The following is a 56,428-nucleotide window of genomic DNA, read 5'->3' on the forward strand; positions in this document are numbered from 1 at the left end:
CGGGGGCGGCTGTGGCGGGGGCGGCTGTGGCGGGGGCGCGGACGGGGGCGCTGCGAGCGCGGGCTGTGGCGGCGGGTCAGGAGCCGGTGGGGGGCCAGCTGCCGTCGCATCCGCTTTGCACGCAGGCGAATTGCCAGGTCTCGCCGTCGGGCACGATTTGCATGGGTATGAGGCAGCGCGGGCAGTTGGGGGAACGCACCTCGGCCGGCACAGCGCTGGCCAGCTCGGCCTCGGAGTAGGGCGGACCGAAGTACAGCTGCGGGCACGCGAGGTTGGCGCAGCCGTAGTCGTAACCCGTGCCGTGCCAAGTGACTTCCAGGGGATCGCCGCACTGCGGGCAGAGGCGCGGCTGAGCGACGTCTTTCTTCTCGAAGACCCATGCGACGTTATCGTCCATGCGCTGAGAATAGTCCCGCTGGCCGGGGTGTGGTGCGCATTTGATTATTTGTGGAAAATTGGGCGACTTGTACTCGGTGCCTGGTGCAATACTGCGGAAATTTTGCCGTCAGAACCCCAAATCAGGGAGCATTCAGGCGTTCGGCCCGAAATCTCCGCAGAGCTGAACGGGGTACCGGCACGGCCTCGGCACTCGAGTCCGGGTTCCCACCCGGGCCCCTAGAGCCACGTGCGGCCAGCGTCGGTGGAACGGAGGGTGGCGTCGCCGATCCAGAGCCAAACCGTGTCATCGGCGGCGGCAACCGCGACGTTGCCGGCCAGGGCAGCGGGCGTTTGCTCGGTCGGGTAACAGCCGGTGACCGTGGGTGCGAGGTCGGCGGTGAGGACGACGAGGTCCACACCGATGCAGTCGGCGGGTGTGGTGGCGCTCGTGGTGGTCGCGACGGCCAGGTAGCCCGTGGACGTGGCGGTGAGGGTGACCATTCCGGCGACGGTTACCGGCGGCGACCAGGTGGTGGCGGCATCCGTTGTGGCGAACAAGCGGCCGTCGGCGCAGAGCACGGCGGCCGAGCCGGCGTCTCCGACGCTTGGGGCGACGGTGACGACGGCGTCGCACGGGGCGGTGGCGAGGCCATCGGGGCCGTGCACGGTGGCGCGGTCCGCGGGGTCGATGTACCAGGCCACGTCGAGCTCATCGGGGTAGCTGGAGTAGTTCTCGCCACCGACGAAGGTCTTGACGAACTGCGGGGCGCAGTCTTCGTCAGCGAGGCCCACGAATTCGGCGACGGACTCGCTCTGGGCGAAGATGTTCTGCAGGGCGGTGACCCCGGTCGGTGCGGTCGCGTTGCTGGTCACCCAGGTGGCGCCGGAATCGGTGCTGAGCTCGGGCGAGGCCGCCGTGGCCGGGCACGCTCCGGTCGTGGCGCGCCAGGCTGCGGTGGTCGAAACGGCCGAGAGCAGGCGGGAGGCCGGCACCGGGCTGACCGCGGGCGCGAAGGTGGGGGTCGGCGTCGCGGCAAGGGCGGGCGAAGGAGTAGCGCTCGGCGTGGGGAAAACGGATGCCGTCGCTGCCGGCGTCGACGACGCGTCAACGGCCGCGTCAACCGAGGTGGAGGTGAGTGCGCTCGTGACGAGCACGGCGTCGATCAGCACGAACAGTCCGATGGCGGAGTACGCGATGAGGCGACGACGGCGTGAGTGAGGCATCAGGCTCCGGCCGCGACCAGGGCGGCAGTGATCGTGGTGACGGAGGCGTTGATGGCCGCGGCGGCACGGGCGTAGACGGCCGCGGACTGACGGTAGGGGTCATCGACGTCGTCGAGGGTGGGCGGGTTCGGCGACGGGTGGAGTCCACGGGTCGAGGCGACGTCGGCGACGTAGGCCGCGAAATCGAGCGGCGGTCGGGTCGGTTCGGCGGCGGCCACGAGACGGGCGAACTGGTTGAGGGTGAAGGTGTAGCGGGTGGACTTGGGCAGCATCGTCACGACGTCGCGGCGGTGGTCCCGCGTGGCGGTGAGCACCAGGTCGGCGTCGGCGATGAGCTTCTCGGTGAGTTGCCGAGCAACATGGTCGGTGTTTGACGCTCCATATTGCGACGACAACGCCGCAGCCTCCGGCGTCATGGCGCTGCCGGTCATGGCACGCGTTCCGGCACTCGTGACGACGGCATCGATGCCGGCAGCGGTCAGATTCTGCCGCAACAGCTGCTCGGCCAGCGGCGACCGGCAGATGTTGCCGGTGCAGACGATGAGGATTCGGGGGGCTGCGGCTGGGAGGTCGCGCGGGGCGGTCATGCTTGGGCCCTCGATCGCCGCGAGTAGCTGGGGGCGACGATCTCGGGGGCCGGGCCGACGTCGCCGTAGGTGTGCCCATAGCCGTACTGGCCGTAGTGGCCGTAACCGTAGGCATCCGGTCCCTTGGTGGGCAACATCGTCATGACCACGCCGCTGATCGGAGCGCCGACGCTGGCGAGCGCCGCGATGGCGCCGCTGAGCTGATTCTTCTGGGTGCGCCCGGCCGCGACGATGAGAATGGCGCCGCCGACGCTCTTGGCGAGAATCGCGGCATCCGTTACGGGAAGCAGCGGCGGGCAGTCGAAGATGACGACGTCGAAGGTGCGGTTGAAGTCTTCGATCATTTGCGCCATGCGCGACGACCCGAGCAGCTCGCTCGGGTTGGGCGGAATGTGGCCGGCAGGCAGCACGAACAGCTGACCGCGGCCCCAGGGCTGAATGACGTCCTCAATCTCGGCGCGGCCGACGAGCACGTCGGTGAGCCCGACACCGCCCTCGATGTTCATATACTCGGCGACGCGCGGCTTGCGCAGGTCGGCGTCGACGAGCAGCACGCGGGCACCGGAATCAGCCAGTGAGATGGCCAGGTTGGCGCTCGTGGTGCTCTTGCCCTCGCTGCCGATCGAGGAGGTGACGACGAACGACCGGTCGACCCGCTCCACGTCGAGGTATTGCAGGTTGGTGCGCAGGGTGCGAAAGGACTCCGCGCGCGGGCTGCGCGGGTCAGCGTGCACGATAAGCGGGCGCTCGGCGGCTTTGGGGTCGAACACGATGCCGCCGATGATGGGCAGGTCGGTGACCTGCTCCACGTCACGCTGGCTGCGAATGCGGGTGTCGAGGGTTTCGCGCAACACCGCGAGGCCCACGCCGAGGGCCAGCCCCACGAGAGCGCCGAGCGCGATATTGAGGGGAATGTTCGGGGCCACCGGCTCAGACGGCACACTGGCCACCTGCACCCGGGTGAGTTTCACGGTGGGGGCCCCGGTGACCTGGTCGCGCTGCTCAATCTGCTGCACGCCGGCGGCGAGGCTCTCCGACACCGCGTTGGCGATGTCAGCGGCCCGACGCGGGTCGGCATCGGTGACAGCAATGTCAATGATCGAGGTGTCCAGCGGCGCCGACACGGTAATATTCTCGGCCAGTTCGGCCGCCGTTTCGGAGAGCTTGAGGGTATCGATGACCGGCAGCAGCACCAGCGGTGAAACGGCGATGCCACTGTAGGTCTTGACCCGAGCCACGGTGAAACTCGCGCCCTGCACGAGATCACTCGTGGTGCCGCTCGACTGCGTCGACACGAATACCCGGGACGTGGAGCTGAAGGTCGGTGTCTGCAGAATCGAGAAAACGGATGCCGCAGCCACAGCCACCAGGGTCAGCGCCACGATGAGCATCCAACTCTTTTGCAGGATACGGATGTAGTCGCGGAGTTCCACGCTGCTACCTTTCGTTGCGGTACAAAACTGCCAACCTGTAGCTTGACACAGATAAAGGGGCCGCTCGGTTGGGCGAGCGGCCCGCAATCAGGGGGTGAATCCGGGAACTAAGCGGTGACGGCGCGACGGCGCAGGGTGAAACGCAGTGCGATGACCAAGCCCAGGCCCAGCAGCAGGGCGCCGGCCGCACTGTAGATGAGCACGAACGGAGCGTCGAATCCGGCGGAGGCCAAGCCAGCCCCGTCGGCGGCAACGACCGTGATCGTGGAGGTGCCGATGTTCTGCGACGTGAGCCCGATCGCCGTGACGGTATAAGAGCCGGTCGCATCGCTCGGCAGAGTGACCTTAAGGTTCACGGCACCGAGGCTGGTGGCCGTTTTGTGGGTGTCGACGGTGGCGGCACGCAGAGCGGCCAGGGTGACCGAGCCTTCGCCCGAGACCGCGACGGAGACCTGCTCGCCGCCGGCAAAAGCGCCGTCGTCGAACGTCACAGTGACCGTGCTTCCGGCGGTTTGGCTGCCGGAAACGGTTATGAGGTCGGCGGCCACGTAGCCGGCCGCGTGCGCGGCAACCGGACCAGCCAGAACGGCGACAGCAACGAGCGCGAGCGTGGCAAGAAGTTTTCTCAGCAAGGTGGATCCCCCGGTAGTACGTTGTGGCTTTGTGCCTCTGCGGCTCAGCTTATCGAGCCCTAACAATTGAAGTCTAGTGAAGTCGGTTCGTTCAGCGCGATCAGCGGCGTGCTGCGCAGCTCGATCTTGCCGGTAAAGGGCTCGGGGCCGAGCCAGTTGAAGCGCAGTACGGTGCTCTCGCCGGGTGCCAGTTCGATGCCGATGGAGCTCACCGGGTAGCCGGCATCGGCGGCCGGGTGATAGGGGACCTCTGCACCGTCGCGGGTGAGCCCGAGATTTTGCATCGCCTGAGTGCCGTAGCCCGCGATCAGGGTCTTGATGTTGCCCGGCGCTACACCGAAGGCGCCGGCGCCGGTGACATAGGGGGGAAGGCTGGTGGCGGCATCCGCTGGCGCAGTATTGGTGAGGGTGACCTCGAGCGCGTACTGCGGGCGCTGGTCTTTGCGGCAGGTCTTCTGGCCGATGGCCGTTTGCACATCGAGGTAGACGTCCATTTTGGAGCCGGTGCCGTCGTTGAGGTAGAGCCCGAACCGATTGGTTTCGTCGTCGCTGACAGGGCGGGCCCCGGCCAGGGTGGTTCCGTCGAGAATGTTCTGCTCGGCCTCGTCGGCATTCCAGACCATGACCCGGTTCTCGGTCGCGGCGCGGCCGAGCGCGGCAATGAGCTTGGTGGGGTCGGCGTTGCCGCTCTTGACGGCGTCGAACACGGCCCCGGCGGCGGCGGCGAAGAAGATGTCCTGCTGCTCGGGGTCACTGTAGCGCGCGTAGACGTCGCTCAGCAGCAGCTGCACGGCGTTGCCGGCGTTGAGTTCGTCGCCTGTGGCGAGGGCGATCGGGCCGGTCGCGTCGAGCAGGTAGCTGAGCGCGACCGGGTCTATGGAGAGCACGCCGTTGGCTTCGACACCAAATTCGAGGCGCCACATCTCCCGGGCGAGTGCGCCCGACTGCGCGAAGTCCGGGGTCATCGAGACGTTTTGAATGAACTGGCCGGTGATGTCGCCGTAGATGCTGCGAATGTCGTCGCCGAGGGGAAGCACCGGGGCCGGATACTCCGGAAACGAGGTCGAGCTGGCCTGCTGGGTGAGCTCGATGCGGCCGTTGTCGGTGTGCAGCAGCGCGAGCGCGCCGGGGATGCCGCCGGTGGAACGCAGCTCGGCCGGGTTTTGAAAGAGCAGAATGTAGTCGCGCGGGTCGGTGGCTCCGAGCATGGCTGGCAGCAGGGTCACGGCACGGTTCAGGCCGTCGAGGGTGGCCGAAGTTTCGACGGTGACGGTCTGCAGACGGCTGACGGCGCCACGCACGACGTCGAGGACGTCGTTGGTTTTGATGGCGTTCACGTTGGTGGCGGCGCGGGCCATGGCACTGTTGGCCGCGGTCACCGAGGGCTGAGCGTCGATCAGCGGTTGCAGGGCAATCGCACCGTCAACGGGCTTGAAATCGGTCAGGTCGATGGTGCCGGCCAGCGCGGCGAGGGGCGTGACGGCGTTTTGGGCGACGTCGTCAACCACGGCGGCGAGCTGGCGAACGGCCACCAGGTTGGGGCCGAGGAACGGCAGCAGTTCGTAGGTGCGCCAGATCGGGTCGCTGGTGCGAGACCGGGCGGTGTCGGCGTACTCGGCCAGCTCGGCTGCGGTCTGGGCGGCGGCCGTGCTGTCACCCGCGACGACCTGATCTTTGATGCTCGTGGCGAGCGGCACGGCCGCCTCGAGGGCATCCTTGGCCTCCAGGCCGCGAATACCCACCCAGGCGGTGGCCGCCACCACGATGACCAGCACACCGAGCACGACGAACCCCACGATGGTGCGGGTGCGTTTCGGGGGTGCAGCGTGGGCCGAGGGGGAGGAAGACATTGCCCTATTCAAGCAGAGCGCGGAGGCCGATTACGGCTTGACGCGAGTGCCGCGAGCGCGGGCCGGGCCGGCATCCGCTGCGGGAAGCACTTCACCCTCGACGGCGTCCACGTCGCCGTAGCTGTAGCCGTAGCCGTAATGCCCGTAGCCGTAGGCGTCGGGGCCGCTGGTGGGAAGCATGGTGAGTACGAGCCCCGAAATGGGGGCGCCCACATTGTTCAAAGCGGCGATGGCTCCAGTGAGTTGGTTCTTGTGGGTGCGCCCGGCCGCGACGACAACGAGAGCGCCGCCGACGTTTTTGGCGAGGATGGCGGCATCCGTCACCGGAAGCAGCGGCGGAGCATCGAAGATGACCACGTCGAAGGCCCGGTTGAACTCGGCGATGAGCTGGGTCATGCGGGTGGAGCCGAGCAGTTCACTCGGGTTCGGCGGCACGTGGCCGGCCGGCAGCACGAACAGCTGGCCCTTGCCCCAAGGCTGGATAACGTCGGCCAGCTCGGCGCGACCGATGAGCACGTCGGTGAGGCCAACGGCACCCTCGACATCCATGTAGTCAGCGACCTTAGGGCGGCGCAGGTCGGCGTCGACCAGCAGCACGCGCGAGCCGGCATCCGCCAGGGCGATAGCAAGGTTGGCGCCGGTCGTGCTCTTGCCCTCACTCTCGATCGACGACGTGATGACGAACGCACGGTCGACCCGGCCCACGTCGAGAAACTGCAGATTGGTGCGCAGGGTGCGAAACGACTCGGCTCGCGGGCTGCGCGGGTCGACGTGCACGATGAGCGGACGGTCTTTGGCCTTGGGATCGAAGACGATTCCGCCGAGAATTGGCAGGTCGGTGAGCGCTTCAACGTCGCGGGTGTTGCGGATGCGGGTTTCCAGGGTTTCCCGCAGCACCGCGATGCCGACGCCGAGGGCCAGGCCCACGAGGGCGCCCAGGGCAATGTTGAGCGGCACGTTGGGGCTCACCGGAGCGGTCGCCACGGTCGCTTCCTGCGTGAGAGTGAGTTTGACCGGTGATGTCGCGCCGACGGCATCCGGAGTCTCAATGTCTTCGACAACCCGGGTGAGGCTGGTCGAAATAGCGTTGGCGGTGTCAGCCGCCCGCACCGGGTCGGTGTCGGTCACGACGACGTCGATGATCGACGTATCCAGCTGCGCGGAGGCAGCCACCTTCGTCGCCAGTACGTCGGCCGTGACGCCCAGGTCGAGACTGGCGATGACGGGCAGCAGCACGATCGGTGTGGTCACAAGCTCGGAATAGGTCTTCACGCGCGCCACGGAAAAGTTGTTGCCCTGGGCGAGGTCGGCGGTAGACCCGCTCGACTGCGTCAGGATGACTACCTTGGACGTGGCGCTGTACTCGGGCGTCTGCAGAATCGAATATGTGGATGCCGCACCCACGGCCACAAGCGTGCACAAGACGATGAGCACCCAGCTCTTGCGCAGAATGCGAATGTAGTCGCGAAGTTCCATGCGGCTTGATCCCCTCGTGTCGTAACCGGGAATGGCAGCTCCCGATCCGGCGCGTACTTCACTGCACGAACGTGCGGTTCCCCTGCTCTGAGGGTACCGAACTTTGGCCCGCGTGCCGACCGGGGGCCGGGGCCGGTAGTTTGGAGTGACGGGATGGTGAAACTATGGGGGCATTTACTCAGCCGCACGCTCGGCCAGTGAGTCTTCTGATGCCCGCCGGCATCGGCATCGTGGTGGCCATGGTACTGCTGGCGTCGGTGGGCGCAACGACATTTCGCGACGGCAACGTCGCCCTGCTTCTCGGCTATCTCTGCGTCTGGGTGCCGCTGCTGGTTGCGATCGGCGTGACGGCGTTCGGTGTTGGCCGTGCGGCGGGCGAGCAGAGCGGCGCGGTGCGGCGCTTTCTGCGTCTGTCGATTCGACCGATTGACCTGGTCTGGGGCATCGCCGTGGGGCTTCTCACCCGCACGGCGGCCAGCCTGATCGAAATCGGGGTCTACGGCAGCATGGGCACCACCGGCGTCAGCTTCGGCGAGACGGTGTACGACCTGTGGTGGCTGTTCGGGGCTTTGTTGGCCCCGGTGCTGCTGGCGCCGTTAGTGGAGGAGCTCTTCTTTCGCGGCCTCGTGCTGCGGGCCGTTCATAGCCAGGTGGTGACCCGCGGTTCTTCGGGTTGGGCTGGGGTGATCGCGGTTGCCGTCAGCGGGCTGACGTTCGCGCTCATGCACCTGGTGACCATTGAGGTCGGGAACGCGCAGACCATCGTGGTGGTCGGAGTCTCGACGCTGATTTTTGGCCTGGCTGCGGCATCCATTTCGCTGGCCACCGGGCGTATCGGTGGCGCGATCATTGCGCACGTGACGTTCAACGGGCTCGTCGTTGTGCCGGCGCTTCTGGCGTTCTGAACGGCTCGCGCCATATAGCGGCGCCGGACCGATCTGACTACCCCCAGCATTGGGGGCTGATATTTGGCTAACTAAGCTAGGCACTTTGCAGCCCGCATCGCTATGATCAAAAACGCATAACAATTTTCGATCCCCAACCGGGAACGAAACCCGTGGTTGTATGCGATTCGGCCTGCCCGTTCGCGTTCGCCGAAGAACCATCGCGAGGCACCGGAATGGGCAAGTTTACGTACGACTCGAGTATCACGGTCGATTTCGATGACCGGGCGCTCGCACACATTCAGATCGTCATTGGCACCAAATTGCGCCGCGGGGAATCGTTCTATTTCTCCTGGCGTGATGATCCGCTCGTTGGCGGAGGGCGCAGCACCGTCTGGGTGCATTCTGGCATCTCCCTGGCCTTCAAGTATTTCGGCAGCAAAATACCGAGCCTCAACCGCGACTGGGTCGAGGCGTTGACGCTGTCGGCCAATTCGTCGACCGGTTTGCAGATCGTGACCGAACCGCCGCCGCGCAACCTGTAGCGCAGCGCACGGGTCGCTCTGGCCCACGAAGTTTCCCAGCCCGGCCGGATCTCCGGCCGGGCTTTTCTGCGCCCGTTGGGCGGCTCCGGGCGGGCGGGGCGGGCGCGATCGTCTCGAGTACCCAAAAAGCCCCGACTCCGAAGGGAGTCGAGGCGTTGTTGAGAGCAGCCAGCAGCTACACGATGAAGCTAATTACGCGGCAGCGTGCTGACGACGAACCGAGATGCGCACGGCGATGAGTGCACCACCGAGAACCAGGAGGCCAGCGGCACCCCAGATGACGAGGACCGGAGCGTTGAAGCCGGTGGACGCGAGGCCCGTAGACGTGCCAGCGTCGGCGGCAGCAAGCGTCAACACGGCGGTTCCGACGCGGTTGGACGACAGGCCCGTTGCGGTCACCGTGTAAGCGCCGGTGGCGTTGGAGGCGAGCTTGACGTTGACCGTGACCGCACCGGCCGTGGCGGCCTTGGTGATGCTCGTGGTGACAGGCGAGGCAACTACAGACAGCGTGGCAGCGTGCGATCCGACAACGTTGATCTTGACCTGCTCGGTGCCAACGAACGCGTTGGTCGGAAAGCTGACAGCAACGGTTGCGCCGGCAACGGGAGTTGCACTGGCGGTTCCGCCGGATGTCGGGGTGTAGTCAACCGCGTTGGCGGCCGGCGCAACCGCGAAGACGGCGAAGATAGCGAGTGCCGCAGTAGCGAGGCTTTTCTTGAACATAGGTGAGGGTCCCCCCGGGTAGTTGAATGACTGATACGCCGAAATTGGCGTGTCCCGGCATATCGTCGTGAAATACCTAGGCGACTTTCAGGTTAGCGGGATGATTGGTGCAATACACAATTTGTTTTGCCTTTTTTTCTGGCAAATCAGCGTAGAAACGCCCTTAAGCACCTGTAGTGGGGGTAATTGAGGCAGACGATCACGTTTCCCGCACGATGCCGTCCCTGGCAATGAGCAACAACCGGCTCAGGGTGACGTCGTTCACGGAGGTCTCTACGATAATGGTGGCAAATTCTGGTCGACCAGGCGGGAGCACCCGCACCGTGAGCCGACCCTGCGTGAGCCGGTCGAGCTCACCACTGATGATCGCGGCCGTCAGCGCAACGGATGCCGGTGGCCGATCGTCGCTGTCGTCGAGCAGCACGACCTCGACCCCGCGGGAGCGTGCCGCCCAGGCTGCCCCGATGATGGGTTCGACGAACAGACAGCGCGCTCGAATGGCGTCGCGCAGGCTGGCCTCGACCAGTAGGAACTCGTCGCGCTGAAAATCCGTCACCGGGTCGATGCGGGTGAGACGTTCGAGCGAGGGTCGCGCCAACGCGTTCAGTCGGGCGACCTGCACCTGACGTTCGGAGGTGGTCGCGCCAGTGCGGGCCACAATGGTTTCCCTCTGCAACCGATCGCGGTACAACTCGTCGAGATTGCGTGAGTAGTGCCGCAGGGCCACGGCGAACAAGGTGCCCACCAGGAGGGTACCCGCGTGGCGGCTTGCCTGCAGGAGGCCGTCGCCGACGGTGAGCCCCGTGTGCACCGCCACAGCGATGGAGCTGAAAGCCATCATGGCGTACCCCGCCCAGGCCCAACCGGTGCGTCCGCGGGCGACCAACACGACGAGCAACAGCGTGATGGCGCCCAGGTGCCAGTGGGCGAACGGTCCAACCGGCCCGCTCGGAATGTGGAAGAACATCAGGGCGGCAGCGACCGTGCAGAGCAGGAGAACACCTACCGTGCGGATCATCGGCATCGGATCAGCGGCATCACCGGTGACCAGAATCGCCGCGCTGGAGAGCGCGAGAAAAGCAAAGATGCCCAGCGGCATGATGGTGATGCGATCGGAGTTGGCGGCGGCGAGCACCGAGTGCACGACGATGAAGAGCACGACGACGAGCCGGGACAGGCGCACGGAAAGACCGAGCGACGCCGAGAACGACAGGGGACGCGGTGCCGCCCCTGGTATGCGGGCGAAAAGAGCCGTCGCCGCGGTCACGGCCGCCGGAGTGGCCGCTGGCGAGGCCCCGATCGGCGCTATCGTTCGAACCCAGAACAGATCGACAGTGACTCCGTGACCCGGCCGGCTCGTGATGACGGCGCTTCCGCCCGGCACGCGTTCCATGCGACCGACGATGCTCTCCACGATTCCCAGCCGGTTGTCGGGCACGCGGGCGCTGTCGAAACCTACCCCATCGTCGGTGACCGCCAGGTGAATCGCATTCCGGTCGGCGCTCAGCGTCACCCGACGGCGCACCTGATGCGGATGCCCAACTCCGGCGGCGGCGACCGAGTTGCGCAGTGCCTCGCCGGCGGCACCGAGCAGCGCGAGTACGACCGGAGCGGGGATCGGCTTGAGATCGTTCTGCAGAATCGTGACGTGCACCGCGGCCGCGAGCTGCTGGCACTGGTGCCGCAATTGATTGGCGAAGTCAGCCCCGCTGACGGGGGCCGTCCGGGCATCCGTGCCGAGAGCGTCGAGCTGGTCCAGCGTGAAACGCGCTTGGCGGGCGACCACGGTGGGCGAGGCCCGGTTCAGGCCCGCCATCAGCAGGGTGGAGAGCACGCTGTCGTGCACGAGGGCATTGATGGTCTGCCGCTCCGCGCGCCGGGCAAGCCGGGCGGCCTGCTCGGATTCGGCGGCCCGTCGCACGTATTCCTCCCCGTCGACTCGAGCGGCGCTGCGTCGGATGGTCAGCGTCAGCCCCACCAGAACGCTCGACAGAAGGAGCATATAGAGGGCGTCCTGCAACCCCACGAGCAGTGGGTCGGCTTCCGGCGAGGTCGCGCCGCGAATGAGTCCGCTCGCGATAGACGCCAGCACGGCATAGATGCGCGCTGTCCAGGGCCGCACGCTGATGGCGATGGCAACCGTGGGAATGCCCGACAGCATGAGCACCCACGGCACATCGGTGCCGGCCGGGAGGGGTTCGAGCCGCATGACCAGCCACCAGCAGAGGATGAACGAAAAGGTGAAGCCTTCAGTGAGAGCGATGCGCCGTAATACCCGCAGCGGCACCATATGGGAAAGAAAACCGAGGGCGGCCGGCAACCCCACGATGAACAACCAGCCGACGGTCGACGCGACCGGGAACGGGTTGTAGACCTGGCGCAGGAACACGTCGAGGGACAGCACGCCGAAGATCAGCGCGGTGGCGCCGACGCCGAGGTAGAGCATCCGGGTGAGACGTTCGGTGGCGGATACGTCGTCGAGCTCGGTGGCGCAGGCGCTGGCGGCCGTGTCGGCGTCGGGACGCGCTCTCGGCGGGCGAGGCGGAGCATCCGCTTCGTGCGAATTTCGCTGGGGCATTAGGAGCGGCCGGGAACGGGCAGGATGCCGTCTTCCAGAGCGCGCTTGTATAGGTCGATCTTGGTGTTGGCCGGGCGTCCGACGCGCTCGTACTTGGAGCGAACGCGGCGGATGTAGTCGATGACGGTGGCCTCGGAGAGTGCGGTGCGGGACGCGACGAGGGGCGCTTTCGCGCCGGCCGCGTAGAGCGCGAGTACCTCGCGCTCGCGCGGGCTGAGGCCCGCGTCAGCGAGGTCGGGGTCGCCGTCGAGGGCGGCGGCCCAGTCGGTGGAGGCGATGGTTTCACCGCGCGCGGCCCGCGTGATGGCGTCGAGCAGCACGGCGGCCGGCTCGGATTTGCGCACGACGCCGAGCACGCCGGCGCGGGCTGCGGCCCGCATGAGCTGGGCGTCGTCTCCCCCGGTGAAGGCGAGTACGGCCGCACCCCGGGCGCGAAGCCGGTCGACATTGCTCATGACCGTTGAGCCGTCGGAGAGACGCAGGTCGAGGATGACCAGGTCGATGCGGGTGCCGTGCGGCGTGGTTTCAAGCAGTTCGGTCACCGTGGCGACGGTGCCAGCAACGTGGATCTCGGGGATAGTGGAAAACAACTCGGCGAATCCGCGCGCGACGATCTCGTGATCGTCGATGAGGGCCACTCGATAGCGGTACATGGATTTTACCCTAATGTCTCCTTTCACATCCGACCGCACCCCATTGTGGGCTTTGGGCGCTGTGCCCTGTTTGGGGGCCCACAGAACTGGCGGCTGGACCGGTCTGCTTCGAATTTCTAAGCTGGAATCGGGGAACTGGGGGGACAGGGGGTGCTCGCGACGACGACGAGCGTCCCGACCGCGTCAGGCGGGCTGTGCGCTCGGCGCTTTATTCGGGCGGATTATTCGGGCGCTGGCCGGCTGCGATTGTTGAGCACTCCGTGGCTCTCGTCGAGATAGCAGCTGCCGCAGAGCGACTCGTAGGTGACCTCTTCGCCGTCGATGGCCACCTGGTCGCCGTCGAACACAAACGCGCCGTCGATCTTGCGCCCGTTGAACACCGCTTTGCGCCCGCAGCGGCAGATGGTTTTGAGCTCTTCGAGGCTGTGGGCAACCTCGAGCAGGCGGCGGCTTCCGGGAAAGGCGACGGTTTGAAAGTCCGTGCGAATACCGTAGGCCAACACGGGTACGTTCTCGATAATGGCGATGCGCAGCAGGTCGTCGACCTGGGTTTCGGTGAGAAACTGGGCTTCGTCGAGCAGTAGGGCGCTTACGTCACGGCCGGACTGTTTTAAGACCTCGCCGCGGTGCTGCTGGAACGCGGCGTAGGCATCCGTTTCGGGAGTGAGCAGAAAGTCGACGGCGCGGGTGACGCCCAGCCGGGAGAGGATGCCGCGGTCACCCTTGGTATCGACGCTCGGCTTGGCGAGCAGCACGTGGTGGCCGCGCTCCTCATAGTTATAGGCCGCCTGCAGCATGGACGTGCTTTTACCGCTGTTCATGGCGCCGTATCGAAAGTACAGTTTCGCCATTATTTGATGCCTTTGGTCGTGGTGCGCTCAGCGTCAAATTCTAGCGTGAGCAGCGGATGCCGGCTGGTCACCCGCACCCGGGTGAACACGGCGCGCAGCACACTGAGGTACGGGCGCAGGGCTCGGCGGCGGTGAAACGGCGGCAGGGAGATGCCGGCCTGGATCGTGATGGTGTCGATGGCGCTCAACCCCGTTGTGCGCGGCCTGGGGGCGGTGGCGGCGTGCACCTGGGCCTGCGCGCGGGCCTGGGCCTTCGCCTGGGTGGCGGCCTGCTGTTCGGCGGCGGTGACGATGGCAATGGTCGTGGTGTCGGCGGCCGGTGTCGGGCGGGCTCCGCGGTGGCCGAAGGCCTGGGTGATCTGGTCGGTGTCGGCGGGGGCTTCGCCGGATCCGTCGATCTGCACGACCAGGCTGGTGGGGTCGAAGCCCTTGAGCCGACAGAGGGCCACGATCAGGGCACCGACGGCGGCGCGCTGATCGGAGTCGAAGCCGGTCGCGCGGCGTTCGGGGTCGGCGATCACGCACAGCGGGTTGAGTCCGCGCTCGGTGAGTTTGAGGCGTTCGCGGTCGATGAGGTCGTCGAGCCAGGTGTGGTCGACCTCGGCCACGAGCACCCGCCGCACCTGGAAGGCGAGGGAGCGCGCCCGTTTGATGTCGGCTGCTGTCAGGGTTTCTCGCTCAAGTACGTCGGCCAGAAAGGGGAGCACGTCGGCGCCGAGGTTTTTCAGGCGCTGATCGACGACCTCGGTGGCGAGGAGACCCCGGCTCTCTTCGGTGCGCGCGCGGATGGCGCGGCGGGCATCCGTTTGCCAGCGGTGAATGGAGTTGACGACCTGGCGCGAATACGCCGCCGAGGCGAGGGCGGGCGCGAGCACCTGGGTCATGGCGATGATGGCGAAGAGAAAAGGCGGGGTCTGGATGCCGAGAAACGGAGACTGGGCCAGGGCCGTGACGCCGACGACGACGGCGGAGGAGACGCCGAGCGTGAGGATTTCTTTCCACGGACGGAATGGGGCGAGGGCGAGGAGCAGCAGGCCGAGTCCGATCGGGGCGAAGTCGTCCTGGATCATGCCGTTGAACTGCCAGGTGCTCGCCGCGGCGAGCAGGTGCGCCGCGAGGCCGAGGGCCACGATCACGACGGCGCGGGTGCGGGGGAACGGCGCCAGATCGGGGCGGGCGGCCCACACCAGCACGGCGGCCGCGATCATGAGCACGGCAACGGAGGCCGCGGCGAGCTCAGTGATCTGGATCTCGTGCATGCGCGATATCGTCGCGACGATGGCGTAGGTCACGACGATGAGGGCGACGACCGGGGCGAGGGGCCACGCGGCGAGGCCGCCGATGGGGTCGAGGCGCTGCTGCGAAGCGGATGCCGGCGCGCGCGGCCGGCGCGGAGTGGGGGTCGCGCGGGTCATCGGGGGTTCCGTGGGGTCGCCGGGTTGTGGCTGGGCGGGGTCGCGCGGGTCATCGGGGGTTTCGTGGGGTCGGGCGGTTTCGCGCGGTCTGGCTGGTGGCAGGGTTCGTGGGCGTGCGTGTGGCGGCCGGAACCGTCAGTCGCACGCTCGTGCCGGCGCCGGGGCGGCTCCAGATCAGCACGGATCCGCCGAGCTGTTCGATGCGGCGCCGCACCGACTGCCGCAGACCGAGGCGGTCGGAGGCGGATTCCGATTCGGTGAAGCCGCGGCCGGCATCCGTTATGAGCAGTGAGATTGTGCTCAGGTCGGATTCGATGGCGACCTCGGCGGAGGCGACTCCGGCGTGCAGGATGACGTTCACGAGGCACTGCTCAACGGCGAGGCCCACGTCGCGGTCGCTGCCGGCGTCGAGGCGCGCGAGGGCGTCGCGGTCGCCGGTGACTTCGACAACGAGTCCGCGGTCGCGTGTGCGTTCGATGGCGGTGTAGACGGCGCTCGACAGCCAGGCGTCGCTGACGGGTGATTTCGGGGTGTTCTCAGTGGCTGTGCCGGTGAGGGTCGGTTGCGGGTCGGTGTTGGTGCGGGCGTCGATGTCGGTGAGCCAGTTGGTGTCGTGCAGGGTGGCGAGCGTGTAGTTGAGGCTCGCCCGGAGGCCCGGCGAGAGGGCGCCGGGTTCGGCCAGGGACAGGGCGACGAGCTGGGCCACGGTCGTGTCATTGAGTAGGGCGATGGCGCGGGTGTCGAGGGCGTCGCGGAGCTGGCGGTTGGATCCGTCTTGCACGGCACGGTGGATTGCGGGCTGGGCGGCGTTGCTCGCGCGGCGGTCGATTCCGGCGAGCACCATGACGCCGACGAGCACGAGGTAGGTGGAGAGGGTGAACAGGTCGGGCCGGTAGGGCACTGCGGTACCCAGGATCGCGAGGAACGCGGCGGTCTCGGCGAGGATGAAGGCCGCAGTGCTCCAGAGCACGCCGGCGAGGGCGGTGGTTCCGGCGCCGCCGACCATGACGAGTGCCATCTTCGGCAGGGCAACGAGGAACATATTCGCCGCGGGGAATACGTCGGGAACGCCGAGCACGGTCGTGGTGAAGACGTAGACGCCGAGGGTTCCGACGATGAGATAGGCGACCGCCAAAGTGATGCGGCGGTGCCGGGTGAAAAGAATGAGCAGGGCCCCCATGGTGGCCACGACCACGATGGTGATCCAGAGTTCGGGGCTGCGGGTGAGGCTGAGAATGCCGACGGACACGACCGCGGCCATCAGGCAGGTCAGCGCGAACCAGTGCGCGGCCCGCGCGAGGGCGCGCGCGAGCGTCAGCTGCACTAAGTGGCCGGGTAGACCCAGAGACATATTTTCCCCCTGGTCAAGTATGCCACCGGGGTTGAATGGGGGCGGGTGGTGGTTGGGCGGGTGGTGTAGCCGTGGGCCGATCATGAGCCCAGTTTCCCGGCCCCGGTCCGGAAAGTCTGACCGGTCAGAACAGGGTGGGTGAGAGTTCGGGCGGGAGCTCGGCGGCGATCAGCGACCGCGGGGACTCGGAGCCCGGGGCCCACCTTGTGACCCCGGGCCCAGTTTCTAAACTGGGCCCGGGGACGGGGCCCGGGCCCGGGCCCCGGGAAGCGCCCGGTGCAGAGGCCAGCGCAGAACCCGGGCCCGGCGCAGGGAGAAGGGCGGGCGCGCGGGAGGCGGGCATCCGTTCCGGGGAGGACGGAAGGGCGCTGGAACGCAGCCCGCCGGTGGACGGGTCGACGACCCCGCGCTCGAGGCCGTGCGCTCGAATGAGTGGTTTGATGCGGGCGGCGAGCCAGGTGCGGTATTCCTTGGGGGCGTACTGGCCGCGGGCGTAGAGCTCCTGGTAGCGGCCGACCAGTTCGGGATGCTCGCGGCCGAGCCACTGCAGGTACCAGTCCTTGACTGCGGGCTTAAGGTTGAGCCCCGAGTAGAGCACGCTCGTCGCCCCGGCAGCCTTGGCCTGGCGCAGCGCCTCATCGAGGTGGGCTCGGGTGTCGGTGAGAAACGGCAAAATAGGCATGAGAAAGATGCCGCAGTCCAGGCCGCGTTCGCGCACCGCGGTGACCGTGGCGAGGCGTGCCTTGGTGGTGGGGGTGCCCGGCTCGACGGACTGCTGCAGCTCGTCGTCGTAGATCGCGATGGACATGGCCAGATCGACCGGAACATGCTCGCTCGCCTCGACCAACAGGTCGAGATCGCGGCGCAGCAGGGTGCCCTTGGTGAGAATGGAGATGGGCGTCTTGCTGTCGGCGAGGGCCGCGATGATGCCCGGCATCAGCCGGTAGCGTCCCTCGGCGCGCTGATAGGGGTCGGTGTTGGTGCCGAGGGCCACCGGATGCCTCCCCCACGTCGGTTTCGCCAGCTCTTTTCGCAAGACCTCGGCCACGTTGACCTTCACAATGATCTCGCTGTCGAAATCCTTGCCGGCGTCGAGGTCGAGGTACTGATGCGTGGGACGCGCGAAGCAGTAGGTGCAGGCGTGGGAGCATCCGCGGTAGGGGTTGATCGTGTAGCCGAACGGCAGCGCGCTCTGCCCGGGCACGTGGTTGAGCGCCGACTTGGCGAGGATCTCGTGGAACGTGATCCCGGCGAACTCGGGCGTCTGCACGCTGCGCACGAGGTTGTTCAGGCGGGCCAGCCCCGGCAGGGCGCCGGGCCGCTCGGTCTGTAGTTCTTGTGAGCTCCACCGCATGCTCTAAGTCGAACACAAGTTCGATTGGATTGCAAGTGTCTGCCGAAAAACCCGGAGTGAGCGGATGCCCGCGGCCCGCGCCAGGCTCGCGGCACTCAGCAGAGTTCGCGGCACTCCTACAGAGGGTGCCGCGAACGCGTTCGAAGGTCGCGAGCGGGCGAGCCGGGCGCGAGCAGTGGCATCCGCTCGCGGCACGCGTTGGGGAAGTTGGCACTGGTTTGAACACGTGCGGGCTTCCTCAACACGTGCCACGAGCACGCCGGAAGGGCTCGATGGGCGAGCGCGCCTGAGCGGCTCGATGGCCGCGAGCGCGCGGACACCGGCGCCGCGGCATCCGCTCGGAGGGGAATCGCACTATTGTGCCGACATGCGATCAGAAGCCACACCGGCATGACCCGGCTGCGACGCAGTGACCCGACCCGGCCGGGGTACACGCGAAAGCGCGCCGGCACGGGCTTCAGCTACCGCGACCCCGCCGGGCAGAAGGTGACCGAGACGGCGCTGCGCGAGCGATTCGCGGCGCTCGCGATTCCGCCCGCGTGGAACGACGTATGGATCTCGCCGCACGCGAACGGGCATATCCAAGCGATCGGCATCGACGCCGCCGGGCGCCGCCAGTACATCTACCACCCGGTGTGGCGCGAACAGAAGGACCGCCTCAAGTTCGAGCGCGCGCTGCAGCTGGCCGAATCGCTGCCGCGGGTGCGCGGCCAAGTCACCCGTGAGCTTCGCGGCGACGGCCCGCCGCGCACCCGGGCGCTCGCCGCGGCGTTTCGCATGCTCGACCTCGCCTCGCTGCGCATCGGCAGCGAGCGCTACGCCGATACGTACGGCAGCCACGGCCTTTCGACGCTGCTCTGCTCCCACGTAACGGTGCGCGGCGACGTGGTGCGGCTGAATTTTCCGGCCAAGAGTGGGCAACAGTTTCAGGGCGTCATAACGGATGCCGACCTCGCGTTGTATCTGCGCGCCCGCCTGCGCGAGCGGCCGGCCGCACCGCTGCTGTCCTGGGTACTGGATGACATCGAGGACATCGTGTCGGCCGCCGACATCAACGATTTCATCAAGGAACGAACCGGCGGGGAGTTCACGGCGAAGGACTTTCGCACCCTGCGGGGCACGGCCGCCGCCGCGCAGAGCCTGGCGGCCAGTCTCGCCGAGAGCTTGAAGGTGACCTCGGAGGCGACCGGCCGGCCGGCCGTATCCGGTGTGGCGGGCTCTGCCGGGCGGCCACGATCGTCTGGCGGCACGGATGGCGCGGGTGCTGCGGGTGCTGCACGTGCGCCGGGCGCGCAAGCCTCAGCTGCTGGGCCGGCGGGATCGGCCGCGCCCGCGGCATCCGCTGCCCGGCCGCCACGTGCTGCGACGCGCAGCCGGCGCCAGGACAACCGTGCCATCGCCGAAGCCATGCGTCAGGCGGCGGATGCACTGGGCAACACGCCGGCGATCGCGCGCACGAGCTACGTGGATCCGCGCGTGGTTGACCTCTATCTCGCCGGTGAGACCATCGACCCCGCGGGCCGGGTCTCGGTCGAGACGGCGCTGCGCACACTTTTACTCGGCGAAGCGACCTGATGAATGTCACCCGTTCGGGGTATAACTTGAGTGCCGCCCGCCGGTCGCCGCTGCGACCGGCCGTCCCCATGAGAAAGGTAGACCTGTGACTTACGACTCCGACCCCTACAACCAGCCGCCGCTCGATGCCCCCGACACCCCAGAAACCGAATCTGCGCCCGAGGCCCCGGCTTCGCCGACCAACCCCGATCAGCTGGTCGGGCCGGATGGGCCCGACGGGCCGGACGACGAACACGCGGGCTCAGCCGTTCCGGTCGCAAGCGCGGGCACCGGTCCCGATGGGCCGGCCCCGAGCGACGACGGCTCGACAGCCGGGGAGGCCGCCGCGCCCGACAGCGATGCCGAAGACGATCAGGACAACGTCGACAACGAGCCCAACCTCGACGACATCGACCCCGCCGACAACCCGTCGAACCCCGATCTCGTCGGGCACGACGTCGACGCAGAAGACCCCCGCCTCGCCGAACCCACCGCGTGACGTCCCCGTACCCCGCAACCCCTAAGGAGTCCCCATGAAAGGCAAGTTCTTGTTCCTCGCCGGTACCGCGACCGGCTTCGTTCTCGGATCCAAGGCCGGCCGCCAGGCCTATGACCGGCTCAGCGCGAAAGCCCACGAAATGTGGGGCGACCCCGCCACGCAGAAAGTCATCTCGCAGGCCGAGACGATTGCGCGCGACGCCGCCTCCGTGGCACAGAACAAGGTGAGTGACCTGCTCGACCGCACCGAAGCATCCGTCAAGAAGGAGCAGCACCACACCAATCCCACCACGGGTGCCGACAGCCACGAAATGTAGACCGCGGGCCGACCGTCTCGGCTAGTCCGTGACGCGTGAGACCTGGCGGCTGCCGGGCCGCATTGGTGCGCCCGGGCCGGGTGCACCGCGCACCAAAAAACTGGCTTGGGCCCGGTCGAAGGATGAGTAGAACCACCTCGTGGTGAGCACGCCGAGCTTGGTCACCTCATAGGCGTCCCCGCTCTGCTGGATAACTCCGAGCAGGGCGGCCGGGTCGCCATCGAGCATGTGCGAATCTCGCACCAACCATTCGGTCGGGGTGAGCTGGAGAATGCCGAGCTGCGATACGCGCAGATTCTGGGCATCCGAAACGCCATTGTTCGGGTTCACGTGCCGCCTCCTGGCCGCCATTGGGCTTTAAGTAGACATCCGCTAACTCCCGCATTCAAGGGGTTGACAACGCCCTCCTACGCGATCCCCACCCGGCTCCAATCTTCCTTCCGCGAGAGCGCAAAAAGTGCCCGATTGGACACTCCAATCGGGCACTTTTTGCGCTCTCGCGAGGCGAGCTGGGACTAGTTCGTGAGGTTCAGGACCTCGGCGGTCGCGGCGAGGGACGCGGCCGCAGCGGCGGGGTCGTCGGAGAGGCGGGTGCCGTAGCTGGGGATCATCTGGCGGATCCGCGGCTTCCAGCCCTCGATGCGGTCGGGGAAGCAGCGGGCCAGCAGGTCCACCATGATCGGCGCGGCCGTCGAGGCTCCCGGCGAGGCGCCGAGCAGGCCGGCGATCGAGCCGTCGCTCGAGGTGATGACCTCGGTGCCGAACTGCAGCACTCCCCCGAGCTTGGGGTCCTTCTTCATGACCTGAACGCGCTGGCCGGCCGTGATGAGCTCCCAGTCCTTCGAATCCGCGGCGGGAATGAACTGGCGCAGGGCCTTGATCTTGGCGTTCCGCGACGCGAAAACCTCGCCGATCAGGTATTTCATCAGGTCGAAGTTGTTCTTCGCGACGGCTAGCATCGGGCCGAGGTTGTGCGTGCGAATGGAGAACGGCAGGTCGAACCAGGTGCTCGTCTTCAAGAACTTGGGGCTGAACCCGGCGTACGGGCCGAACAAAAGCGACATTTCGCCGTCGACGACGCGGGTGTCGAGGTGCGGAACCGACATGGGCGGGGCGCCCTTGGCCGCCTTGCCGTAGACCTTGGCCTGGTGCTGGGCGACGAGCTTCGGGTTGGTGGTGCGCAGGAACTGGCCACTGATCGGAAAGCCACCGAAGCCCTTGATCTCGGGAATCCCGCTCTGCTGCAGCAGAGCGAGTGCGCCGCCACCGGCTCCGACGAACACGAAGCGGGCGTTGATGGTACTGCGGGTCTGCCCGACGTGGCGCAGCAATTTCAGGTTCCACGTGCCATCCGCTTTGTGCCCCAGGCCGACGACCTGCTCGTTCATGTGCATCGTGGCCCCCTTCCGGGAGAGGTTCTCGAACAGAAAGCGGGTGAGGGCGCCGAAGTCGACGTCGGTGCCGCTCGTGATGCGGGTGGCGGCGATCTTCTGGCCGGCGGGGCGCTTGCGGGTGAGCAGCGGGGTCCAGGTGCCGATGGTGGCGGCGTCATCGCTGAATTCCATGCCGGCGAACAACGGCTCGGGAGCGAGCACGGCGTGGCGCTTGCGCAGGTATTCCACGTTGGCTTTGCCGTGCACGAAGGTCATGTGCGGGGTGGAGTTGATGAACTTCTCTGGCTCGGGCAGGGCGCCGATCGAAACCAGGTGCGCCCACAGCTGGCGGCTGATCTGGAACTGCTCGTTGATAACGACGGCCTTGTCGGCGGTGACCGAACCGTCCGCAGCCTGCGGCATGTAGTTGAGTTCGCATAGCCCGGCGTGGCCGGTGCCGGCGTTGTTCCACGGGTTCGAGCTCTCTTGGGCCAGCTCGCCGAGGCGCTCGTACACCTCGATGCGCCAGTCGGGCTGCAGCTCCTTCAGGAGCGTGCCGAGGGTGGCACTCATGATGCCGCCACCAATGAGGACTACGTCAACGGTTCCCTGAGAATTCACACTGTCGAGTGTATCGCTGCGAGCGGATCCGCCTGACCGCACACTCACCGCTCGCCCGCGCGCCGAATGACGATGACCGTGACATCGTCGGGGGCGCTGAGCCCGGCCCGCAGCATCAGCGAATCCACAGCGTTCTGGGCAGTCGGCGCCCCACGCACCAGCCGGTCGACCGCGTCGAGGGAGGCGAGCGTGCCGTCAAACAGGTCGAGCACACCGTCGCTCACCGACACCAGCGTGCTGCCCGGCGCGAGCACGACAGTCTGCTCCTGCCAGGGCGAGTCGTCGCCGGCGCCGAGCGGCAGCCGCAGCGACGTGAGCCGCTCGGTCGTGCCGTCGGCGTGCACGACCAGGGTGAGGCCGTGGCCGGCATCGACGTAGCTCACGACACCGGTGTCCATGTCGAGTCGGGCGTGGAACAGCGTCACGAAACTGCCCGCCTCGTCGAGGTCTGGGTCGAGCGTCGCCGCCGCGATACGCGCGACCTCGGCCACACCATCGAGACGAGATCCGGCTCGCAGCACTGCCCGCACGGTCGCCGCGATGATCGCCGCACCCACCCCCTTGCCCATGACGTCAGCGAGGGTGAAGGCCGCGCCCTCCCCCACCGGATACCAGTCGTAGAAGTCGCCGCCGACGGCGCGCGCCGGCGAACAGGCCCCGGCCACCTCGAACCCCGGCAGGCTCACGAGTTTCTTGGGCAGCAGGCCGCGCTGTACCGCGGCGGCCTGGTCGAGTTCCTGCGAGGCGTTCAGCTCGTTCTGCACCCAGAACGCCAGGTCGCGGAGCAGATTCTGCTCGAGCGCCGAGAACTCGCGCGGCACGGTATCGAACACGCATAGGGCGCCGATGCGTTCGCCGCCTTGCGCTTCGAGAGCATGACCGGCATAAAAGCGGATGCCCGGTTCCCCGGTCACATAGATATTGTCGCGAAACCGCGGGTCCAGCCGGGCATCGGGCACAATCAACGTGCCGCAAGCGTCGATGGTGGAATCGCAGAAGGCATTGGACCGCGGATACTCGAGGGGCTGATCGGGCTCGACGCCAGCGCTGGACTTGTTCCACTGCCGGTCGTGATCGATGAGCGAGATGATGGCGATCTGCACATGGAAGAGCTCTTTGACCAGCCGGGTGATGCGGTCGAAGCGTTCCTCCGGCGCGGTGTCGAGGATATGCAGGTCGTCGAGCGCGCGCTGGCGGGTGAGTTCGGTGTGCTGGAAAATAGCCGACGCAGTCATGACCGCAGCGTTCGCACGATGTGCCAGCGGTTCACGTCGCCGTCGCGGGTGTATTCGAGCTCGTCAACGAGGGCCTGGATGAGCGCGATTCCCCGGCCCGATTCGCTCAGCGCATCGGGCATCTCACGGCTGTCCACCGCACCGTCTGATGCGGGGTCGGCGGACGCCGCGAGCAGCTCCACTACCGTCCCCCCGGTATCGCTCAGCCGCGCGTCGATCGAGACAGCGCTCACCTCGAGCCGCAGTGCGCAGGTCACACCGCTGCCGGTGTTGCCGTGGCGCAGCACGTTCGAGGCGAGTTCGATCAGGGCCGTCTCGAAACTGAAACGGTCTCTCGGGGAGACGTGCGCGGCATCCGCCCAGACCGTTTCGAGCAGGGCGTGCACGGTGTCCACGTCGTCGGGCGGTGAGACCAGCGTGAGGGTGTGCGCGCTCACGCTAACCATGGAACGCGCTGCTCGCGGCGGGATACGCGGTGAGGACGCGTTCCATGTTGGTCAGCTGCAACACCAGGCGCACCTGCTCGCTCGGCGCGGCGATGCGCAGGTCGCCGCCGGCCTGCCGGGTGACCTTGAGGCCGCCGATGAGAGCGCCGAGGCCCGAGGAGTCGATGAAATCGACGTCGCTCAGGTCGACAGCCACCCGATTCTGGCCGGCGGCGACGGATGCTGCCACCACCTCCCGCAGGCGCGGTGCGGTGACCATATTCAAACGTCCCATGATGTGCACGACGGCGATGCCGTCGCCCTGGTCGGTGACCATGAATTGCATTAGCGGCTTGTCTCCTTCGGGGTAAAGCCTTGATAGCGGGCGGCGGGTACCAGCACGCTGAGAATGACGAGGTCGAACACGACCCAGGCGAGGTTCACGAACGTGCCGATGGGTTCGCCGACGCCGAGCGCCAGCCGGGTCACGCCGATGATGGTGGCGACGACGAGCACGATGGCGACGATGATCTGCGGCCGGATCAGGTGCCAGGGCGCAGCGCCCTCCTGCCGGGTTTTCGGGGTGACCGCGAAGCCGAGCGGCCGGTGGAAGACCACGTTGGCGACGGCGGTCGTGGTGGCTTTGATCCAGACCGGGAACAGGGCGAGGCTGTACTGCTGGCCCCGCCAGGTCGAGATTCCGTGGCTGGACAGGATGAACAACAGCTGGTTGGCGATCATGAACGGCAGAAAGCGCAGAAAGAATTCGAGGGCCGTCGTATTGACCGGCAGAATGCCGAAGCAGAGAAAGACGGCGGGGGCGGCGAAGTAAACCAGCGCGGCGTAGCCGCTGAGATAGCTCCACATGGTCGAGAAGTACATCAGTCGCTGCGGCAGGGTGAGGCCGCACTGCACCAGCGGGTTCTCGCGCATCATGACTTGCATCGTGCCCTGCGCCCAGCGCAACCGCTGGGTGAGCATGGTGCCGAGGTCTTCGGGGGCGAGTCCGATGGCGAGGGTTTCGTGGTGATAGACGGTGCTGAAGCCGAGGCCGTGCAGGCGCATGCTCGTAGCCATGTCCTCGGTGACGCTGATCGTGGCGAGCGGCATGAGCGGCTGGGCCTCGTCGGCGCGGTCCACGTCGATCGACCGCAGCAGCACCTGCACCGATTCGAGGGCTCCGAGCGGGGACAGGTCGCGGGCGGCGAGTAGCTCGAGGCTGTGTGCGGGAATGGCGCTGGCGGCATCCGTTTCGAGCTGCAGTTCGGCGATGACGGCCAGGTCGAGGGTGAGTAGGTGCAGGTCGACGGCCACCAGGTCGCGCGACACCGCCGTGATGCGGTTCTGCAGCGTGTAGGTGGCAGGCCCGATGGTCTCGCCGGCGGCGATCGCGGCGCGCGTGTCGCTGATCGCCGCGCCCACCTCGTGCAGGGCGGCCTGGACGACCGGGTCCTGCGCGTCGTCGGCCCGGCCGGCCCGGGCGAGCACCCGGGCGGCGCCGGTGAGGGCGCGGGTGACGGCGCGCTCCATTTCGAGCACGTAGCGGGTGATGCCGAGCTGCATGAGCGCTTCGCGGCGCAGGAGGGCGTTGGAGCCGCAGAAGAACGCGGCGTTCCAGCCGTCTTTGCCCTGCTGGATCGGTCCGTAGAACAACGGAGCCTGGCTGCCGAGCGGGTCGCCGGCCGGCACATTCTCGAACACCTGCGGCGTCTGTACCAGAGCGATCTTCGGATCGGCGAAGTAGCCGAGCGTGTGGTCGAGTATCTGCGGCAACGGCACCTGGTCGGCGTCGAGAATGAGTAGGAACTCACCGTCGGTGCCCATGAGTGCATTGTTGAGGTTGCCGGCCTTGGCGTGCAGCGGGCGATTCTGCCAGTCGACTCCGCGGGTGATGTAGCCCACGCCGAGCTGGTCGGCCGCCTCGCGCATCTCGGGCCGGTTGCCGTCGTCGAGGATGAACGTGGAATGCGGGTAGCGGATGCCGCGCGCCGCCAGCGCGGTGCGCCGCACCATCTCGACGGACTCGTTGTAGGTCGTGATGAACACGTCGACGGTGAGGTCGGCGGCCGGCGCGGTAGGAAGCTCGCGCTCGCGCGCCCGCCACATGGTGAGGCCGAACAGGGCGACGTCGATCAGGCTGTAGGTTTCGGCGAGCACGAGGGCCACGGCGATCCACCAGGCGTCCCAGTTGAGTGAGAAGAACCAGCGCCACAGAATATAGTTCGCGCCGAGGGCGACGGTGACCAGCACGGCCACGCGCACGAGCAGTAGATGCGCCGCGGATCGGGCGGGGCGAACCGGTTTCCCCACATTGCTCCCTGATCCCAGGCCGCTAAGACAGGCGGATTCTGACACCAGAATAAACCCGCATGCGACTCCGCACCGATTCCCGAAGTGGGCATTGTGCCGTAATTCGGACTGCGCTACAGGCGCGCTCGTGGTGGGGGCTACTAAAGGTATGGTTTCTGACAACGACGAGCGGCGCGTGGCCGTCATCATCGAGGATGACGCCGACATTCGCAACCTGCTCGAGGCCGTGCTGACCCAGGCCGGGGTCGAGACCATCGCCACGAGCAATGGCCTCGACGGCATCGCCGCGGTGCGAGCTTACGATCCAATCGTCACAACCCTCGACGTGAGCATGGGCAACCTGCGCCGCAAACTCGGTGACAGCAGCATGACCCCACACTGGTTGGAAACCGTGCGCGGCGTTGGCTACCGCCTGGCAGCAAAGGAGTAGCGGCCCCGGGATTAGACGGGAACTCGGCGCCCGGTGCCGTGCCGCGCGCTGAAGTTCTCACTCCCTGAAGGCCTCCGGGCCCACCTTGCGACCCCGGGCCCAGTTTATAAACTGGGCCCGGGGACGGGGCCCGGGCCCCGTGCGCCACCAGGACCGGCCGGAGCTGCCGGGCCCACCTTACGAAAGCTGGCCCAGCTTCTATCATGGGCCCACTTTCCGGGCCCGGGCGAGGCAAGCACAGGCGCGCGGCAGGGCAGTTCGGAACGGGCTAGGCGGCTCGTGCGGCGGCGATGAGTTCGGCGATCTGCACGGCGTTCAGGGCTGCACCCTTGCGCAGGTTGTCGTTGCTGATGAAGAGGGCGAGGCCACGGCCATCCAGTACGCCTTCATCTTGACGGATGCGACCGACGAAGCTGGCGTCCTGGCCGGCGGCCTGCAACGGGGTCGGGATGTCGGTGAGTTCGACGCCGGGGGCCACCTTCAACAGTTCCTCGGCGCGGGCGACGCTGATCGGCTTGGCAAACTCCACATTGATCGAGAGCGAGTGCCCGGTGAAGACGGGCACGCGCACGCAGGTTCCGGAAACCAGCAGTTCGGGCAGTCCGAGGATCTTGCGGCTCTCGTTCCGCAGCTTCTTCTCTTCGTCGGTTTCGAACTGACCGTCGTCGACGATGCTGCCGGCCAGCGGAATCACGTCGAACGCGATCGGCCGCGCGTAGATAGTGGGCTCGGGCAGGGTCACCGCGCTGCCGTCGTGCACGAGCTGGAACAGGTTCTCGTCCTGCGCGGCAACCCGCACCTGGCTGGCCAGTTCGAACGCTCCGGCCAGGCCACTGCCGGACACGGCCTGGTAGGTGCTCACAATGAGGCGCTTGAGGCCGGCTTCGTCGTGCAAAACCTTGAGCACGGGCATGGCTGCCATGGTGGTGCAGTTCGGGTTGGCGATGATGCCCTTGACGGCCTGCTTGATGGCTTCGGGGTTGACCTCGCTGACGACGAGGGGAACGTCGGGGTCCATGCGCCAGCCGCTCGAGTTGTCGACGACGAGCACCCCGGCCGCGGCAAACCGGGGCGCCTGCGCTTTGGAGAGCGTGGCGCCGGCCGAGAAGATAGCCACGTCGAGCCCGGTCGGGTCGGCAACCGAGACGTCTTCGACCGTGATCTGCTCACCCTTGAAGGTCAGCGTGGTGCCGGCCGAGCGTGCTGACGCGAAAAAGCGGATGCTCTTCACCGGAAAGTCGCGCTCCTCCAGCAGACGACGCACCACGGCGCCGACCTGTCCGGTGGCGCCGACGACGCCGATGTTGATGCCGGGGGTGTTGGCTGAGCTGGTCACGTGTGGTTCCTAACGTCTGCAGTGGGGGTGAGGCGGGGCATCCGCTTGGTGAGGTGTGAGTTTCGAGACCATTCAGGGGCTCGAACTCACACCTCGGCGAGACTAGCGGCCGGAGCCACCGTGCACGACGGCTTCGATCTCACCGTCGAGCCCGAACGCGGTGTGTACCACGCGGAGGGCCTCGTTGATGGTGTCGGCGCGGGTGACGACCGAGATGCGGATCTCACTGGTCGAAATCATCTCGATGTTGATCCCGGCCTCGTAGAGCGCCTCGAACAGCTTCGCCGAGACGCCGGTATTGGTGCGCATACCGCCGCCAACCAGGGCGAGCTTGGCGATCTGGTCGTCGTACTGCAGGCTCTTGAAGCCGATGAGCTCTTTCTCGTTGGTCAGCGCGGTGAGCACCTGCTGGCCCTCCGACTTGGGCAGGGTGAACGAGATGTCGGTGAGCCCGGTGGCGGCGGCCGACACGTTCTGCACGATCATGTCGACGTTGGCGTTGGTGCGCGCGACGATCTTGAAGATGAGCGCGGCCTTACCAGGAATGTCAGGCACACCGACCACGGTGACCTTGGCTTCGCTCAGGTCAGCGGCGATTCCGGCGATGATTGGCTCTTCCACAATTACTCCATTTTCTCGCGCGGTCGCGGCGTTGTACACGATGGTGCCGGTGTTGTTGTTGAACGAGGAGCGCACGTGCAGGGTGACGCCGTGCCGGCGGGCATATTCCACAGCGCGAATATATAGGACTTTGGCTCCGGCCGCGGCGAGTTCGAGCATCTCCTCGCTGGTGACGCGCTCGAGTTTGCGGGCACGGGGAACGACCCGCGGATCCGCGGTGAAGACGCCATCGACATCCGTGTAGATTTCGCAGATGTCGGCGCCGAGGGCCGCGGCGAGGGCGACGGCGGTGGTGTCCGAACCGCCGCGGCCGAGAGTCGTGATGTCCTTGGTATCGCGATTGAAGCCCTGGAAGCCGGCGACGATGGCGACGGCGCCCTCGTCGAGGGCCGAGCGGATGCGGCCGGGCGTGACGTCGACGATGCGCGCGGAGCCGTGGCGGGCATCCGTGATCATGCCGGCCTGGCTGCCGGTGAAGGAGCGGGCGTCGTAGCCGAGGCTCTTGATGGCCATCGCGAGCAGCGCCATCGAGATGCGTTCGCCAGCGGTGAGCAGCATGTCGAGCTCGCGCGGGGCGGGAAGCGGCGTGACCTGGTGGGCGAGGTCAAGCAGTTCGTCGGTGCTGTCGCCCATCGCCGAGACGGCGACGACGACCTCGTTGCCTGCCTTGCGGGTGTCGACGATGCGCTTGGCGACCCGCTTGATGCTTTCGGCGTCGGCGACGGATGATCCGCCGAACTTCTGCACGATCAAGGCCATGGGACTCCTGAGATGGGGGTGTGCGGCCTGTTGTGCGGGCCGCGTCCAAGTTCCCATCCTAAATGCTGGTGCTGGCGGGCCGGTGCCATGTGACGTTGCGCGGCAGAGGGGGTGCGGCGGTGGGTGGGGTGTGCGGGGTCGGGTGGGGTGTGCGGGGGTCGGTGTGCGGAGGCGGCATCCGCTCGCTGGGCCCACCTTATGGCCCGGGGCCCAGTCTATAAACTGGGCCCAGGGACGGGGCCCGGGCCCCGTCCGCAAGAACGAGGGGTGCGCTAGGCGCAGCGGAGGCGACCGGGCTAGTGGGTGACCTCGCGGCGGCCCTCGAAGGCGCGGCCGAGCGTGACCTCGTCGGCGTACTCGAGGTCGCCGCCCACGGGCAGGCCGGAGGCCAGACGGGTGACCTTGATCTCCAGGGTGGTGAGCAGGCGGGAGAGATAGGTGGCGGTGGCCTCTCCCTCGAGGTTCGGGTCGGTCGCGATGATGACCTCCTGAACGGTGTTGTCGGCGAGGCGCTGCATCAGCTGGCGGATGCGCAGGTCGTCGGGTCCGACGCCGTCGATCGGGCTGATGGCCCCGCCCAGCACGTGATAGAGGCCCTTGAACTCGCGGGTGCGCTCGATCGCAACGACGTCCTTGGCCTCTTCGACGACGCAGATCGACGTGGGATCCCGGCGAGGATCCCGGCAGATCAGGCAGGTAGGCTGCTCGGAGACGTTGCCGCAGATGTCGCAGAACCGCACTTTGTCGCGCACCTCGAGCAGCACGTTGGCGAGACGGGTCACGTCGAATTTTTCGGTCTGCAGGATGTGAAACGCGATGCGCTGCGCCGACTTCGGGCCGATACCAGGAAGCTGGCCGAGCTCGTCGATCAGTTCCTGAACGATTCCTTCATACATGGTTTAGTGGTCGTTTCTGGTTCGGGGCGCCGCGGAGTACGGCTGCTCTTCGATGAAGGTGGCACCGAGAATCTCGCGCACGACGGCCTCGCCGTAGCGCTGCTTCTCAGCGAAGGACGGCGCCCGCGACGGGTCCTTCGTGGAGCCGCGCTGGCCGGACGCGTTCGGGTGTTGCCGCGTCGCTGGCGCGCTCTGACCGAGGTTGGGTTGACCGAGGCTGGAGCGATCGGCATTCTGCTGGACAGCGGTCTCGTGACCGGCGGTCCGCTGGCCTGAGTACTGCGGGCCTGACTTCTGTTGGGGCGCGCCCTGGGGCTGCCGACTCTGCTGGGCGTTCGTGGGAACAGCGCTTACGGGCACAGCGGATGCCTCGGCGTGCGCCTCGTAATTCGGCACGCGTTCGTCGGCGGGGGCGTCCATCTCGGGCGGAACGTCGTCGTCGAACGGCGGCGGCACGTCATCGTACGGCGGCTCGTCGTGGGACGTCGATACGAAAGCAGTCGCGGCCCAAGGTTCGTCTGACGCCACGCCCGCGGATGAACCCGCAGTCCCAACCGACTGTGTCGACACGGGCGCTGACGATTCGGGGGCCTGAGCTGCTGGCGGCGCAGCGGTTTCGGGAGCCGGGGCATCCGTTGCGTCATCGTCGAGAGCGGGCAGTGCCGGGCCGTTCGGTGAGCCGGGGATGGCTACGGTCGCCCATCCGCTGGTGGATGCAGCGACGGGCGACGCGCCTTCAGCGGCCGGCGAGGCTGGCTCGCGCGGCGCAGCGGGAGGGGCAGGCATAGTGTGGGGAGTTACGTCGGGTTTCTGGGCAGACGGCGCGGTCGCAGTGTTCTCAGTCGCAGACGGCGCAGACGGCGCGCTTGTCGGGGACGTCGGCGAATCCGCTGCCTCGAGATTGGGGACGGCCGAGCCGACAGCATCCGCTGCTGCCGAGGGCGATTCGGGTGCCGGGCCTGCTGGCGCAGGCTCCGCGGCGGCTGCGGGTGCGGCACCGGACGCCGCGCTCGGCGAGGAAGTCTCGCGCCCAGCGTCGACGCGCGCGATGAACTTGACCCGCAGGCCGAGCACAGCGACGATCGCGGTGCGCAAGAAGTCGCTCGTTCCCATTCCGGGGACCTTTTGCTGCTTGAAGCTCTCGACATCGGCGTGACTCGGGAACGACAGGGCGAGTACGTCGCCGTTCAGGCTGAGTACGTGGGCGGTGTAGACGACAAGCCACGCGGTGGTCTTCTCGTTCTTGACCGCTTCGAGAATCTCGGGCCAGGCGTCCTTGAGCTGTTGCAGGGAGACCGGGGCACCGGGGACGATGGGCGGTTTGGGCGCGGAGGGCGCGTCCGCAGCCAACGGTGCTCGCGTTCCCGCCGCAGCCTGCGTTCCCGGAATGGCGGTCTCGACCGGCTCGACCGACGCATTGGCGGCGGGCTCGCGGGTAGCAGCGGCGCCACCGGCAGCGACACCGGTAGCAGCAGCGACACCGGCAGTGGCGGAGCTGGCAGCCCGCGTTCCCGGGATGGCGGTCTCGACAGGCTCGACCACCGGATGGGGGGCGGACTCGCGGGCAGCAGGAGCACCAGCAACGGCGGCCACAGCGGGCACAGCCGCCACGCCGTCGACGCCGATACGACGCTCCAGGCGCTCGACCCTCGCGAGGGCGCCGCGAGTTGAGTCGTCGGTCGCGGGAATCAGGGACCGCGCGATCATGAGCTCAAGATGCAGGCGCGGCGAGGTGGCCCCGCTCATCTCGGTGAGCGCCGCGTTGAGAATGTCGGCGGTGCGCGAGAGTTCGGCCGGCCCGAAGGCGGCGGCCTGCACGGTCATGCGTTCCAGCTCGTCTTGCGGCACGCCGCGCAGCACGGCCGCGGCCCCCGCGACGCTTGTGGCCGCGACGATGATGAGGTCGCGCATGCGCTCGAGCAGATCTTCGACGAAGCGGCGCGGATCTTGCCCGGTCTGGATGACCCGGTCGACCGCGTCGAAGGCTGCAGCGGAATCACGGGCACCGATCGCCTCGACGGCCTCGTCGAGCAGCGATGCACTCGTGTAGCCGAGCAGCGCGACGGCGCGATCGTACTCAATGGACTGGCCATCAGACCCGGCCATGAGTTGGTCGAGCAGCGACAGGGTGTCGCGCGGCGAGCCGCCGCCGGCGCGCACCACGAGCGGCAGCACGCCGGGCGCGACGACCATCTTCTCGGTATCGCACATCTGCTGCACGTACTCGAGCATCGGCCCCGGAGGCACCAGCCGGAACGGATAGTGATGGGTACGCGAGCGGATGGTTCCGATCACCTTTTCGGGTTCGGTGGTCGCGAAGATGAACTTCACGTGTTCCGGCGGCTCTTCGACAATCTTGAGCAGCGCGTTGAAACCCTGCGGGGTGACCATGTGGGCCTCGTCGAGGATGAAGATCTTGTAGCGGTCGCGGGCGGGCGCGAAGATGGCGCGCTCGCGAATGTCGCGGGCATCGTCGACACCGTTGTGACTCGCCGCGTCGATTTCGACGACGTCGAGCGAACCGCCGCCGTCTCGGGCGAGCTCGACACAGCTCGGACAGACACCGCACGGGGTGTCCGTCGGGCCCTCAGCACAGTTGAGACAGCGGGCCAGGATGCGCGCCGATGTGGTCTTGCCACAGCCGCGGGGGCCGCTGAACAGATAGGCGTGGTTCACTCGGTTGGTGCGAAGCGCCGTCATCAGCGGATCAGTCACTTGGGACTGGCCGATCATCTCGGCAAAGGTCTCTGGCCGGTAGCGGCGATACAGGGCGGTAACCACGATCTCAATGGTACTTGCCGCAACCGACACTCGCCCCCGCCGCGGCATCCGCTGCGACAATCGTGAAGCGGATGCCGCGGCGCGTTGAACCGACGACGGCGACATCAACGACGCCGACACCGGCCGGGCTGATGGTGGTGCAACCCTGGGTGCTCGCCGTGCTCGCGATCGGGGCTGCGGTGCTCGTGACCTGGACGTTCTGGCCCCGCAGAGAACGGGAAGACACCGACCCGGATGACGATCGTGATCGATCGGCCGATGCCGTTCCGGTTGGCGTCCGGGCCGCCGACTCCGACGCCGCTGGGGCCTCCCCCACTCCCCCGGGGTCAGCTCCGGATCCCTCCGCTGCCGCGACGGAGGCCTCGGCCGCGTCCGCTCCCGGGGGCTCGTCAAACCATCCGAGCGGCCGGCCAGTGCAATGATCGCCCGGCAGCTCGTCCTCGCGGTTGCGGCGCTTCTCGCCGCCGCGCTCGTTCCCGCCGACTCGCGGTGGACCGACGCGACGTTTACGGATTCTGAATTCGTCGCATCCGCTGTGACAGCAATCGTGGTGCCAGCACCGGTGATCGACACCTGTACGGCGGCGAGCGTGCTCGTGTAGCTCAGCCTCGTGCCGCGGATCGTGCTGACCTGCCACTATCCGACCACCGGATACGCGGCGGCCAATGCCCGCTACTACGAATCGAACACCGGGGTCGGCGGGCTCATAGAGGTCTCGCTCGGCAGCGGGGTGAGCACGTCTGAGCCGGTATCGGGAACGTTCACGTCGACCTTCGAGGGTGCGCTGCTCGGCGGACTGCTCGGCGGGGCGGGCGACGTCGGGGGCGCTGCGGCCCACTCGAGCGGGCTCGCTCATCTCGAGCGCGCACGCCACGTTCCCGCTGCTGGTCGGCGCCGGAACCTGCACGATCGTGAACGCCTGACCCATTACCGCTGAGGTTCCCGCTTACAACTGCGGAGATTCGGCCCCGCCGGCCCAAAACGCAGCGAAACTGGCCGCCGCCATGGAAAATCTCCGCAGTACTGAACGGCCCGAGAGTAGAACACGTTGGAGCCTGCCGGTCGCCGCCATCTCCCGCATCTATCGCGTGCCGACCGGCCCCAGTGCAGGTCTGCGGAGATTCTCGGCGATCTCAGCCCAGTCAGGCCACAAGCGACCCCAGGAGGGCGTCTTCTCCGCACTTCTGAACCGCTGCTGAAGCATACGGGGCCGGCCTCTCCTCCCCAGTCACCGAATTCTGGTGGCAATCCACAACTTGCGCGCACCTCGCCGAGCACAGCGTCATTCGTCGCACTATGCAGTCATGAGCCACGACCTTGTCACTGTTTTGTGCCACTTGGGGCACGTCGCGACGTCACAGCAACTGGCGGGTATCGGGGCCAGCCGACGATCAGTGAAATCTGCAGTGGATTCCGGGCTGATCAGGCACGTTGCCCACGGCGTATTTTCCTGCGCGCACCTCGACGCGCCGACTCTCACCGCACTGCAAGTTGGCGGGCGGGTCGATTGTCTGACTCGCCTGTCGCAGCTCGGCATCTGGTGCGGAATCGCGCGGCCAGGACTACATCTCCGCTTGCGCCCGCACCACCACCAGCGACGATTGGCCCCCGGCGCATCGATCCATTGGAGTCGCGCCTTCCACTGCTGGGCACCGGTGTTCGAAGTATCACCGTTTGACGCCGTGCTGCAAGCGTTGTCATGCCTCGACGATGTCGACGCGCTGGCATGCCTGGAGTCCGCGCTTTTCATGAGGTTCATCACGGAGGACGACCTCGAAGAGCTCCTCCGTCTGGCCCCTGACCACCTGCGCGCGTTGCTGCGCCTCCTCGATCGCGGGGCGCAGTCCGGATTTGAAACGTTCAGCCGGGTGGGGTTCATCCGCGCGGGCTTTCGGGTCGCGACACAATTTTATGTGACAGGTGCTGGCCGCGTCGACATGCTCGTGAATGGGTGCGTCGGGATAGAGACCGACGGTGAAGAATGGCACGGTCCGGAACGATTTCTGCCCGACCGCAGCAAAGATCGCGAAGTTGAACGGCAGGGGATTCGGGTCCTCCGCTTGGCCAGGCCACACATCTTCGACACGTGGCCCACTACCCTCGAGACGGTGCGTCGCATGGTGAACGACGCCGAGGACGCAGCAGCCTGGAAGCGCCGTTCGTAACGGCGGAGATATGGCAGAAATCGCCCCAATCACGCCAGATTCTAAGCGGAACGCGAAAATCTCCGCAGTTCTGCACGGCGAGCGCGGGAGGCCAAGCCTGGGGCGGGGTCAGCGCACCGTCGCCAGGGTCTGGCGGGCGATCTCGAGCTCCTCGTTGGTCGGAATCACGAGCACCGTGACCGCGGAGTCGTCGGCGCTGATCACGCGGGCGCCGCGCGCGGCGGCAGCATTGCGCTCGGGGTCGATGCGAATGCCCAGGGCCTCCAGCCCGGCAAGGGCGCGCTCGCGCACGAGCGGGGCGTTCTCGCCGACACCGGCGGTGAAGGAGATCACGTCGACCCGGCCGAGCTGGGCATAATACGCCCCGACGTAGCCCTTAACCCGGTGCACGTAGACGTCGATCGCGAGCTGCGACGGCCCGTCGCCAGCGGTCGCGGCCACGATCACGTCGCGCATATCGCCCCGCCCGGTCAGACCGAGTAGTCCGCTGCCCCGGTTGAGTAGTTTGTCGATCTCGGGAAAGTCGAGTCCGGCCCGGCGATGCAGGTGGAACAGCACGCCCGGGTCGATGTCGCCGGAGCGGGTGCCCATGACGAGTCCCTCGAGCGGTGTCATGCCCATACTGGTCTCGACCGAGCGGCCGCCCTCGACCGCGCAGGCCGACCCGCCATTGCCGAGGTGCAGCACGATCTGGTTCAGGTCTTCGACCGGTCGCTGCAGAAAGTTCGCCGCCTCGCGCGCCACAAAGCCATGGCTGGTGCCGTGAAAACCATAGCGACGGATGCGATACCGCTCGGCCAGATCGGCATTGATCGCGTAGGTGAAGGCTTCGGGCGGCAGCGTCTGGTGAAATGCCGTGTCGAAAATGGCCACGTGCGGCACGTCAGCGAATGCCTCGACGGCCGCGACGATGCCCTGCAGCGCGCCCGGATTGTGCAGCGGCGCCAGCCCCGACAGCTCGTCGATGTCCTTCTCAACCTGCGGCGTGACGAGGGTCGGCTGGTGAAAGCGGGCTCCGCCGTGCACGACGCGGTGCCCGACGGCCACCGGAACGTGCCGCGCAAGCGACGGCCCGTGGGCCCGGAACGCTTCGAGCATCACGGCGAATCCGGCCGTGTGGTCGGGAATGGGCAGCTCGCGCTTCCACTTTCGATCAGCGGATGCCGGAACGTGCGTCTCCGCAGAAGCCTCCGCCGCCGATACCTCGGCCTTCACCCCGGCGATGGAGTGCACGGAATCGCCGACGACCTCGCCGATGCGCTCCACCAGTCCGCTCGCCAGGGTGGTCTCGGTGTCCATCTCAATGAGCTGGTATTTGAAGGAACTCGACCCGGAGTTGACGACCAGAACGGCGGTCATCGGGTGGCTCCGGCCGGGGTGGCGTCAAGGGCCGGCGCCGCGGCATCCGTCAGGCCGGCAGCCTGGATGGCGGTGATCGCGACGGTATTCACGATGTCCTGTACCAGGGCGCCGCGAGAGAGGTCGTTGATCGCCTTGCGCAAACCCTGCAACACGGGGCCGATCGCGACCGCGCCGGCGCTCCGCTGCACGGCCTTGTACGTGTTATTGCCGGTGTTGAGGTCGGGGAAGATGAACACGGTGGCGCGCCCGGCCACGCTGGAACCGGGCATCTTTGTGGCGGCGACCGCGGCATCCGCTGCGGCATCGTATTGAATCGGGCCCTCGACCAGCAGGTCCGGGCGGCGCTCCCGCACGAGGGCGGTGGCGGTGCGCACCTTCTCGACGTCGGCGCCCTCTCCGGAAGACCCGGTGGAGTACGACAGCATTGCGATCCGCGGCTCGATGCCGAACTGCACCGCCGTGGCGGCAGCGGAGATGGCGATGTCGGCGAGCTGCTCGGCGGTAGGTACCGGAATGACGGCGCAGTCACCGTAGACCAGCACGCGGTCCGCGAGCGCCATGAGGAACACACTCGACACCACGCCGACGCCGACCTGCGTCTTGATGATCTCGAAGCTTGGCCGAATGGTGTGCGCGGTGGTGTGGGTGGCGCCGGAGACCATGCCATCGGCGAGCCCGAGCTGCACCATCATCGTGCCGAAGTAGCTCACGTCGGTGACGGTTTCGTTGGCCTGATCCAGCGTGATTCCCTTATGTGCCCGCAACTGCATATATTCCTGCGCGAATTTGAGGCGCAGCAGGTCGTCATAGGGGCTCACCACGTGGGCCTTGGAGATATCGAGACCCAGGCCGATGGCGCGCGATCGCACCTCGAACTCTTCGCCGAGAATGGTCAGCTCGACCACATCGCGGGCCAGCAGGGTGGCGGCAGCACGCAACACGCGGTCGTCCTCCCCCTCGGGCAGCACGATGTGCTGGCGGTTCTGGCGCGCCCGCTCGAGCAGCGCGTACTCGAACATGAGCGGCGTGACGACCTCGGCCCGACTCACATCGAGCCGGTCGAGCAAGGCCGGCGCGTCGACGTGCGTCTCGAACAACGCCAGCGCAGTATCGTGCTTGCGCTGCGAGTCGGCGGCGAGGCGTCCGCGAGTGCGGGTGATGCGCATGGTCGTGTCGTAGGAACCGAGCGAGGTGCGAATGATCGGCAGCGAGGGCGCGAGGCCCTCCATCAGCTGCTGGATAGCGTCGGGGAGGTCGAAACCGCCGTTCAGCACGATTCCGGCAATCGAGGGGAAGGTGGCGGAGGCGTTGGCCAGCAGCACGGCCAGCAGCACGTCTTCGCGGTCGCCCGGCACGACGACGACGGCGCCCTCGATGAGGCGCGGCAGCACGTTGACCATGGACATGGCGGCCACGACAACGCCGAGCGCCTCGCGGGCGAGCAGAGCGGGGTCACCCTTGATCAGGGTGCCCTCGGTGGCCTCCATGATGCTCTGCATGCTCGGGGCGACCAGGTAGGGATCTTCGGGAATGGCCCAGATCGGCACGCCAAAGGCTCCGCCCGAGCGCGCCGGCTGGGCGTTGGTCGTAGCCCGCACCGAGTCGATAATCTCGGCCAGGGCGGTTTCGTCGGCCCGGTTGACGATGATCGCCAGAATGGATGCGTGTTCGTCGCGCAGTTCCGCCAGCGCCACGTCGGTCTGCTGGCCGATGTCCACGGCCGAACGGGCGTCGCTCTGGCCGAGGCGTTCGCCCTCGCCGGGGCCGACGCGACCGCCGAGCACGAGTAGCACAGGGGCTCCGAGGTTCGCGGCGATGCGGGCATTGAAAGCCAGCTCGGTAGGACTGCCGACGTCGGTGTAGTCGCTGCCGATGACGACGACCGTGTCGCAGTTGGCTTCGATCGCCTTGTATCGGGCGACGATCACGGCCAGGGCCGCGTCGGGGTCGGTGTTGACGTCGTCGTAGCTGACACCGATGCTCTGCTCGTAGGTCTGCCCGGCCGCGGAACCGGGGCCGGCATTGGCCTGCAGGTGACGCAGCAGGAGCTCGACGACGTAGTCGGGTTCGGTTGCGGTGCGAGCGACCGGGCGGAACACGCCGACCCGTTCCACCAGGTGGGTGAGCGTGTCGACCACGCCGAGCGCAATCGAGGATTTGCCGGTATTACCTTCGGCGCTGGTGATATAGATGCTTCGAGCCACGATGTCCATTCAAGCGTATTCGGGTTGGGAGAGTGTGGGGCGTGGGTCAGACGCTGGGCGAGACATCCGGCCTTCGCGGTTCGCGAGCGAACGCGTCAAACCAGCCACGCGACGCGGTGCCGCGGCTAGACATTGTCGGCGCCCGTCTCGGCGGCGGCGGCATCCGCTTGGGAAGACCAGGACCAGTTCGTGATGGACGGAACGTCTTCGCCGTGGTCGCGGGTGTATTGGCGGGCGGCGAGGCGGGCATCCTGCATCTGCTGCCGCAGCAGGCCAGCGCGGGCGGCGAGCCCGGGGGTGCGGTCGATGACGTCCATAACGAGGTGGTACCGGTCGAGGTCGTTGAGCATGACCATGTCGAACGGGGTCGTCGTGGTGCCGATCTCCTTGTAGCCGCGGGCGTGCAGGTTCTCGTGGCCGTGGCGCTTGTAGGTGAGCCGATGAATGAGCCACGGATAGCCGTGATAGGCGAAGATGATGGGCTTGTCCGGCGTGAAGACGGCGTCGAAGGCGCTGTCGCTCAGGCCGTGCGGGTGGTCATCCTCGGACTGCAGGCGCATCAGGTCGACGACGTTCACGACCCGTACCATGAGCCCGGGCAGGTTCTCGCGCAGAATCTCGGCGGCGGCGAGCACCTCGAGCGTGGGCACATCGCCGGCGGCGGCAAGCACGACATCGGGGGCGAGACCGGCAACCTCGGTGCCAGCCCAGTCGAAGATGCCGAGGCCACGGGTGCAGTGCGCGACGGCCTGCTCCATCGTGAGCAGGTTCGGCGCCGGCTGCTTGCCCGCCACGACGACGTTGACATAGTTGACGCTGCGCAGGCAGTGGTCGTAGGTGGAGAGCAGCGTGTTCGCATCGAAGGGCAGGTAGACCCGCACGACGTCGGCGCTCTTGTTGACGACGTGGTCGATGAAACCCGGATCCTGGTGGCTGAACCCGTTGTGGTCCTGCCGCCAGACGTGCGAGCTCAGCAGGTAGTTCAGGCTCGCGATCGGTGCCCGCCACGGGATCTCGGCGGTCACCTTGAGCCACTTGGCGTGCTGGTTGAACATGGAATCCACGATGTGGATGAATGCTTCATAGCAGTTGAACAGCCCGTGCCGCCCGGTGAGCAGGTAGCCCTCGAGCCAGCCCTGGCACTGGTGCTCACTCAGCATCTCCATGACGCGGCCAGCGCGGGCCAGGTTGGTGTCGCCGGGTTTCAGCTCGGCGTTCCACTGCTTCTCGGTGACCTCGTAGACCGGCGGCGCCAGCCGGTTCGACGCGGTCTCGTCCGGCCCGAAGATGCGAAAATTCTGCGGATTCAAACGGATGACCTCGGCCAGGTAGCCGCCCAGCACCCGCGTCGCCTCATTCAGCGTCGCACCCGGCTCGGGCACATCGACGGCGAAATCGCGAAAGTCGGGCAGGTGCAGGTCGCGGCGCAGGAGTCCGCCGTTGGCGATGGCGTTGGCGCTCATGCGCAGGTCGCCGTGAGGGGCGAGGTCGGTGATCTGTTTCACGGGAGAACCTTGAGCGTCGAACAGGTCTCGCGGACGGTAGGACAGCATCCACTGTTCGAGCAGGGCGGTGTGCGCCGGGGTGTCGCGGGCGTTTGCCAGCGGAACCTGGTGCGCGCGCCACGTGTTCTCGACCTGCACATCGTCGATACGGGCGGGGCAGGTCCAGCCCTTGGGGGTGCGGAGGATGATCATGGGCCAGCGCGGGCGGGCGAAGTCCTCGTTGTTTGCGGCAGCCTGGGCGGCGGCGGCCTTGATCTCGGCGATCTGGTTGAGCACCAGGTCGAGGGTCTCGGCCATGCGGGCGTGCACGAGCATCGGGTCTTCGCCGTCGAAGCCGCCACTCACTATATACGGAGTGTGACCGTAGCCGCGCATCAGATCGAGCAGCTCGTCTTCGGGGATGCGCGCCAGCACCGTGGGGTTGGCGATCTTGTACCCGTTGAGGTGCAAAATGGGCAGCACGACGCCGTCCAGCAGCGGGTTGATGAACTTGTTGGAGTGCCAGCTGGTGGCAAGCGGGCCAGTTTCGGCCTCACCGTCGCCGACCACCGCGGCCACGAGCAGGTTCGGGTTGTCAAACGCGGCGCCGTAGGCGTGGCTGAGGGCGTAGCCGAGTTCGCCGCCCTCGTGGATGGATCCGGGCAGCTCGGGCGAGGCGTGGCTGGGGATGCCACCGGGAAAGGAGAACTGGCGAAACAGCTTCTGCACGCCGTGCTCGTTCTGCTCGATGTCGGCGTAGACCTCGGTGTAAGTGCCGTCGAGGTAGGCGTTGGCGACCATGCCGGGGCCGCCGTGGCCGGGGCCGGTGATGTAGATGGTGCTCTGGCTGCGTTCGGCGATCGCACGGTTCAGGTGCGCGTAGAGAAAGTTGAGGCCGGGCGTGGTTCCCCAGTGGCCGAGCAGGCGCGGTTTGACGTGGTCGCGGGTCAGCGCCTCTTTCAGCAGGGCGTTGCCGAGCAGGTAGATCTGGCCAACAGCGAGGTAATTAGCGGCCCGCCACCAGGCGTCGATGCTCGCCAAGGCCGCTGCGCTGAGGGGTTTTGGCGCGCGCGAGGGCCAGGTCATGGTGCCGGAATCGTCGATCATCGGTCCTCCGCGTTGTCGCGCGGCGACACAGCCGCGCTTCTTCCATCCTATTGAGCCGCGCCGACCGGCCAAGTGCCAAAGGTCCCAACAACCGCGTACTCGGCCAAATGGGGGCCACGATCTCCACGCGATCGTCGCGCGAAAGCGCAAAAAGTGCCCGTTTGAGACCCTCAATCGGGCACTTTTTGCGCTCTCGCGGGCAGAATGGGCATAGAAAAGACTCCTCGCGCACCCGCCAGAGCCCGGTTACCCTTGCTACGTTTCCGTCCTGGGGGAATTGGCCAAGGTGGCGCCACGCGAGGAGCCGAAGTTCAGTTTAGGGTACGACGCTGGGCGGCACCAACCGGGGGGCGGTCTGCGGAGGTGGCGGCGGGATCCGCTGGAAACAGGTAAGATTCTCTGGTGCCGTTGCTTTATTGCAACGGCGGCCAGGAGAATTCGCCTAGTGGCCTATGGCGCACGCTTGGAAAGCGTGTTGGGTGAAAGCCCTCGGGGGTTCGAATCCCCCATTCTCCGCCACAGTGTTACTGCAGCGTGTTGGGTGAAAGCACAAACCCCATTCGCAGGGTTCGAATCCCCCATTCTCCGCCAAACGGATGCCCGCAGCCCGCTCCCCCTCGGCGGGGCGGCGACGCTAGACGCCGGCGCGGTCGGCGAGGCCGCGCACGAAGGCGGCCTGCCCGGCGTGCTGCAGGTCGTCGGAGAGCACACTGGCCAGACGCACGCCGAGCGTGACGACGGGGGTCCAGGACGCGTCGACGACCCGGTCGAGGTCTGCCGAGCTCAGCGTGGCCAGGTACGCGACGGTCGCGGTGTGCACGGCGTCGTAGTAGCCGCCGAGCAGGACGGCGTCGGCTCGCACGGCCGCGACGTCGGCGGAGGTATGCCCGTAGCCGGTCGCCGTCGGCCCGAACGGCAGGTCGAATCGTTCAGCCCAGCCCTGGCCGATGTACACCTGCTCGATACCGGCGAGGTCCGCGAGGTGGTCGTCCTGCACGCGGGACAGGTGCCAGGTGAGCCACGCAATGGTGTTGGCGTCGGCATCCGCTCGAAAGGTGAGCGTTGCGACGGTGGCATTTTTCAGGGTGCGATGCACCGTGCCCTGGATGCGGGAGAACTCTTCAATGAGAAGTTCGGTGGGGGTCATGGGTCTCCTTGGTCGTGCTTTTAACGTACCCCGGCTGGCTATTCTGCCGCCCTAATACTCATCCGACGGATGCTGCCCCTCCTCCATCTCGAAACACGGTGAGAAGGAGGTGATTTGAAGTTCGGTGCCGGGAGCCCAGATCGACGCACTATAAAAGTCTCCCTGAACGCCCGTCGTGTCTACACTCGGTGCACCCTGCCTGGTCAGACGAATGCCATGGTGTCAGGATGACTAAAGACGAACCATTGAGCTGCACTGCAGCCCCGGACAGGGTCGTCGACAGGCCGTCCAGCACCGAATCAGTCACCCGCAAAGTCGGCATCAGCATCCCCCGGCTACAAATCGACGTGCCCCTTGCTCGAGGTTAGCGGCGGTAGGCGCTGACCTCGGTGGCTTTGACCGAGAGCCAGACGGTGGAGCCGAGTTGCAGGCCGAGGTCGGCAACGGCGGCGGGGGTGAGTTCGGCGATGACCTCGGGGTCACCGCTGGTGCGCAGGCGCACTCCGCCGCTGCCCGGCTCGATGCCGGTCACCCGGGCCGACCAGACGTTGCGCGGGCTCGCGTGACGCGGCTGTTCGGTTTGCACGACGACGGATGCCGGGCGAAAGACGGCCGCGGCTGGAACGTTCTGGTCGGCCCCGCCGAGGGTGATGGCGCTCGCCGATGCCGGAGTGCCGGAAGACGCGGGCGCGAGGGCGACGGCATCCGCTGGGCGAACGTGGAAGATGCGGCCGTCGGGGGCGGCGACCGCGCCGTTCTGCACGCTGCCGACCACGAGGTTGACGCCGGCGAGGGCCGCGACGAACGGGTTGCGCGGGGCAGCGAGCACCGCTGCGGTCGTACCCTCGTCGATGAGGGCGCCGTCGTGCAGCACAGCGACGCGATCGGCGAGCACGACCGCGTCAACGATGTCGTGGGTGACGATGATGGCGCTGGTTCCGGTTTCGGCGAGCTGCTCGCGAATGAGCTGACGCATGAACGGCGCGGTCTCCGCGTCGAGGGCGGCAAGGGGTTCGTCGAGCAGGAGCACGCGCGGCCCGGCCGCGAGGGCCCGCGCGAGGGCGACGCGCTGCTGCTGTCCGCCGGAGAGGGCGCCGGGTTTACTGCCGCCGAAGCCGTGCAGGCCGACGCGGTCGAGCCAGTGGTCGGCCGCTATTCGGGCCTGGGCGGCGCTCAATTGGGCCTCGCCGACGCGCAGCGCGAACGCCACGTTGGCGCGGGCACTGAGGTGCGGGAACAGCAGCGGGTCCTGCCCAAGCAGCCCGATGGCCCGGCGCTCTGGGGCTACGAAGCGGCCGGGTGCGGTGAGCACGGCGCCGTCGATGGTGACGGTGCCGTGCTCGGGGGTGGCGAGGCCGGCGAGCAGATCGAGCACGGTCGATTTGCCCGAGCCGTTCGGTCCGAGCAGCGCGAGCACCTCGCCGGGCGCGAGGGAGAGCTGCACGTCGAGGGTGAACGAGCCGCGAGTGAGCTGCAGGTTCGCCTCGAGCAGGGCGTTGGCGGCGGATTTCCAGAGGGCCGGGGTCATGAGAGCACGCTCGCCCGGCGGGTTCCAACCAGCACGAGGATGATCACGGCGACCGCGATGAGCAGCAGTGACAGGGCGACGGCCTGGTCGGTCGTGACGCCAGAACCGTTGAACGCGGTGTAGATGGCGAGGGGCATGGTGCGGGTGACTCCGGCCTGGTTGCCGGCGAACAGGGCGGTCGCGCCGAACTCGCCGAGGGCGCGGGCGAAGCTCAATACCGTGCCGGCGAGCAGACCGGGACCGACGAGCGGCAGCGTGATGCGGGCGAAGACGGTGCCGCGGTGGGCGCCGAGGGTGGCCGCGACGCGTTCGTAACGCACGCCGGCGGTGCGCAGCGCGCCCTCGACCGCGATCACGAGAAAAGGGAGGGCCACAAAAGTTTGCGCGATCACGACCGCGGTCGTCGTGAACGGAATGCGCAGCCCGGCCAGCTCAAGGGTGTTGCCGAGCACACCATTTCGGCCGAGCAGGGAGAGCAGTGCAATGCCGCCGACGAGGGGCGGCAGCACGAGCGGCACGGTCACGAGTGCCCGCAGCAGGCCGGCCACCCGCGGCTTCGATTGGGCGATGACGACGGCCAGCGGCACGCCGAGCAGTAGGCACAGCACGGTCGAAACGGATGCCGTCGCGAGCGAGAGTCCCAGCGGCCGCAGGGCTTCCGGCGAGAGGAGCAGGGAGGGGAGGCCTGGCCAGTCGACCTTGAGCAGGAGTCCGGCGAGCGGAAGCACGAGCAGAGCGAGGCCGATGCTCGCGGGCACATAGAGCAGGCGCGGGATCATATGCTCGCCCTCCGGTGCGGCCTGCGCGAGTGCGCGCTCCGGGTCCGGTAGGTAACGGACGGGGCCCGGGCCCCGTCCACGGGCCCAGTTTCTAAACTGGGCCCGTGGCCACAAGGTGGGCCCGGTGTCCCGCGGATGCCTGGGCGGCAGGGCAGAAGAACCCTCACGGAGCGAGAAAACCGTGGGCGGCCAGCACGGCCTGCCCGGCGGGCGAGAGCACGAGGTCGACGAAGGCCTGGGCGGTCTCAGCGTGCGCACTCTCCTTGACGACGGCGATCGGATAGTGCCCGACGACCGCGTCCGCTCCGGCCGGGGTCACGCCCTCGATGCGGCCGGGGTTCGCGGCGACGTCCGTCGCGTAGACGAGGCCGGCATCCGCTTCGCCGCTGGCGACCTTAGTGACGACAGCCGTCACATTCTGCTCCTCACTCGCGGGCGTGAGAATGACCCCAGCATTGGCGAGCAGGGTAGCGGATGCCGCCCCACACGGCACCTGCGCCGCGCACAGCACGGTGATCACACCGGAGCGGGCGAGATCTTCGAGGTTCTCGATGCCCAGCGGGTTGCCGGGGGCGACCGCGATGCGAAGCGTGTTGCCGGCGAATAGGGTGGCCGGGCCGGTGAGCCCGCCGTCGGCCAGCGGCTGCATGTTCTTCTGGTCGGCGCTCGCGAACACGTCGGCGGGGGCGCCGGCCTCGATCTGGGTAGCGAGGGTGGAGGATCCGTCGTAGGTGACCTGCACGTCGACGCCAGGGTTCTGCTTCTCCAGCAGGGTGGCGAGCTCGTCGAAGGCCGGGTTGAGGGAGGCGGCCGCGTAGACAGTGAGGGTTTGGTCTGCGGTCGCGCTGGCAGCGGCGATACCCGGGGCGGTTGACGGCGCGCAGCCGGTGAGGACCAGGGCGAGCACGGCCAGGGCGGCGAGGGCCAGGCGGGTCACAGCATCCGTCCCGGAGTTTCGACGATCACGTTGGTGGCCTTGATCACGGCCACGCTGAGCGAGCCGATCTCGAGGCCGAGTTCGCGCACGGCCTCGCTCGACATGAGCGAGACGACGCGGTGCGGGCCACACTGCAACTCGACCTGGGCCATGACCGTGTCCGTGGTGATGGCGGTGACGATGCCGACAAACCGGTTGCGGGCGCTGCGGCCCACTGTGGACGGGTCGGTCGGGGTACTCGCTTGGTCGACGGCGAAGGCGGCGAGCGCGGCTCCATCGACGGCGAGACGACCGGATGCGTCGGCATCCGCTGCGAGACGGCCACCGTCTACCCAGCGTCGCACGGTGTCATCGCTGACACCGAGCAACTCGGCGGCCTCACTGATCCGATATTGCGTCATAAATGGCACAATAGCACCGCATCTGCGGTTTGGGCAGCCTGTCTGTTGAACGGTGTCCCCGGCGCCCGTGGCTACTTCAGGAAATCCCGGTCGAACCTGCCACGTTGAGGCTGCCTGGGCTCATCCGGCCGACGATTTTCTGATTTAGCCACCGAGGCATCCGTCATAACTCCTGCACATTGCTCGCCGGCGGTCTCGACTCCCGCTGAAACAGGGGCCTGTCGGCTCGGGCCTCGAGAAATTGCAGGAGTTATGCCGGTGGAACACCGATGAACGGATGCGGGTGGCCGCGAGGCCCCGCAGCGCCTAGCGTTAAGCCATGGCTATTCCTCCCCTTGTTGAGCCCGTTGATCAGCTCAGCGCGTCCGAATCCGCGCGTACTGCCCGGCAGCGTCGCCTCCCCCAGCTCAATGAACTCGGCCAGCGCCGCCTCGCCAACGCCCGGGTGCTCGTGCTCGGCGCCGGCGGGCTCGGCTCGCCCGCCCTGCTCTACCTGGCCGCGGCCGGCGTCGGCACCATCGGCATCGTCGACGGCGACGACGTGGAACCCAGCAACCTGCAGCGCCAAATTGCCCACGGGCTAGCGGATGTCGGCCGCCCGAAGGTAGACAGCGCCGCCGAGCGCATCATTGAGATCGCCCCCGAGACCAGGGTCGTTCGGCACGCCGAACGCCTCGTCGCGGCCAACGCAGCCGAGATCATCGGCGGCTACGACGTGGTCATCGATGGCACCGACAACTTTCCGACCCGGTTCCTCGTGAACGACACCTGCGCGCGGCTCAGGCTGCCACTGGTGTGGGCATCCGTTTTGCGATTCGACGCCCAGCTCTCGGTGTTCTGGGCCACTCCGCCGGAGGGTTCCGGCGTGACCGGTGTGCACCTGCGCGATCTGTTTCCCACGCCGCCAGCCGCGGGCGAAGTGCCGAACTGCGCCGACGCGGGTGTGCTCGGCGCGCTGTGTGGCCAGGTCGGGTCGCTCATGGCGACCGAAACCATCAAGCTCATCACCGGGATCGGCTCGCCGCTGATTGGCCGCGTACTCGTGATCGACGCGTTGTCGGGCCGGTTCAGCGAGATTCCGTTGCTCGGGACCGGCATTGCCGCCGAGCCGACCGCTGCCGAACGAGCCGCCGAACAAGCCGAGGAAGCCGCGCGAGTGGCGATGACCAGCACCCCCGAGGTCACCAGCGTCGAGCTCGTCGACCGCCTCGTCGCCCAGGGCGCCGGTACCGACAACTTTCTCGTCGTGGACGTGCGCGAGCCGAGCGAATTCGCTGAAAGCTCGATTCCCACAGCCCGACTGTTGCCGCTCGGCGAACTGTTGACGGACGGCGTGCTGTCGGCCAGCGGCCGCGCCGCGCTGCCGACGGACATGCCGCTGATTGTGCACTGCCACGCTGGCGGTCGGGCAGCGCGGGCCGCGAACGCCCTGCGTGAGGCCGGATTCACCGATGTGTCGGTGTTCACCGGAGGGATCCTCGCCTGGGATGACCTCGTCACCGCCGGGCGAGCTCCCGGATTCGGTAGTCGCTGGGCCGCGCCAGAGCCCGCCCCGGCCGGGCGGCACGCCTCGGCGCGCGACGACGCTGGCAGTGCCAGCCAGTCCGACAGCCTGGTCTGAGCGGTGACCGACAACGAACGACACGCCGCCTCCTCGGAAGCTCCAGCTTCGACCGACGCGACTGGCTCCTCCGATTCACGCGAGGTCACGTCCGGCCATCGAGAGAACGATCACGCACACCCCGACCGAGCGGATGCCTGTGCCCCCGCCGCGACCGCGCGCACCGTTTCCGAGCAACTCGCGGTCGTGCTCGGCAGCGTGGCTCCGCTGCTGCCCGTGCGGGTCGAGCTCGACGCCGCCCGCGGGCTGGTGCTGGCCGAAGACGTGCTCACGGTGACCGACACGCCTCCGTTCGACAACTCCGCGATGGACGGCTACGCTGTCATCCGCGCTGACCTGCTGGGGGCATCCGCTCAGAATCCGATCACCCTGCCGGTCGTCGCCGATCTCGCTGCCGGCACCGCAGAGAACCCACGCCTCGTTCCCGGGCAGGTGGCGCGCATCATGACGGGCGCGCCGATTCCCGACGGAGCGGATGCCGTCGTACCGATCGAAGACACCGACCAGGGCACCGAACTGGTCACGATCGTGCAAGCGCCCAATGTCGCAGCTCACGTGCGTCGTGCCGGCGAAGACGCCCACGCGGGCGATCGGGTGCTGCGCGCGGGCAGCGTGCTCTGGCCCACCCGGGTCGCCGCAGCGGCGAGCGCCGGAACCAGCTCGGTGCTCGTGCACCCCGCTCCGCGCGTGGCCGTTATCTCCACCGGAAGCGAACTCGTCACCCCCGGCAGCCCGACCCGCCGCGGCCAGATTCCCGACTCCAACTCCTTTCTGCTCTCGGCGGCCGTCGCTGAGGCCGGCGGTATTCCCGTGCGGATCGGCGCCGTGCCCGACGACGACGACGTGCTGCGCGCCCTGCTGACCGAGCTGGCCGGCACGGTCGACGTGATCGTGCTCTCCGGCGGTGTGAGCGTCGGAGCGTACGACGTGGTCAAAGCCGTACTGAAACCGCTCGGCACTGTGGATTTCGGCCCGGTCAAGATGCAACCCGGCAAGCCACAGGGCTTCGGACGCTGGCCCGCCACGGGCGATGTGCCCGGACCGCTAATCTTCGCCCTGCCCGGCAACCCGGTGAGCGCGTACGTGTCCTTCGAGGTGTTCGTGCGGCCGGCGCTGCGGCGTCTGCTCGGCCATGGCCTCGCCGACCCGATCGACCCAGCAGACGAAACGGCGACCGCACCGAACGACGGGGCCATGCGCACCGACACCGAGGCTCCTACCGTCGGCACCATAGCCACGTCGCTCGATCAACCGTCACCAGACCACCCGGCCCTGCACCGCCGCACGATCACGGCCACCGTCGCCGACGGCTGGAACTCGCCGCCCGGACGCGCCCAGTACATGCCCGTGATCGTGACGCACCGAACCGTGATCGAGCATGCACCCGCCGTCATCACCGCCGAGGGGAGCACGAGTGCCAGCACCGGCAGCATCCGCTCCGAAGTACGCCCAGCCTCCCGCGGAGGGTCGGGTTCGCACCTCGTCGCCGGCCTGGCGCAGGCCAACGGACTCGCCATCGTGCCCGAAGACACGACTCACATTCGCGGCGGCGACCGCGTCACTGTCATGCTGACATCATGACGCACACCACCGACGCGGCCGGCGCGACCGTTCCCGCACAGCTGTTCACCCACCTCGACTCGGCCGGACAGGCCCGCATGGTCGACGTGACCAACAAAGTTCCCACCGTGCGCAGCGCCACCGCCGCCGGCTTCGTGCGCTGCGGCCCGACCGTGATCGCGGCCCTCCGTGACGGCACCGCGCCCAAGGGCGACGTGCTCGCCGTGGCCCGCATCGCCGGAATCCAGGGCGCCAAGAAGACCGCCGACCTGCTCCCCCTCGCCCACGTGATCGGCGTGCACGGCGCCGTCGTCGACCTCGTCGTCGAGGATGACCGGGTGAGCATCACAGCCACAGTGCGCACCGCTGACCGCACCGGTGTCGAGATGGAGGCATTCACCGCCGTCTCGGTCGCAGCCCTCGCCGTGGTTGACATGGTCAAGGGCCTCGACAAATCGGTCACGATCGAGAACGTGCGCCTGCTCGCCAAGAGCGGCGGCAAGAGCGGCGACTGGCTGCGCGCGTGACTCTGCCGGCGTCTGCTCCTGCGTTGATGACGCATTTCTTCGCCCAAAACGGATGCCCCGCACCCGCCACCACCGTGAGCGCGCCCGAAACGGCTGACCGCGACGCCGGTTACCGTAGCGCGCACCAGTATCGGGCGCGGCCATCCGCTCGCCAAGCCTCATGACTGTACAACCCGACCTGATCGTACTCGCGGGCGGCCGCGGCACCCGCCTTGGCGGCGCATTCAAGCCGGCGGTCGAGGTGGCCGGACGCACGCTCCTCTCCCGCGTGCTCGACGCCCGTCCCCTCGCCCGCCACACGGTCGTGGTCGGCCCGCCCAGTGCTCGGGCCGCCGCGACGCAAACCCCCACCGCGCCGACACCGGACTCCGCAATCATCTGGGCACTGGAAGACCCGCCATATGGCGGACCGGTCGCTGGCATCGCGGCCGGGCTCGCCGCACAGGGCGAGCAACATTTCGACGAACCGGCCGATTGGCTGCTCGTGCTCGCCTGCGACCTGCCCCGGGGAGCGGATGCCGCGCGCCTGCTGGTTGCGGCAGCATCCGCTTTCGAGAGCATCGGGGAGCAGTGCGACGGTGTGCATCTCATCGACAGCAGCGGCCACGCCCAGTGGCTAGCCGGGATCTATCGCGGCACCGCCCTGCGCGCTGCTGTGGCAAGCCTGGGCGACCGCCTCGACGGCGCCAGCATGCGGCAGCTGCTCGCCGGACTCAACCTCAAGGGACTGCTCGACGAATCCGGAGCCGGAATCGACGTGGACACGTGGCAAGATGTTGAGAGAAGTTCCGCACGTCTCACCGAGATTCAGCCCAACCCGAGGAGTGACCCCCAATGAGCTCAACACCGCTGCCTCCCGAAGCGCTCGACGGCTGGCTCACGGCACTCGCCGATCGGCTCCAGCTTGACCCGGCCGACGTTCCCGTCGGCGATCTGCTCGACGTCGCACGCGACGTCGCCCACAATGTGGCGCGGCCGGCCGCACCGCTCAGCACTTTTCTGATCGGGCTCGCCGCCGCGAAGAACGGTGGAACCGGAGCCGACATTGAAGCCGCCTGCGCCGCCGCGAGCGAACTCGCCCGCGACTGGGCACCCGAAAAACTGTGATGGCGACCCTGCGCTTCTTCGCCGGAGCTGCCGAAGCCGCCCAGACGGAGACGGCCACGCTCAAGGCTGGCACGATCGGCGAACTCCGCGCCGAGCTCGGTGAGCGCTACGGCAGCGAGTTCGTGCGCGTGCTCCGGCTGTGTTCCCTGCTCGTGAACGGTACGCGCGCCACGGATGACGCGGTCCCGCTCGCGCCCACCGACGCGGTCGACGTGCTGCCGCCCTTCGCCGGCGGCTGAGCACCGTTCACAACCGCGGAGATTTCCGCTGAATGCCCCTGATCGCGCGCTGAATCGGCCGATTTCGCGCAGGTCTCCGCAGTTCTGCACACCCACCCGGCTACAAACGCTACAAACCGACCCAGGAATGCGTTCCGTCGACTTCATACTGCTTCTTCCAGATCGGAACCTCAGCCTTCACGGCCTCGACCAGGCTCTCGCAGGCCGCGAAAGCGACGCCGCGGTGCGCACTCGCGACCGCCGCCACCAGGGCCAGGTCGCCGACGTCGAGGTGTCCGATACGGTGGCTGACCGCCAAAACCACGAGCGGATGCTGCGCCCGCATCCTTTCCGCGATTTCGCCGATAATGCGCTCAGCGTCGGGGTGCGCGCTGTAATCGAGGCCCGTGACGCGGCCGGTGGCATCCGGGTCGTGGTCGCGCACCTGGCCGATGAAGGTCACGACTGCGCCGTGCGACCGGCCCGATACGGCCGAAATGTGCTCGCTGACGTCTAGTCGTGATTCGGTCACCCGGGCGAAGCCGAGCCCTGCCGCATCTGAGTTACCCGAGAGGTCCGAGGTGCCAGCGCCCATCAGTGGTCTCCTCCGTCGAGCTGATCGATGACGTGCCGCACCAGCGGCGCGAGAATGGCCACACCGTCGCGCACCGCGCCCGCCGAACCGGGCAGGTTCACGACCAGCGCGCCGTTGTTGCCGACCGAATCGGCGATGCCGGCGATGCCGCGGGAGAGCACGGCGGTAGGGATCGTCGCGACGCTGACGGCGCGCATCCGCTCGGAGATGCCCGGCAGAATCGTGTGCAGCAGCGTGGCAGTGCCCTCGGGGGTGAGGTCGCGCGACGAGACCCCGGTGCCGCCGGTCGTCACGACGAGGCGAGCGCCGTCGCCGAGCGCGCCCGAGATCGCCCCGGCCACGCTCTCAATGCCGTCGGGCACTACGCGCGGTGGCCCGCAGGGAATGCCAACCTCCCCCAGCGCATCGACGGCGGCCGGGCCTGATCTATCTTCGCGTTCGCCGCGCGAACAGCGATCAGACACGGTGATCACGACGGCCCCGAGTTCGGCCCCGAGCTTGAGCTGAGTTTTCACCGTTCCACAGTACCGCGGCGAGCGGATGCCGCCCCCCGGCGACCGCAGACAGGGTCGCATTGGACGACGGCGATCTCGGCACGCTCGATCAACGGGTGGCGGCACCAGCAGATGGGTCACGGCACGTATTGGGGAACGTGGCACTGGTTTGAACACGTGCCAACGGAGCGAACGAGTGCCACGAGCGGTCCCAGCGGGGCGCACGCCAGCCATCGGCATCCGCTGGAATCATTTGTCACGGTGTTTGCTCGATGCACCGCGAACCTCGAGCGAACAAGCTGGTTACGAACCGGGCGGCTTGCCCGACAACCAGCCGAGGAAAACATGTCAACCGTCTCACCCCCACGCGTCACGTCCACGCTGAAGCCGGACCTCTCCAACTGGGATCCGGAGAACGAGGAAACGTGGGATTCCCATCTCGCTTGGCGCACCCTGTGGATCACTACCTTCAGCATGACCCTCGGCTTCGCGGCCTGGTACCTGGTCAGCGCCATCGCCCCGCGGCTAAATGACATCGGCTTCGACCTGAGCACCAGCCAGCTGTACTGGCTCGTCGCGCTGCCCGGCCTCGCTGCCGGCCTGCTGCGGCTCGTCTTCATGTTCTTGCCGCCGATTCTCGGCACCCGAGTGCTCGTCGCCCTGTCCAGCGCGCTGCTCCTGCTGCCGATGATCGGCTGGACCCTCGTCGCCCGCGACGTCTCCACCCCCTACTGGGTGCTGCTCGCGCTGTCGTTCGCGGCCGGTATCGGAGGAGGCAGCTTCTCCGGTTTTATGGCTTCGACCAGCTATTTCTTCCCGAAGCGCCTGGCCGGAACCGCCCTCGGTCTGCAGGCGGGCCTCGGCAACTTCGGCATCGGCCTGATTCAGCTGCTCACCCCGTGGGTGGTCGGTTTCGGTCTGCTCGGCACCGCCGCCCTCACCCCGGAGAGCGACTCGAACGGCGAACTGGTCTGGCTGCACAACGGCGGACTCGTGCTCATTCCCTGGGTGATCCTCGCGGTCATTCTCGCCCTGCTCTTTCTGAAGCGCGTGCCGATCAAGGCCAACTTTCGTCAGCAGCTCGACATCTTCAAGGTCAAGCACACCTGGATCATGACCGCCATCTACCTCATGAGCTTCGGCGCCTTCAGCGGCCTGGCCGCGCAGATGGGCCTGATCATTCTCAACGTCTACGGCGACTTTCCGGATGCACCCAACCCGCTCGCGTTCGCCTTCATCGGCCCGGTGGTCGGCGCCCTCGTGCGCGCGGCCTGCGGCCCGCTCTGTGACCGGTTCGGCGGCGCCATCTTCACGTTCATCGGCGGCGCGGGCATGACGGTCGGCACGATCGTCACGGTGTTCTTTCTCACTCCGACGAGTGTTGACGAGTTCTACGGCTTTCTCACCGGCATGATCATCATCTTCTTCTTCTCCGGACTGGCCAACGCCGGAACGTTCAAGCAGATGCCGATGATCTTCCCCAAGCGGCAGGCCGGCGGCGCGATCGGCTGGACCGCAGCGATCGCCGCATTCGGACCCTTCATCGTGGGCATGGCCCTCACCGCCATGAGCCCGACCGCCTTCTTCATCGGCTGCTCCGCGTTCTGCGTGCTCTGCACCGGGCTGGCCTGGTTCTACTACGCGCGTCCCGGCGCACCCAACCCGAGCTAACGCTCCCTCCAGCGACCCGAAGTCCCCTTCTCCTCCAGCGGGGGGCTTCGGGTTTTTTCCTGCCAGCAGGGGGTCATACTGAAGCGAGGAGGTCAACGATGACCAGAGAAGACGAGTCGATCGGTGGCGACCCGGTCTGCTGGCTTGAGCAAGTCTGCCCCGAGTGCGGCGCCTACGTTTCCGGCGAGCTCCCCGCGGCCTGCTGGCGCTGCGACACCGTGGTCTCGCCGTCGTGACCGGGGGCATCCACTTTTAGACGGATGCTTCCCCGCCGCCTGCGCAAACCGTCCTCCACCCGGCAACTCGCGTCACGACTGAGTTCCCCGGGTACGATTGCACCGCGCCCCAGCGGGCAAACTCTCGTACAGTCAAGAGCACACCTCCGAGGAAGGACCAGTCATGGCGGGCCAGCAGATTTTTGTCATCGTGGGAGCAGCGCTTGCGGGGGCCAGCGCTGCCCGAGCCTTGCGAGAGGAAGGCTTCGACGGGGAGATTCACTTGATCGGAGCCGAAGAGCACCCGCCATATATTCGTCCGCCGCTGTCGAAGGATTATCTGGCCGGCACGGCCGAACGCGACTCAGTCTTCGTGCAGAGTGCGAGTTGGTATCCCGACCATGAGGTGCAGTTGCACTCCGGCACCCGCGCGGTGAGCCTCGACCTCGGCGCGCACCTGCTCGACACCGACGACGGCGCGCAACTGAGCTACGACCGACTGCTCCTGACCACCGGCTCCCGGCCGCGACGCCTGACGGTGCCGGGTGCAAACCTCGGCGGGGTGCACTACCTGCGCACCCTCGACCACTCCGACCTGCTGCACTCCGTTCTGGCTGACGGCGGCAAGCGGCTCGTCGTCGTGGGATCCGGCTGGATCGGCATGGAGGTCGCCGCGACCGCCCGCACACTCGGCAACGAGGTCACCATCCTGGAACGCGGCCCGGTACCGCTTGCTGCGGCGCTCGGCGACGAGCTCGGCGATATGTTCGCGAGCCTGCACGAGCGCAACGGAGTGGTCATCCGCCGCTCCGTGACCGTCGACGGCCTGGTCGGAACGGATGGCCGGGTGACCGGAGTGCTCCTGGCTGGCGGCGAAACCGTGCCGGCCGACCTCGTTCTGGTGGGCATCGGTGCGGTTCCAAACGTCGAACTTGCCCAGAAGGCCGGGCTCGCGGTCGACAATGGAATCCTGGTCAGCGCGAGCCTGAAAACCAGCGATCCCCACGTCTTTGCGGCGGGCGATGTGGCCAACGCGGAGCATCCGCTCATCAAAGCGCGACTGCGCAGTGAGCACTGGGCGAACGCCCTGAACGGCGGTTCGGCTGCGGCCCGAGCCATGCTCGGCCAGAGCGTTTCGTTCGATGCCATTCCCTACTTCTACACCGACCAGTTCGACCTCGGCATGGAATATTCCGGATTCGGCATATTGGCCGACGGCGCCGAGCTGGTCTACCGCGGCAACCGGGATTCCCGCGAGTTCATCGTGTTCTGGCAGCAGGCCGGCCGCGTCGTCGCAGGCATGAACGTCAACGTCTGGGACGTCAATGACACCGTTCAGGCTCTGATTCGTCGGGACGAGCCGGTCGATCCTGCTCGCCTCGCCGACGAGTCGATCCCCCTCGACCAGGTCTAGCGGCCCTGGCTCACGACGGCGGCAAGCGGATGCCCACGCACCAGCCGTGAGGGGGCGCAAATCGACCTTTTACGGCCGGTTATAGATCGATTTGCGCCCCCTCGGTCCCCACCCAGCGCGGGTGAGCTAGACCCGAGCTTCAGCCCGCTCAGTCGGCGTCGATTCGATGGAGACGTCCGAATCGTCCGTAAAGGGCTGCGAGGTTCGCGGGGCGTTGTACAGCGTCTCGTCGAGGATGCCCTGGCGCTTGGCCACGATCGTGGGCACGAGGGCCTGTCCCGCCACGTTCACGGCGGTGCGACCCATGTCGATGAGCGGATCGATGGCCAGCAGAAGGCCAACCCCGGCCAACGGCAGACCCAGCGTTGACAGGGTCAGCGTCAGCATGACGACGGCGCCAGTGGTGCCGGCCGTGGCGGCAGAACCCAATACGGAGACCAAAACGATAAGAAGGTACTGGGTGAAGTCCAGCTGAATTCCGAAGAACTGTGCCACAAAGATGGCGGCGACGGCGGGGTAGATAGCCGCGCAACCATCCATCTTGGTCGTCGCTCCCAGCGGAACAGCAAAGGATGCATATCCGCGCGGTACGCCCATGCTGCGCTCCGTGACGCGCTGCGTCAGCGGAAGGGTACCGATGGATGAGCGCGACACGAAGCCCAGCTGAACGGCCGGCCAGACACCGGAGTAGTACTGCTTGACGGACAGACCGTGAGACTTGATCAGCACCGGGTAGACCACGAACAGCACCAGGATCAGGCCAATGTAGATGGTGACTGCGAACTTGCCGAGCGATCCCATG

53 protein-coding genes, 1 tRNA gene, 1 other RNA gene and 1 pseudogene (1 of these 56 cut by a window edge) are annotated in these 56,428 nt (G+C 67.4%); 19 read left to right on the plus strand and 37 right to left on the minus strand.

What is annotated here, in order from left to right; all coding sequences use genetic code 11:
* Window positions 1–76: 76 nt before the first annotated feature.
* From E3T29_RS19665 to E3T29_RS10740, 7 genes are all read right to left on the minus strand, one after another.
* Entirely contained in the window at window positions 77–397 is a 321-nt protein-coding gene (locus tag E3T29_RS19665) for a hypothetical protein (RefSeq protein WP_166792383.1), read from the minus strand.
* A 218-nt stretch (window positions 398–615) separates the two neighbouring features.
* Window positions 616–1,602, minus strand: a complete 987-nt coding sequence (locus tag E3T29_RS10715; RefSeq protein ID WP_134345418.1) for a hypothetical protein — start codon at window positions 1,600–1,602, stop codon at window positions 616–618.
* Complete coding sequence (locus tag E3T29_RS10720) at window positions 1,602–2,189, minus strand: low molecular weight phosphatase family protein (protein WP_134345419.1); 588 nt, start codon at window positions 2,187–2,189, stop codon at window positions 1,602–1,604. The genes E3T29_RS10715 and E3T29_RS10720 overlap by 1 nt, the downstream gene beginning before the upstream one ends.
* Window positions 2,186–3,622, minus strand: coding sequence for a polysaccharide biosynthesis tyrosine autokinase (locus E3T29_RS10725; RefSeq protein WP_134345420.1), 1,437 nt, complete (start codon window positions 3,620–3,622; stop codon window positions 2,186–2,188). The genes E3T29_RS10720 and E3T29_RS10725 overlap by 4 nt, the downstream gene beginning before the upstream one ends.
* 107 nt (window positions 3,623–3,729) lie before the next feature.
* The gene (locus E3T29_RS10730) at window positions 3,730–4,254 is read right to left on the minus strand and encodes a hypothetical protein (protein ID WP_134345421.1); all 525 of its coding nucleotides are present in this window, start codon (window positions 4,252–4,254) and stop codon (window positions 3,730–3,732) included.
* Window positions 4,255–4,313: 59 nt separating this feature from the next.
* Window positions 4,314–6,104 (minus strand): DUF4012 domain-containing protein, encoded by a 1,791-nt coding sequence (locus E3T29_RS10735; protein WP_134345422.1) that lies wholly within the window; start codon window positions 6,102–6,104, stop codon window positions 4,314–4,316.
* Between the two features lie 30 nt (window positions 6,105–6,134).
* Window positions 6,135–7,580: a polysaccharide biosynthesis tyrosine autokinase gene (locus E3T29_RS10740; RefSeq protein WP_134345423.1), complete on the minus strand. Its 1,446-nt coding sequence runs from the start codon at window positions 7,578–7,580 to the stop codon at window positions 6,135–6,137.
* A 197-nt stretch (window positions 7,581–7,777) separates the two neighbouring features.
* Between E3T29_RS10740 and E3T29_RS10745 the strand changes: the two genes are divergently transcribed.
* Entirely contained in the window at window positions 7,778–8,485 is a 708-nt protein-coding gene (locus E3T29_RS10745; RefSeq protein ID WP_166792384.1) for a type II CAAX prenyl endopeptidase Rce1 family protein, read from the plus strand.
* Between the two features lie 215 nt (window positions 8,486–8,700).
* Entirely contained in the window at window positions 8,701–9,009 is a 309-nt protein-coding gene (locus E3T29_RS10750; protein WP_134345425.1) for an ATP-dependent DNA ligase, read from the plus strand.
* A gap of 192 nt (window positions 9,010–9,201) precedes the next feature.
* On the opposite strand, the gene E3T29_RS10755 is transcribed toward E3T29_RS10750, so the two are convergent.
* The 7 genes from E3T29_RS10755 to E3T29_RS10785 all read right to left on the minus strand — a co-directional run bounded on the left by E3T29_RS10755 (window position 9,202) and on the right by E3T29_RS10785 (window position 17,934).
* A complete protein-coding gene (locus E3T29_RS10755; protein ID WP_134345426.1) occupies window positions 9,202–9,732 on the minus strand; it encodes a sortase in 531 nt (176 codons plus the stop codon).
* A gap of 199 nt (window positions 9,733–9,931) precedes the next feature.
* Window positions 9,932–12,310, minus strand: a complete 2,379-nt coding sequence (locus E3T29_RS10760) for a hypothetical protein (RefSeq protein ID WP_134345427.1) — start codon at window positions 12,308–12,310, stop codon at window positions 9,932–9,934.
* Window positions 12,310–12,963, minus strand: a complete 654-nt coding sequence (locus tag E3T29_RS10765) for a response regulator transcription factor (RefSeq protein WP_092340297.1) — start codon at window positions 12,961–12,963, stop codon at window positions 12,310–12,312. The genes E3T29_RS10760 and E3T29_RS10765 overlap by 1 nt, the downstream gene beginning before the upstream one ends.
* Window positions 12,964–13,184: 221 nt before the next feature.
* A complete protein-coding gene (locus E3T29_RS10770; RefSeq protein ID WP_104089025.1) occupies window positions 13,185–13,814 on the minus strand; it encodes a thymidine kinase in 630 nt (209 codons plus the stop codon).
* Complete coding sequence (locus tag E3T29_RS10775; RefSeq protein WP_134345428.1) at window positions 13,814–15,229, minus strand: hypothetical protein; 1,416 nt, start codon at window positions 15,227–15,229, stop codon at window positions 13,814–13,816. Before E3T29_RS10775 ends, E3T29_RS10770 begins: the two co-directional genes overlap by 1 nt.
* Window positions 15,230–15,278: 49 nt before the next feature.
* A complete protein-coding gene (locus tag E3T29_RS10780) occupies window positions 15,279–16,580 on the minus strand; it encodes a sensor histidine kinase (RefSeq protein ID WP_134345429.1) in 1,302 nt (433 codons plus the stop codon).
* A gap of 124 nt (window positions 16,581–16,704) precedes the next feature.
* Window positions 16,705–17,934, minus strand: a complete 1,230-nt coding sequence (locus E3T29_RS10785; protein ID WP_134345430.1) for an Rv2578c family radical SAM protein — start codon at window positions 17,932–17,934, stop codon at window positions 16,705–16,707.
* 390 nt (window positions 17,935–18,324) lie between these two features.
* Here E3T29_RS10785 and E3T29_RS10790 point away from each other — a divergent pair, with 390 nt between their 5' ends.
* The 3 genes from E3T29_RS10790 (at window position 18,325) to E3T29_RS10800 (ending at window position 20,303) form a co-directional block, all read left to right on the plus strand.
* Window positions 18,325–19,509 carry a DNA topoisomerase IB gene (locus E3T29_RS10790; RefSeq protein ID WP_134345431.1) on the plus strand — a complete coding sequence of 395 codons (1,185 nt, stop codon included), beginning with the start codon at window positions 18,325–18,327 and terminating at the stop codon, window positions 19,507–19,509.
* Window positions 19,510–19,594: 85 nt separating this feature from the next.
* Entirely contained in the window at window positions 19,595–19,987 is a 393-nt protein-coding gene (locus tag E3T29_RS10795) for a hypothetical protein (protein ID WP_134345432.1), read from the plus strand.
* 34 nt (window positions 19,988–20,021) lie between these two features.
* On the plus strand, window positions 20,022–20,303 hold the full coding sequence (locus tag E3T29_RS10800; protein WP_134345433.1) for a hypothetical protein: 282 nt from the start codon (window positions 20,022–20,024) through the stop codon (window positions 20,301–20,303).
* Between the two features lie 21 nt (window positions 20,304–20,324).
* Here E3T29_RS10800 and E3T29_RS10805 read toward each other — a convergent pair whose 3' ends face one another.
* The 6 genes from E3T29_RS10805 to E3T29_RS10830 form a co-directional block, all read right to left on the minus strand.
* On the minus strand, window positions 20,325–20,633 hold the full coding sequence (locus E3T29_RS10805; protein WP_134345434.1) for a hypothetical protein: 309 nt from the start codon (window positions 20,631–20,633) through the stop codon (window positions 20,325–20,327).
* Window positions 20,634–20,818: 185 nt separating this feature from the next.
* Window positions 20,819–22,297, minus strand: a complete 1,479-nt coding sequence (locus E3T29_RS10810; protein WP_134345435.1) for a malate:quinone oxidoreductase — start codon at window positions 22,295–22,297, stop codon at window positions 20,819–20,821.
* Between the two features lie 44 nt (window positions 22,298–22,341).
* Complete coding sequence (locus tag E3T29_RS10815; protein WP_134345436.1) at window positions 22,342–23,532, minus strand: PP2C family protein-serine/threonine phosphatase; 1,191 nt, start codon at window positions 23,530–23,532, stop codon at window positions 22,342–22,344.
* Window positions 23,529–23,969: an ATP-binding protein gene (locus E3T29_RS10820; RefSeq protein WP_166792385.1), complete on the minus strand. Its 441-nt coding sequence runs from the start codon at window positions 23,967–23,969 to the stop codon at window positions 23,529–23,531. Before E3T29_RS10820 ends, E3T29_RS10815 begins: the two co-directional genes overlap by 4 nt.
* A 1-nt stretch (window position 23,970) precedes the next feature.
* Entirely contained in the window at window positions 23,971–24,303 is a 333-nt protein-coding gene (locus tag E3T29_RS10825; protein WP_134345438.1) for an STAS domain-containing protein, read from the minus strand.
* Window positions 24,303–26,267: a glycosyltransferase gene (locus E3T29_RS10830; protein ID WP_241987762.1), complete on the minus strand. Its 1,965-nt coding sequence runs from the start codon at window positions 26,265–26,267 to the stop codon at window positions 24,303–24,305. The genes E3T29_RS10825 and E3T29_RS10830 overlap by 1 nt, the downstream gene beginning before the upstream one ends.
* A 316-nt stretch (window positions 26,268–26,583) precedes the next feature.
* Between E3T29_RS10830 and E3T29_RS20715 the strand changes: the two are divergent.
* Window positions 26,584–26,697: pseudogene (locus tag E3T29_RS20715) on the plus strand (helix-turn-helix domain-containing protein); the annotation flags it as partial.
* 268 nt (window positions 26,698–26,965) lie between these two features.
* Here the strand turns inward: E3T29_RS20715 and E3T29_RS10840 are convergent.
* The 5 genes from E3T29_RS10840 to E3T29_RS10860 form a co-directional block, all read right to left on the minus strand.
* Window positions 26,966–28,033, minus strand: coding sequence for an aspartate-semialdehyde dehydrogenase (locus E3T29_RS10840; protein ID WP_134345441.1), 1,068 nt, complete (start codon window positions 28,031–28,033; stop codon window positions 26,966–26,968).
* Window positions 28,034–28,135: 102 nt separating this feature from the next.
* Window positions 28,136–29,413: an aspartate kinase gene (locus E3T29_RS10845; RefSeq protein ID WP_134345442.1), complete on the minus strand. Its 1,278-nt coding sequence runs from the start codon at window positions 29,411–29,413 to the stop codon at window positions 28,136–28,138.
* 296 nt (window positions 29,414–29,709) lie between these two features.
* On the minus strand, window positions 29,710–30,309 hold the full coding sequence (gene recR, locus E3T29_RS10850; protein WP_092340318.1) for a recombination mediator RecR: 600 nt from the start codon (window positions 30,307–30,309) through the stop codon (window positions 29,710–29,712).
* A 3-nt stretch (window positions 30,310–30,312) separates the two neighbouring features.
* Window positions 30,313–33,090, minus strand: coding sequence for a DNA polymerase III subunit gamma and tau (locus E3T29_RS10855; protein ID WP_174776418.1), 2,778 nt, complete (start codon window positions 33,088–33,090; stop codon window positions 30,313–30,315).
* Between the two features lie 4 nt (window positions 33,091–33,094).
* Window positions 33,095–33,316: a hypothetical protein gene (locus E3T29_RS10860; protein ID WP_134345443.1), complete on the minus strand. Its 222-nt coding sequence runs from the start codon at window positions 33,314–33,316 to the stop codon at window positions 33,095–33,097.
* 192 nt (window positions 33,317–33,508) lie between these two features.
* Here E3T29_RS10860 and E3T29_RS10865 point away from each other — a divergent pair, with 192 nt between their 5' ends.
* The 3 genes from E3T29_RS10865 (at window position 33,509) to E3T29_RS10875 (ending at window position 35,255) form a co-directional block, all read left to right on the plus strand.
* Window positions 33,509–33,691, plus strand: coding sequence for a hypothetical protein (locus tag E3T29_RS10865; protein ID WP_104089009.1), 183 nt, complete (start codon window positions 33,509–33,511; stop codon window positions 33,689–33,691).
* Window positions 33,692–33,700: 9 nt separating this feature from the next.
* Window positions 33,701–34,027 carry a hypothetical protein gene (locus tag E3T29_RS10870; RefSeq protein ID WP_134345444.1) on the plus strand — a complete coding sequence of 109 codons (327 nt, stop codon included), beginning with the start codon at window positions 33,701–33,703 and terminating at the stop codon, window positions 34,025–34,027.
* 367 nt (window positions 34,028–34,394) lie between these two features.
* Entirely contained in the window at window positions 34,395–35,255 is an 861-nt protein-coding gene (locus E3T29_RS10875) for a hypothetical protein (RefSeq protein WP_134345445.1), read from the plus strand.
* A 108-nt stretch (window positions 35,256–35,363) separates the two neighbouring features.
* Here E3T29_RS10875 and E3T29_RS10880 read toward each other — a convergent pair whose 3' ends face one another.
* The 4 genes from E3T29_RS10880 to ffs all read right to left on the minus strand — a co-directional run bounded on the left by E3T29_RS10880 (window position 35,364) and on the right by ffs (window position 41,721).
* On the minus strand, window positions 35,364–36,614 hold the full coding sequence (locus E3T29_RS10880) for an acetate/propionate family kinase (RefSeq protein WP_134345446.1): 1,251 nt from the start codon (window positions 36,612–36,614) through the stop codon (window positions 35,364–35,366).
* A complete protein-coding gene (pta, locus tag E3T29_RS10885; RefSeq protein ID WP_134345447.1) occupies window positions 36,611–38,821 on the minus strand; it encodes a phosphate acetyltransferase in 2,211 nt (736 codons plus the stop codon). Before pta ends, E3T29_RS10880 begins: the two co-directional genes overlap by 4 nt.
* 125 nt (window positions 38,822–38,946) lie before the next feature.
* The gene (locus tag E3T29_RS10890) at window positions 38,947–41,412 is read right to left on the minus strand and encodes a phosphoketolase family protein (protein WP_198417750.1); all 2,466 of its coding nucleotides are present in this window, start codon (window positions 41,410–41,412) and stop codon (window positions 38,947–38,949) included.
* 212 nt (window positions 41,413–41,624) lie between these two features.
* An RNA gene (ffs, locus tag E3T29_RS10895) (signal recognition particle sRNA small type) lies at window positions 41,625–41,721 on the minus strand.
* A gap of 122 nt (window positions 41,722–41,843) precedes the next feature.
* Between ffs and E3T29_RS10900 the strand changes: the two genes are divergently transcribed.
* Window positions 41,844–41,931 (plus strand) — tRNA-Ser (locus tag E3T29_RS10900).
* Between the two features lie 115 nt (window positions 41,932–42,046).
* Here E3T29_RS10900 and E3T29_RS10905 read toward each other — a convergent pair.
* The 5 genes from E3T29_RS10905 to E3T29_RS10925 all read right to left on the minus strand — a co-directional run bounded on the left by E3T29_RS10905 (window position 42,047) and on the right by E3T29_RS10925 (window position 46,204).
* On the minus strand, window positions 42,047–42,559 hold the full coding sequence (locus E3T29_RS10905) for a DUF664 domain-containing protein (RefSeq protein WP_134345448.1): 513 nt from the start codon (window positions 42,557–42,559) through the stop codon (window positions 42,047–42,049).
* Between the two features lie 364 nt (window positions 42,560–42,923).
* Window positions 42,924–44,087, minus strand: coding sequence for a sulfate/molybdate ABC transporter ATP-binding protein (locus E3T29_RS10910; protein ID WP_134345449.1), 1,164 nt, complete (start codon window positions 44,085–44,087; stop codon window positions 42,924–42,926).
* Window positions 44,084–44,866 (minus strand): ABC transporter permease, encoded by a 783-nt coding sequence (locus E3T29_RS10915; protein WP_134345450.1) that lies wholly within the window; start codon window positions 44,864–44,866, stop codon window positions 44,084–44,086. Before E3T29_RS10915 ends, E3T29_RS10910 begins: the two co-directional genes overlap by 4 nt.
* Window positions 44,867–45,029: 163 nt before the next feature.
* Entirely contained in the window at window positions 45,030–45,803 is a 774-nt protein-coding gene (modA, locus tag E3T29_RS10920) for a molybdate ABC transporter substrate-binding protein (RefSeq protein ID WP_134345451.1), read from the minus strand.
* Window positions 45,800–46,204, minus strand: coding sequence for a molybdopterin-binding protein (locus E3T29_RS10925; protein WP_092340334.1), 405 nt, complete (start codon window positions 46,202–46,204; stop codon window positions 45,800–45,802). The genes modA and E3T29_RS10925 overlap by 4 nt, the downstream gene beginning before the upstream one ends.
* A 319-nt stretch (window positions 46,205–46,523) precedes the next feature.
* Between E3T29_RS10925 and E3T29_RS10930 the strand changes: the two genes are divergently transcribed.
* The 6 genes from E3T29_RS10930 to E3T29_RS10955 all read left to right on the plus strand — a co-directional run bounded on the left by E3T29_RS10930 (window position 46,524) and on the right by E3T29_RS10955 (window position 51,258).
* Window positions 46,524–47,825, plus strand: a complete 1,302-nt coding sequence (locus tag E3T29_RS10930; RefSeq protein WP_134345452.1) for a ThiF family adenylyltransferase — start codon at window positions 46,524–46,526, stop codon at window positions 47,823–47,825.
* Window positions 47,826–47,828: 3 nt separating this feature from the next.
* On the plus strand, window positions 47,829–49,406 hold the full coding sequence (gene glp / locus E3T29_RS10935; protein ID WP_134345453.1) for a gephyrin-like molybdotransferase Glp: 1,578 nt from the start codon (window positions 47,829–47,831) through the stop codon (window positions 49,404–49,406).
* Entirely contained in the window at window positions 49,403–49,912 is a 510-nt protein-coding gene (gene moaC / locus E3T29_RS10940; protein ID WP_134345454.1) for a cyclic pyranopterin monophosphate synthase MoaC, read from the plus strand. The genes glp and moaC overlap by 4 nt, the downstream gene beginning before the upstream one ends.
* Window positions 49,913–50,072: 160 nt before the next feature.
* Complete coding sequence (locus tag E3T29_RS10945) at window positions 50,073–50,750, plus strand: molybdenum cofactor guanylyltransferase (protein ID WP_134345455.1); 678 nt, start codon at window positions 50,073–50,075, stop codon at window positions 50,748–50,750.
* Window positions 50,747–51,019, plus strand: coding sequence for a DUF6457 domain-containing protein (locus E3T29_RS10950; protein ID WP_092340339.1), 273 nt, complete (start codon window positions 50,747–50,749; stop codon window positions 51,017–51,019). Before E3T29_RS10945 ends, E3T29_RS10950 begins: the two co-directional genes overlap by 4 nt.
* Window positions 51,019–51,258 carry a MoaD/ThiS family protein gene (locus tag E3T29_RS10955; RefSeq protein WP_134345456.1) on the plus strand — a complete coding sequence of 80 codons (240 nt, stop codon included), beginning with the start codon at window positions 51,019–51,021 and terminating at the stop codon, window positions 51,256–51,258. The genes E3T29_RS10950 and E3T29_RS10955 overlap by 1 nt, the downstream gene beginning before the upstream one ends.
* Window positions 51,259–51,367: 109 nt before the next feature.
* Here E3T29_RS10955 and E3T29_RS10960 read toward each other — a convergent pair whose 3' ends face one another.
* Together E3T29_RS10960 and E3T29_RS10965 are read right to left on the minus strand one after the other, a co-directional pair.
* The gene (locus E3T29_RS10960; protein WP_092340341.1) at window positions 51,368–51,832 is read right to left on the minus strand and encodes a molybdenum cofactor biosynthesis protein MoaE; all 465 of its coding nucleotides are present in this window, start codon (window positions 51,830–51,832) and stop codon (window positions 51,368–51,370) included.
* Window positions 51,832–52,347 carry a molybdenum cofactor biosynthesis protein B gene (locus E3T29_RS10965; RefSeq protein WP_241987763.1) on the minus strand — a complete coding sequence of 172 codons (516 nt, stop codon included), beginning with the start codon at window positions 52,345–52,347 and terminating at the stop codon, window positions 51,832–51,834. The genes E3T29_RS10960 and E3T29_RS10965 overlap by 1 nt, the downstream gene beginning before the upstream one ends.
* Window positions 52,348–52,671: 324 nt before the next feature.
* Between E3T29_RS10965 and E3T29_RS10970 the strand changes: the two genes are divergently transcribed.
* From E3T29_RS10970 to E3T29_RS10975, 3 genes are all read left to right on the plus strand, one after another.
* Complete coding sequence (locus tag E3T29_RS10970; protein WP_134345458.1) at window positions 52,672–53,997, plus strand: MFS transporter; 1,326 nt, start codon at window positions 52,672–52,674, stop codon at window positions 53,995–53,997.
* Between the two features lie 98 nt (window positions 53,998–54,095).
* A complete protein-coding gene (locus E3T29_RS19670; RefSeq protein WP_166789833.1) occupies window positions 54,096–54,233 on the plus strand; it encodes a hypothetical protein in 138 nt (45 codons plus the stop codon).
* Window positions 54,234–54,396: 163 nt separating this feature from the next.
* Window positions 54,397–55,626: an NAD(P)/FAD-dependent oxidoreductase gene (locus E3T29_RS10975; RefSeq protein WP_134345459.1), complete on the plus strand. Its 1,230-nt coding sequence runs from the start codon at window positions 54,397–54,399 to the stop codon at window positions 55,624–55,626.
* A gap of 126 nt (window positions 55,627–55,752) precedes the next feature.
* Here the strand turns inward: E3T29_RS10975 and E3T29_RS10980 are convergent, their stop codons facing one another.
* Window positions 55,753–56,428, minus strand: partial view of a dicarboxylate/amino acid:cation symporter gene (locus tag E3T29_RS10980; protein ID WP_134345460.1) — the end only. The gene runs 746 nt beyond the window's last position; 676 of the gene's 1,422 nt are visible here — the last part of the coding sequence; its start codon lies off the right edge, out of view — the gene reads right to left on this strand; the stop codon is at window positions 55,753–55,755.

This window comes from Cryobacterium sp. TMT1-66-1, from assembly GCF_004403435.1.
In the GTDB taxonomy this organism is placed as follows: Bacteria; Actinomycetota; Actinomycetes; order Actinomycetales; family Microbacteriaceae; genus Cryobacterium; species Cryobacterium flavum.

What these genes read in the sequence shown, in the direction of transcription:
- E3T29_RS19665 (WP_166792383.1), bottom strand. Translation starts at nt 397, where the DNA reads ATGGACGATAACGTCGCATGGGTCTTCGAGAAGAAAGACGTCGCTCAG.
- E3T29_RS10715 (WP_134345418.1), bottom strand. Translation starts at nt 1,602, where the DNA reads ATGCCTCACTCACGCCGTCGTCGCCTCATCGCGTACTCCGCCATCGGA.
- E3T29_RS10720 (WP_134345419.1), bottom strand. Translation starts at nt 2,189, where the DNA reads ATGACCGCCCCGCGCGACCTCCCAGCCGCAGCCCCCCGAATCCTCATC.
- E3T29_RS10735 (WP_134345422.1), bottom strand. Translation starts at nt 6,104, where the DNA reads ATGTCTTCCTCCCCCTCGGCCCACGCTGCACCCCCGAAACGCACCCGC.
- E3T29_RS10740 (WP_134345423.1), bottom strand. Translation starts at nt 7,580, where the DNA reads ATGGAACTTCGCGACTACATTCGCATTCTGCGCAAGAGCTGGGTGCTC.
- E3T29_RS10750 (WP_134345425.1), top strand. Translation starts at nt 8,701, where the DNA reads ATGGGCAAGTTTACGTACGACTCGAGTATCACGGTCGATTTCGATGAC.
- E3T29_RS10755 (WP_134345426.1), bottom strand. Translation starts at nt 9,732, where the DNA reads ATGTTCAAGAAAAGCCTCGCTACTGCGGCACTCGCTATCTTCGCCGTC.
- E3T29_RS10760 (WP_134345427.1), bottom strand. Translation starts at nt 12,310, where the DNA reads ATGCCCCAGCGAAATTCGCACGAAGCGGATGCTCCGCCTCGCCCGCCG.
- E3T29_RS10765 (WP_092340297.1), bottom strand. Translation starts at nt 12,963, where the DNA reads ATGTACCGCTATCGAGTGGCCCTCATCGACGATCACGAGATCGTCGCG.
- E3T29_RS10770 (WP_104089025.1), bottom strand. Translation starts at nt 13,814, where the DNA reads ATGGCGAAACTGTACTTTCGATACGGCGCCATGAACAGCGGTAAAAGC.
- E3T29_RS10775 (WP_134345428.1), bottom strand. Translation starts at nt 15,229, where the DNA reads ATGACCCGCGCGACCCCCACTCCGCGCCGGCCGCGCGCGCCGGCATCC.
- E3T29_RS10780 (WP_134345429.1), bottom strand. Translation starts at nt 16,580, where the DNA reads ATGTCTCTGGGTCTACCCGGCCACTTAGTGCAGCTGACGCTCGCGCGC.
- E3T29_RS10785 (WP_134345430.1), bottom strand. Translation starts at nt 17,934, where the DNA reads ATGCGGTGGAGCTCACAAGAACTACAGACCGAGCGGCCCGGCGCCCTG.
- E3T29_RS10790 (WP_134345431.1), top strand. Translation starts at nt 18,325, where the DNA reads ATGACCCGGCTGCGACGCAGTGACCCGACCCGGCCGGGGTACACGCGA.
- E3T29_RS10800 (WP_134345433.1), top strand. Translation starts at nt 20,022, where the DNA reads ATGAAAGGCAAGTTCTTGTTCCTCGCCGGTACCGCGACCGGCTTCGTT.
- E3T29_RS10815 (WP_134345436.1), bottom strand. Translation starts at nt 23,532, where the DNA reads ATGACTGCGTCGGCTATTTTCCAGCACACCGAACTCACCCGCCAGCGC.
- E3T29_RS10825 (WP_134345438.1), bottom strand. Translation starts at nt 24,303, where the DNA reads ATGCAATTCATGGTCACCGACCAGGGCGACGGCATCGCCGTCGTGCAC.
- E3T29_RS10845 (WP_134345442.1), bottom strand. Translation starts at nt 29,413, where the DNA reads ATGGCCTTGATCGTGCAGAAGTTCGGCGGATCATCCGTCGCCGACGCC.
- recR (WP_092340318.1), bottom strand. Translation starts at nt 30,309, where the DNA reads ATGTATGAAGGAATCGTTCAGGAACTGATCGACGAGCTCGGCCAGCTT.
- E3T29_RS10865 (WP_104089009.1), top strand. Translation starts at nt 33,509, where the DNA reads ATGATCGCCCGGCAGCTCGTCCTCGCGGTTGCGGCGCTTCTCGCCGCC.
- E3T29_RS10875 (WP_134345445.1), top strand. Translation starts at nt 34,395, where the DNA reads ATGAGCCACGACCTTGTCACTGTTTTGTGCCACTTGGGGCACGTCGCG.
- E3T29_RS10880 (WP_134345446.1), bottom strand. Translation starts at nt 36,614, where the DNA reads ATGACCGCCGTTCTGGTCGTCAACTCCGGGTCGAGTTCCTTCAAATAC.
- E3T29_RS10890 (WP_198417750.1), bottom strand. Translation starts at nt 41,412, where the DNA reads ATGATCGACGATTCCGGCACCATGACCTGGCCCTCGCGCGCGCCAAAA.
- E3T29_RS10905 (WP_134345448.1), bottom strand. Translation starts at nt 42,559, where the DNA reads ATGACCCCCACCGAACTTCTCATTGAAGAGTTCTCCCGCATCCAGGGC.
- E3T29_RS10910 (WP_134345449.1), bottom strand. Translation starts at nt 44,087, where the DNA reads ATGACCCCGGCCCTCTGGAAATCCGCCGCCAACGCCCTGCTCGAGGCG.
- E3T29_RS10915 (WP_134345450.1), bottom strand. Translation starts at nt 44,866, where the DNA reads ATGATCCCGCGCCTGCTCTATGTGCCCGCGAGCATCGGCCTCGCTCTG.
- E3T29_RS10925 (WP_092340334.1), bottom strand. Translation starts at nt 46,204, where the DNA reads ATGACGCAATATCGGATCAGTGAGGCCGCCGAGTTGCTCGGTGTCAGC.
- E3T29_RS10930 (WP_134345452.1), top strand. Translation starts at nt 46,524, where the DNA reads ATGGCTATTCCTCCCCTTGTTGAGCCCGTTGATCAGCTCAGCGCGTCC.
- moaC (WP_134345454.1), top strand. Translation starts at nt 49,403, where the DNA reads ATGACGCACACCACCGACGCGGCCGGCGCGACCGTTCCCGCACAGCTG.
- E3T29_RS10945 (WP_134345455.1), top strand. Translation starts at nt 50,073, where the DNA reads ATGACTGTACAACCCGACCTGATCGTACTCGCGGGCGGCCGCGGCACC.
- E3T29_RS10950 (WP_092340339.1), top strand. Translation starts at nt 50,747, where the DNA reads ATGAGCTCAACACCGCTGCCTCCCGAAGCGCTCGACGGCTGGCTCACG.
- E3T29_RS10955 (WP_134345456.1), top strand. Translation starts at nt 51,019, where the DNA reads ATGGCGACCCTGCGCTTCTTCGCCGGAGCTGCCGAAGCCGCCCAGACG.
- E3T29_RS10960 (WP_092340341.1), bottom strand. Translation starts at nt 51,832, where the DNA reads ATGGGCGCTGGCACCTCGGACCTCTCGGGTAACTCAGATGCGGCAGGG.
- E3T29_RS10970 (WP_134345458.1), top strand. Translation starts at nt 52,672, where the DNA reads ATGTCAACCGTCTCACCCCCACGCGTCACGTCCACGCTGAAGCCGGAC.
- E3T29_RS19670 (WP_166789833.1), top strand. Translation starts at nt 54,096, where the DNA reads ATGACCAGAGAAGACGAGTCGATCGGTGGCGACCCGGTCTGCTGGCTT.
- E3T29_RS10975 (WP_134345459.1), top strand. Translation starts at nt 54,397, where the DNA reads ATGGCGGGCCAGCAGATTTTTGTCATCGTGGGAGCAGCGCTTGCGGGG.